The following is a 54633-nucleotide window of genomic DNA, read 5'->3' on the forward strand; positions in this document are numbered from 1 at the left end:
GGTTTATAATAATACCCGCGATTGGCAATAGTACACTCCAGGTTAGCCATTTGCAATGGGGTTGCCAAAAGCTCGCCCTGGCCAATAGCCAATGAAATGATGGTGCTTGAACGCCAGCCGCCTTTGCGATAAACGTTGTCGTAATGCAAAGGTGTGGGTACGTTGCCCCGGCTTTCGGCAGGCATGTCAAGATCTAATCTGGCACCGAGGCCAAATTTCATCACATTGGCCCGCCATGCTGCAAAATTGGCTTCAGTCCGTTTCACGCCGTACCGGTCAACAATACGCTGAAATACCATCGAAAAATAACCGTTACATGATTCGGCCACCGCCCGGCTCATGTTTACCGAACCATGTGCTTCGCCTTTATTACACGGGACCAACCTGTTGCCCGCCCGGTAGTGCCCGGTGCAATAGTAGGTTTCGCCCGGGTTAACGATGCCCTCCTGCAGCGCGATAAGGGCACTTAATGGTTTAAATGATGAGCCGGGAGGATATTGTGCCTGGATAGGCCTTATGAAAAATGGCTTATACGGGTTATTGTACATTTTGGCAAGGTTATTACCGCGCTGACGGCCTACCATGAGGTTAGGGTCATAGGTAGGGCTGCTCACATAACATAAGATCTCGCCCGATGATGGCTCTATGGCCACAATACTGCCCAGTTTGTTTTGCATCAGTTTTTCACCGAGCCTTTGCAGGTCAACATCTAACGACGAGGTCAAACGCTCGCCGGAACGGGGTACGGTATCAAGCGCGCCATTGGCAAACGAACCTTTGGGTACACCATGCGAATCAACCATTTGTATCTGTACGCCGCGCTGACCGCGCAGCACATTTTCGTAGGCCTTTTCAACGCCGGTAACGCCAATATAATCGCCAAGGCGGTAATATCCGTTTGAGCGTTTGATGTCCCTGTCGGTTACCTCCCCAATAAATCCTAAAAACTGTGCAGCAACTGAATCAGGATAGGTACGTATAGTACGGCGAACGATATCAAAGCCCGGAAACTCAAAAAGCTTTTCCTGTAATGAGGCATACAGCTCAACCGAAACTTGTTTTTCAAATACGGATGGTGTATTGGGCGATTGTTTTTTAGCCTTGGCAAAGCGTTTGTCGAAACCTTCCTTATCAATACCTATCATTTTGCAAAACAACAAGGTATCAAAAGGTTTTACTTCCTTGGGGTTAACGGTAACATCATAAATGGGTTCGTTTTGTACAAGGATCTTGCCGTTACGGTCAAGTATAGGCCCGCGGGCAGGGTAAAGTATGGTTGTGCGTCTTACGTTACTGTTGGCATAGATCTCGTACTTGTCATCAACTATCTGGATATAGTAAAGCCTTCCCAGCAGGGCTAATATGATAGCTATAAAAATACCGGTAACAACGTAGCGGCGTTCAAAAAACTTATTCATTTACGTTCTTTCCTTCTGAAAAATAGCAGGCCCGAAATTAGTATTAAAAATACGGTAAACAATGAACTCAAAACAACACGGCTTAGTGTGTATTGTATTTCAGAAAAACTAAAAACCTCTAAATTAAGCAGGAAAAAGTGGTGGAATAGAGTAAGTATCAACACATAAGTAAGAAACCACCTGAAACCCATGATACTCAAAGTAGGTTCGGGCTCGTTATCAAAGCCATCCTTTTGAACCGTGATGCTGATGAAAAGTACACGTACCAATGCCAGCACAACGCAGGCCGCAGCATGAAGCCCCGGTGTATCATAAAAAGCATCAATAGTGAGGCCTGTCAAAAACGAGAGTACAAACAGCAGCAGATTAGGTACTTCAAAGGGAAGCAACAAAATGAAAAGGATATAGAAATAAGGGGTGGCAAGATTATAAAACGTTATGTTTTTTAACAGGAAAACCTGCATAAAAACCAAAACTATAAACCTAACAAGGTTAACAAGGATAGTCCTACTCATTTTTGTTTTGTACGGCCTCCAGTCCCGTTTGTTCACTGGCAAATTTGTTATTGACCACGTAAACGTATTGAAGCTTTGTAAAATCAACAGCTAAGGCTACCTCAACGTTAATGAGTAAACCGCCGCCTTTGGCATGCAGGTTGGTGACTTTGCCAAACGGAATACCGGTAGGGAAAAGTGAATAGCCCGAGGTAACCACCGTATCGCCAATTTTGGGCTGCGCGTTATTCTGGATATCTATTAATACACCCCTGTGCGGATCAAGATCGTTGCCCCATACAAACGAGCCTATATCTTTAGTACCTGCAAGCATAGCGCTAAACCGCGTGTTTTTATGCAAAACCGACTGAATAATCGCTAAATGCTCGGTTACGGCAATAACCTGGCCCACAATGCCTGCCCCGGTCATTACACCCATATCTTTTTGGATCCCGTCCCTGCTGCCCCGGTCGATAGTAATATAGTTGCTGCGTTTATTGAATGAGTTATTGATTACCTTGGCTACAATATAACTGTACTGTTGCTTGTAAACGGTATCATTAACCTTGTGCTTTTCAACAGTATCGACATACATGGAAGCTTTGAGCTGGCCGCGAAGTTTAGCGTTTTCGCGGGCAAGGCTGTCGTTGGTTTCTTTTAATGACAGGTATTCTTTTAAGGCATCAACCTGGCTGTATAACGTACCGGTTACCTTATTGGTTGAATTAATAAACGACGCTTTTTGAAATGAGTTGTATTTGATATAAATAAGCAGCGAGCTAATCTCAAAAATCAGGAATAAAAAAAACGCGTTATACTTAGTTATAAATATCCAAAGGTTACGCATTGTTGGAGATTAGTTAATTGGAGATCAGAGATTAGTTGTCAATAGCAAAATTAGAAATTAGGAATTAGAGATTAGTATTCCAATAACACTAATCTCTAATCGCTAAACTCTAATCACTAACTCAGTTACTGCATTAAAAATTTAAAATTGCCAATGTTTTTAAGGGCGGTGCCGGTTCCGCGTACTACGGCGCGAAGAGGGTCTTCGGCGACGTGAACGGGTAGTTTGGTTTTGGCAGCCACTCGCTTATCCAAACCGCGCAATAATGCGCCCCCACCGGTTAAGTAGATCCCGGTTTGATAAATATCGGCCGAAAGCTCGGGAGGGGTAATTTCCAACGCTTTCAATATCGCTTCTTCAATCTTGGAGATAGATTTATCCAAGCAATGTGCAATTTCGGTGTATGATACCATAATTTGTTTTGGTACACCTGTCATGAGGTCGCGGCCTTGTACGGCAAAGTCGCCCGGCGGCTCGCTTAGTTCAGGAAGGGCGGCGCCAACCTCAATTTTGATTTTTTCGGCGGTACGGTCACCAATCATGATGTTATGCTGACGACGGATATATTGAACGATATCCGAGTCGAAGTTATCTCCTGCTACGCGGATCGACTGGTCGCACACGATACCTGATAAAGCGATAACGGCAATTTCAGTAGTACCACCACCGATATCGATGATCATGTTGCCCATCGGCTCCTCCACGTCGATGCCGATACCTACAGCTGCGGCCATTGGCTCGTGGATGAGGTAAACCTCTTTAGCGCCGGCAATCTCGGCCGAATCGCGTACTGCGCGTTTCTCAACCTCGGTAATACCTGATGGGATACAGATCACCATACGCAATGATGGGAAGAACCATCCCTTGCCCTGGTTAATCATTTTGATCATCCCACGGATCATGTGCTCGGCGGCGTTAAAGTCGGCAATTACACCATCTTTAAGCGGGCGCACGGTACGGATATTATCGTGCGTTTTACCTTCCATTTGCATGGCCTGCCTGCCAATGGCAATCACTTTATTCGTTGTCCTGTCGAACGCCACGATCGAGGGTTCGTCAACAACAACTTTGTCGTTATGTATAATGAGGGTATTTGCTGTACCTAAATCGATAGCAATTTCTTGTGTAAAAAAGTTAAATAAACCCATCTGGTATTTCTTTCAGTATGTTATGCAAAGTTTATAAAAATACGCTTAAATAGTTTAGCATTTTGCAAACTTAAGCGTTAAAAAATCACATTTATTGTGTGGGAGTTGGGTAGATAGAGTTTATTTATTAGATGGTTGACCGGATTTACAGGTGAATTAAGTTAAAACAGGTTAAAAACAGTTTTCCTTTTCACCAAATCAATCCCTACTCTTAAATCAAATGTTTTTAACCTAATAAACTACTCACCTAATCAACCCAATCAACCATTAATTTAGTGTTTAAAGTGACGAACCCCGGTAGTAACCATAGCCAGGCCTTTTTCGTTGCACATGGCAACCGAAAGCTTGTCATTAATTGATCCGCCCGGTTGTAAAATTGCGGTGATCCCGGCTTCGGCAGCCAATTCGGCACAATCCGGGAACGGGAAGAACGCATCAGACGCCATTACTGCACCATTCAAATCAAAACCAAAGCTTTGAGCTTTAATAATGGCTTGCTTAAGTGCATCAACCCTTGATGTTTGACCAACGCCACTTGCCATTAGCTGGTTATTTTTAGCAAACACGATAGTGTTTGATTTGGTATGCTTTACAATTTTATTAGCGAAGAACAGGTCTTTCAATTCAGCCTCAGTCGGTGCTTTTTCAGTAACAGTAGTCATTTGGGCCGGGCCTTCAATAACCGCGTCTTTATCCTGCTCAATTACACCGTTCAATAAAGTTTTGAAATGCTTAACAGGCAGTTCAACCGGCTGGCGAACCAACAGGATGCGGTTCTTTTTACCAGAAAGGATCCGTACTGCTTCGTCTGTAAATGCCGGAGCGATCAGCACCTCATAAAATATCTTGTCGATCTCAGTTGCAGTTTCTGCGTCGATCTCGGCATTGGCAATAATAACACCACCAAAGGCCGATACAGGGTCACAAGCCAGGGCATCGATCCATGCTTCTTTAATAAATGAACGCGAAGCTACACCGCAGGCATTAGTATGCTTAAGGATAGCGATAGTAGGCTCAGTAAACTCATCAATAATAGCAACGGCAGCATCAACATCAACCAGGTTATTGTATGAAAGCTCTTTGCCGTTCAGTTTGTTAAACATGGCATCAAGGTTACCATAAAAAGTTCCTTTTTGGTGAGGGTTTTCGCCATAACGTAAAACCTGGCTGGTTTGGATACTTTGTTTAAATACCGGGAGTGGTTCAGCCTCGTTAAAGTAGTTGAAAATATGTGTATCGTAGTTTGACGATATGTTGAATGCTTTTTGAGCGAATGAACGGCGCTGATCAATTGTGGTAGCACCTTCCTGCGTTTTCAGGATATTTTCAAGGCCGGCGTAGTCATCTTTTGAAGCTACGATCACTACGTCTTTAAAGTTTTTTGCAGCTGCGCGGATCAAAGAAATACCGCCGATATCGATCTTTTCGATCACATCTTCGGCACCGGCGCCTGATTGTACAGTTTCTTCAAACGGGTACAGGTCAACAATTACCAAATCAATTTCAGGAATTTCATATTGCTCTAACTGCTGTTTATCTCCATCAAAGCTCCTGCGGGCCAAAATACCACCGAAAACCTTAGGGTGCAGGGTTTTAACACGGCCACCAAGGATTGAAGGATAAGAGGTAAGGTCCTCAACCGGGATCACATTTACACCTAAATTGCGGATAAAAGTTTCGGTACCTCCGGTTGAATAGATATTTACACCAAGGCGGTTTAACTCATGAATGATGGGCTCTAAGTTATCTTTGTAATAAACAGAAATTAAAGCATTTTTTATTTGAACTGACTGGCTCATGTACACACTGTTTTTTGAGCCGCAAAGGTAGTGATATTTAGTTAATTGGAGGTTAGTTAATTAGAGATTAGTTATTAGCATAGGATCGATATTTATCCACATCGAAATTTTATAGCAGGCGATATTTAATGTGTATTACCGTGCGTTCGATAGGCTAATTGTTGAGGTATTCATAAATAATTGGTAACTTAGTATATGACTACGGTGATTATTCAATCAAATTCGGAAAAAAAGACCCGCTTGTTGATGCAGCTTGCTGAAGAGCTTGGTCTTTCTGCGCAAACACAAGAAGTTAAGGATTTGAATACAATTGACGTCGCGAGGGGGATTGGAAGAAAAGCAACAGACGAAGAGCTGATTAATTATTTAAATAAAGATCTTGATGAAGAAGCTATCCCGTTAGATAAAGCTTTTTCTAAATATACTCAATAAGCCCATTCTGTATTTTGAACGTTACTATTAAGCCTAAGGCCTTAAAGGTTATTGATGCGATTGTTGATTTTGTAGAATCGAAAAATACGCCGGGAAGCGGTGCAAGATTTGCTTTGAAATTCAAGACAGCTATCAAAAGGTTAGCTGTACCCGGTATAGCATTCCATTTGTAATCATGAGGTTTTAGCCGCGTTCAAATATTCTTGCAGTCATTTCAATGACTGGGTTATAGCCTTTAAAATTGTTGATGGTGAATTGACTGTTTACGAAATTATACATGGGTCATTGTTGTTTTAATAACCCATAAAAGAACTTAGATACCCCCCCCCTAATCACTAAACAACTCAACTCTTCATTTTCTTTAAAAGCGCCTCAACAACTTTCGGGAAATGATTATGCTCTAACTGCTGGCCTTTAAATTTTACGATCTCAAGCGTATCGCCCGGTTCAATTTTAAATTTCGACTGGTGGATGATCTCGCCTTCGTCAAAGTTTTCGTTAACGAAGTGAATGGTGATGCCACTTTCCTCTTCTTTGTCTTCCAATATTTTGCGGTGTACGTTATCGCCGTACATGCCTTTGCCGCCATATTTGGGTAACAGGGCAGGATGCAGATTAATAATCTTATTGGGGAATGCTTTTAATAATGATTGGGGCACAAGCCATAAAAAACCGGCTAATACAATCAGATCAACCTGTAAATTTTTAAGCAAGCGGATAACACCGTCTGTTTCATAAAACTCATGGCGACTGAAAATATGCGAGGGTACCTCAAAGTTATCGGCACGCTGTAAAACGTAAGCTTGAGGATTATTGGTAAGTATTAGCACAACTTCGGCATCGGCATTGCGTTTAAAATGCTCCATTAACTTTTGGGCGTTTGAGCCGGAACCTGAAGCGAAAATGGCAATTCTTTTTTTCATCGATAATTTGTTTTTCAACGAAGATGAAGCTACAATAGTTTCATCGGGCTGACTGTTTACTTGGCATTGAAACTATTAAAACCATTTTACAATTAAAAATATTAAAACTATTGGGTGGCAGTTACTTTTTGCCTGATAAACCCATAACGCATAATGCGTCGTTTTTTTGTTGCCGAATAGTTTGGTTCAACATCCCCTGTTTCTAATACCAGCGAATAATTACCCAGGGTAACTATTTTAGTGTTTTCAAATGGCTTTGAGGTACCGGCCGATGCTTTGGTGGTATCGTTACAAACCATATCCGAAATTAAAAATAATTTATTTGCAGTAAGCGACCAGCGGCCCTTCGCAGTATCTGATCTGCATTGAAAATTAGTGTAGCTGCAGGAGTTGTCGGCATTGAAGGTGAAAAGCTGTGTATCCTCGCAAGTTTGGTTTAAGGTATCTAAAGAAACCTGAGCATCACCCACATAATTGGTGACGGTTATAGAAGCCAATTGCCAGTTACCTGCTAACAATCCGGGTATGTGGCTTAAGTTATCTTTCTTGCATGAATTAACAATCAGCGCAATACTTATTAAAAACAGGAAAAACAACAGCGGAGTTCTTTTCATTTATTAAAGGCAAAATTATAAAATATGGTTGATTACCTTGCATCAGTACACTGTAATAAACGCTATAAATTAAATTTATTTCAAAACCAATGCGCGTTCCATACCAAAAACTTGAAGCCGAATTTGAAAGAGTACTATTAAGTATTGATCTGCCGCTTGCAAAAGCCCGGCAATGCGCCGCCATTTTTGCCGCCAACAGCAGGGACGGTGTTTACAGTCATGGCCTTAACCGGTTTCCTGCTTTTGTACAAACTGTAAAGGAAGGCTTGTTTAAACCGGATGCGGAAGCTGTAATGGTAAACAACCTGGGTGCAATTGAGCAATGGAACGGCAATTTTGGTCTTGGCATGTTAAACGCAAGCACGTGTATGAGCCGGGCTATTGAACTGGCCGGAGAGTACGGCATAGGCTGCGTGGCTATCAAAAATACTAACCACTGGATGCGTGGCGGCACTTATGGCTTGCAAGCGGCAGATGCCGGATTTATAGGCATTTGTTTTACAAACACCATTGCTAACCTGCCGCCCTGGGGCGGGCTCGACCCGCGGCTTGGTAATAATCCCCTGGTTATTGCGGTGCCGCGTAAGGGCGGACATGTCTTATTGGACATGGCTATTTCGCAATATTCGGTAGGTAAGCTGATGGAGAGCAAATCGCAAAATAAACCTTTGCCATTGCCCGGCGGGTATGATCATGAAGGGAACTTAAGTACCGATGCCGATGCCATTTTGCAGTCAAAACGGATGCTGCCCATTGGCTTTTGGAAAGGGTCGGGTTTATCGCTGATGCTTGATCTGCTGGCGACACTATTAAGCGGAGGAAAATCTACCTCAAAAATCAGCGAACACGAAAAGGAGTGGGGCGTATCGCAAGTGTTTATCTGCCTGAAAACAGACACTGAGCAAAATGAGCGTTTAATAAATGAGATCCTGGATTACACCAAAAGCAGCAATCCTGTTGATGGTGAACAGGTTTCATACCCTGGCGAAAATATGCTCAAAACCAGAGAGCGGAATTTACAGGATGGGATACCTGTTAATGAGGAGATCTGGGAAAGGGTATTGAATATGTGAGCCGATGGATTGACTACTGACCAATTACCCTACCATCATTCCCTCAAATTTTTCCCAAAAGCCATCGCGCGGTACGGGAGCTATGATGGCAACCGGCTCGTTTTTTACCGGGTGTACAAAAGTGAGCTTGCGTGCATGCAGGCAAATACTTTTGCGCAGACTGCCACGGGGATAACCATATTTATTATCGCCCACAATGGGACAGCCCAAAGTTGAAAGCTGCACCCTGATCTGGTGCGGGCGGCCGGTTATCGGGTCAACCTCAATTAAATAGTATCCGTTTAGCTCGCCCACTAACTTATAACTTAGCTCCGAACGTAAGCTGCCCTGCACTTCGCGGTCATGGGCTTTGGTTACATTTTTCTGTGAGTTTTTTACCAGCCAGTGTACCAGGGTGCCTTCTTCGGGAAATGGTTTTTTGCGCACTACTGCATAATAGGTTTTATGCATTTCACGGGCTTTAAACATTTTGTTAATGCGGTCGAGCGCTTTACTGGTTTTGGCAAACAGGATCACGCCGCTTACCGGTCTGTCCAGCCGGTGCACCACGCCTAAAAATGCACCGTTGGGCTTGCTGTATTTTTTGGCGATGTATTTTTTTACTTTTTCGTCCAAGGGCTCATCACCGGTTTCATCAACCTGTACAATGTCTCCCGCGCGTTTATTTATGGCAATAAGGTGGTTGTCCTCATAAAGAACATCCTTGTCAGTAATATCGGCATTGTTATAATTAAATTCAGGACGGGCCATTTGTGTTAGTTCATGGTTCATGGTTAATAGTTCATGGCCATCATTTTTTTACTATGATCTATGAACTATCAACTATAGGCTAATTAATACTGCTCCTTCTCGTTAGGGAAACTGTTACTTTTTACATCGGTATTGTAATTTTTGATCGCATCGTGCATGATGTCATACAGGTTAGAGTACTGGCGTAAAAAGCGGGGTTTAAAGCCTTTATTAATCCCCAGCATATCATGGATCACTAATACCTGGCCGTCGCAATGCTGACCGGCGCCGATACCTATTGTTGGGATCTGCAGGCTATCGGAGACCTCCTGGGCCAGTTTGGCCGGGATCTTTTCCAATACAATACCAAAGCAGCCAAGTTCCTGGAGTTTAAGGGCATCCTCACGCAGTTTTTGTGCCTCGGCTTCATGTTTGGCGCGTACAGTGTATGTTCCAAACTTATATATGGATTGCGGTGTAAGGCCAAGGTGTCCCATTACCGGGATGCCGGCGGTTAAGATCCGGCTAACTGATTCGGCTATTTCAACGCCGCCTTCAATTTTAACGGCGTGCGCCCCGGCTTCCTTCATAATGCGGATAGCTGAGTTCAGCGCTTCCTTTGAGTTGCCCTGGTATGATCCAAAAGGCAGATCGACAACCACCAGGGCACGTTTGGCCGCACGTACTACAGATGATGCATGATAGATCATCTGGTCGAGCGTTATAGGCAGCGTAGTTTCGTGACCCGCCATCACATTGGAGGCCGAATCGCCAACAAGGATGATATCAGTCCCGGCATCGTCGACTATAGTCGCCATCGAATAATCATATGCGGTAAGCATAGAGATCTTTTCGCCACGAATCTTCATCTCCTGGATGGTATTGGTGGTGATACGCTTTATTTCTTTATTTACAGACATTGATAAATGTGTTATCGCACTGCAAAGGTACTTTTTGATTTTGGATTAATTGGATTTCGGATTTCGAAATTTCGATTTCGGATTTTTCTGTTTTTGATTTGTTATTTTATCGGCAGAAAGCCTAATAAATCCGAAATCAAAATAATTCCAAAATCTCACACCCGAAATCCGAAATTATTTTCTACTTTTGCGCCGTGAATCCGGAAGTTCCTTACTTCAATATTTCTATCAGTTTTCACGGGGCTTTGAACCAGGCGATCCGATCATTTAACCCTTTCAATTTTTTTAAGCAATGAATTATTTCACCAAATTACCGGCTATATTGCTGCTTGCCGACGGTACCGTTTTTTACGGTAAAGCTGCGGGCAAAATGGGTACTACTACCGGCGAGATTTGTTTTAATACCGGCATGACCGGCTACCAGGAGATTTTTACCGACCCTTCATACTTTGGGCAAATTATGGTAACCACCAATGCGCACATTGGTAACTACGGTATTGCTAATGAAGAGGTTGAATCGGGCAGGATACAAATCGCAGGCCTGGTTTGCAAAAACTACAACATCGCCTACAGCCGTAAACAGGCCGATGAATCGATACAGGATTATTTCCAGGAGCAAAACATAGTTGGTATATCTGATATAGATACCCGTCAGCTTGTTCGCCACATCCGTGATAAAGGCGCTATGAACGCCATCATTTCATCAGAAATATTAGACCTGGATGAACTGAAAGCAAAACTTGACCTGGTACCTTCTATGGATGGCCTGGAGCTTTCATCGCAGGTATCAACTACCGAAACTTATACTTTTGGCAGCGACGATGCTCCTTATCGTGTAGCGGTGCTTGACCTTGGTGTAAAGAAAAACATCCTTCGCAATTTTGATTCGCGCGAGGTTTATGCCAAAGTATTCCCTGCAAAAACTACTTATGCCGAAATGGAGAAAGATTTTGCCCCTACAGGCTATTTCATTTCAAACGGTCCCGGCGATCCATCAGCGATGCCTTATGCGGTTGAAACTGTAAAGGAGATTTTAGCTGCTGATAAGCCGATGTTCGGTATTTGCTTAGGCCACCAGTTGCTGGCTTTGGCTAACGATATCCCAACTCAAAAAATGTTTAACGGTCACCGTGGTTTAAACCACCCGGTAAAAAATATCATCATTAACCATTGCGAGGTTACTTCCCAAAACCATGGGTTTGGTGTAGTGCCGGAAGCCGTACGTGCTTCGGATAAGGTAGAGATCACCCACGTTAACCTGAACGACCAATCCATAGAAGGCATTCGCGTAAAAGGTAAAAAGGCCTTCTCGGTGCAATATCACCCTGAGTCTTCACCTGGTCCGCATGATTCAAGGTATTTGTTTGATGACTTTATCAAATTGATGAAATAAATTTTGATTGCACCTGTACAGATTTTAAATGTGCGGATGTTCGAAAGCCTTTCAATTTAGTTTGGAAGGCTTTTTTATTTCTCAGGATTCCTTTTTAACTTAGTTATATACCTGCCTGAATTATGAAGAAATCAATTAACCTGCTTTTAACGGCAGAAGAGAAAGCTATTCTCCGGGCTCAAAAAACAAAAATAGCCGATCTCACTACTTTCGCCCCGGATGAAGTTGCAATGATATTGAATGCGGATACCGAACGTGCCAGGGAGATCAACGCGTTGATTGAGTTCCAAAGTATTCCGTCATTAGGGATCAATTTTGCAACTGAACTGATACAGCAAGGCTATTACTCATTACAACAACTGGAAGGAAAAGACCCGGTTGAACTATTCAATGCATTTGAACGGCATGTGGGTGCCTGGGCCGATCCATGCGTGGAGGATTCATACCGATTACTGGCGGATTATATTAAACATGGCGACACTGGTAAAAACTGGTGGCATTTTACTGCCGAACGAAAAGCTTACCGGGCCGAGCATGGCTTCCCTGCAAACCGACCTGCAAAGGCGTGGTACGAGTTGCCGCAGTATCGTAAGGGGAAAGAGTTTGTGGGGAGTAAATAAAAAAGTACGGGATTGTGCGATTCCCTCCCTTGGGAGGGTGTAGGGAGGGGTTTCTTCAATTGGGCAATGTTGTATAAACCCCTCCCTGCCATTACACATTCCACCACACCCCTCCCGGGGGAGGGAATTAAAAAACATCACCACAAAAAACGCGAATGAGCAATCATTCGCGTTTCGGTATAAAAACTCAGGCGGATATATCCTGGATTAGTTTAAGTATGATTGCAACAGGTTTGATTTTGAATTGTGACGTAAACGCATCAAAGCCTTGTCTTTTAACTGGCGAACACGCTCACGGGTTAAATCAAATTTTTCACCTATTTCCTCTAATGAGTGAGGTGCATGACCACCAAGGCCAAAGAATAACATCAGTACTTCACGGTCACGTTCGGCAAGGATACCTAACGAGCGTTTAATTTCCTGTGATAATGAATCAGCCATTACTTCGGTATCGGTGGCAGCATCAGAGCTGGCCAATACGTCAAGCAAGGTGTTTTCTTCACCCTGGATGAAAGGTGCGTCCATTGAAATCTGCCTGCCGGCGTTATTCATTGAATCGGCAATTTTATCAACCGAAATTTCCAGGTTGTCTGCAAGTTCTTCGGGTGTTGGCTGTCTTTCAAACTCCTGCTCCAGTTTTGAAGCTGCTTTGTGAATTTTACTCAATGAGCCAATCTGGTTCAGTGGTAAACGCACAATACGCGATTGCTCGGCAATGGCCGACAGGATTGACTGACGGATCCACCATACGGCATATGAAATAAATTTAAAGCCTTTGGTTTCGTCAAAGCGTTTTGCCGCTTTAATTAAACCAAGGTTTCCTTCGTTTATTAAGTCGCCCAGGGTAAGGCCCTGGTTTTGGTACTGCTTAGCAACCGATACCACAAAGCGAAGGTTTGTTTTTGTCAAACGTTCTAACGCTACCTGGTCGCCCTCACGGATCTTTTGCGCCAGGATCACTTCCTCTTCAGCTGTGATCAAATCTACCTTGCCAATATCATGCAGGTATTTTTCGAGCGATGCCGATTCGCGGTTAGTGATTGATTGGGATATTTTAAGTTGTCTCATTTTTTAATACAGATTATTAAGCTAAAAACGGTTCAATAAGATACATGTGCCGGGTTAAACAACCGGAGGTAAAAACAGATTACATTAAACTTTGCTTCCTTCTTTATTTGTGAACCCGGGATAAGTATTTAATATTTAAAACGAGGGTTTGCTACTGATATTATTGCTGTAAGGAGCGAGCGGTTTAAAAGTTTTAAAATAATGTGCTAACCAGAATGTGTAATCAACATATTACCCTATAATGAACAGCACAAAGGTAAGCATTTATTTGCTATTATAGTGTCATTTAAACACCATGAAACAACGGTGAATGTAAATATTTTTTGAAATTAAACTAATCTTGTTTAGGTTCGGGCGCTTGTTGGGTGTCATCTGTCTTCTGCTCATCATCATCTGCTTTTGTTTTTTTATGGTTTTTGTTCCACTTAATTTTTATTTTACCATCATCGCCATCGGTGGCAAGTATGTGTAAAACAATGCCTTTCATACGTTTTTTATTACGTTCGGTTTCATCTGCTATTTTGCTGTCATTCTTTGGGTTTCGTATCGGTACATCAAGTGCAATGTTAGTACCCCGCGATAGCGAATAAGTGCCCTCAACGTCCATATTGAGCACGCTGGAGTTAATTTGCATGGGCGCAATTTTGATTTTATCGCCATTGATATCAAATTGGGCTTTCAGGTCACTAAAAGTAATGTTATCCAGATCGCGGAAGGGAAAAGCAAACTTACCCACACTTTTTATCGGCGAAAAATTGACCAGGGCACCCTCTTTCAGGTTTACCATAGCGGTTCCCCTTATTGATTTAGGTACCAGGTTACCCGCATTATTGATCCCCCCCTTAATATCGGCCCTTGCCGAAAGGAAGCCCCTGAGGTTATCACTCGTAAAATCCTTTAACCCAAAATTGTTAAACGATGCAAAGAATGTATTAGTATTAACATGGTTAATGGTAGTACTGATAGCAAAATTATTGATTGGTCCCTGCTGTACCAGGCCGCTTAAGTTTAATGACCCGCCCGAGCTTTTAAGGCTTACATTGCGCATTTTCATGGTGTTGTCGGCTAAAAGGATATCGGCATTAACATCTGTCGCCAAAAACTTTTTATAATATACTTTGGCTAAGCGCAGATGAAGTTCGGCCTGCCCTTTATCAAAGGCGGTATTAAGCTGGCTGGTAATTTTAGCATTGGACATCCTTTTGCCCGTTCCTGCACTGCTTTTACTGCGTTCGTATCCGCGGTTGTTCAGGAAGCCTAAAAACTCGCCAAGATATATCTGCGGACTGGTGATCTGCCATACAATCAAAATCTTTTGTGGATCGGTATAATACAGGTTGAGGAAATTGCTCACCTTACCCTGCATGTACACTACGCTACCGCCATTTTGCAGGCGGATATTATTTATGTAGAGATCTTTATCGGTAAATTTTAAGGCAATGGAGTTGTTTTTAAATACCAGGTTGCGGGGCAGGTAACTTACATCTGCATTTTTTATATCTACATTACCGGTAACGAAGGGTTTGGTGAATTTGAAATTCACGATATCAGCCTTATAAGCCAGTTTCAGATCGGCAATCCCCTTAGTAAATTTAAGGCTTTCATCTCCTATGATGGCGTTGAGTTTGCTAACCGGAAAGCGTGACCTGAAAATCCCTGTGGCGACAGGTGTATTCAGGTTGTTGATAAACGCAGTATCGATAGTAAAAGGGATTTCTTTATAGTTGCCGTTAAAATGATAAAGCCTGATTACCGAATTTTCATCGCCCAGACCCCTGCCATTAATATAGTTGTTGCTGAACGTTCCGTTAAAGCTGCAATTTTCGATTGTACCGCCCTGGGTTTTCAAAACGTTATTCTTTGCCTTGGCAGTAACGTAAATAGATGGATCGCCCTTAACGCCGAAAGCCCCTCTCAGATCGCAGGTTACATCAATGGGCTTTTTCAGGTCGAACATTTTGAGGCTTTTGGTGATGTTGGCCGCAAGCAGATTGGCAGCGCTGGTCCATAAAATGTCATTAACCTTTAAGTTAATTGTAAAAGGGGTTTCAGGTTTTTTAAGCTCAAACCTGGCAGTAACGTTGAATGTGTCATCACCTATATTTAAGTTATTAGGTGCTACGTTAATAACCTGCGAGTCATAATTATAGCTAATATCAAAATGCCCCTTGAGCAGCCTGTTTTTCATGAAGCTCCCCTTTTTGGTATTAAAGGAAAAGCTGTTTACCATGGTATTCAGGTCGATATCGGCGTTCCATCCTTTAGCAGGGTAATCCAGGTGGCCCCGGATATCATTAACAGCGAATTTGAATAGTTTATAAGCATGACGATCGTCAACAACAAAGTTTACCTTGTTTAACGAAAAGCTCCTAATTTGTGTGGAAGAGCTGGTTTGTTTTTCTTTTGGGTCTTTTTCAACTGTAGGTTTTGTTTTAAATATAGATGTATTGCTATAACCACTGCTGTCGGTAAACAGGTCGATATCGGCATTGCTGATATCTATTTTATTGATTACCACTTCGCCTTTTAAAAGGGCCGAAGCATTTACTGATACTTCAAGACCTTTGGCGGTTAGTAAAGTATGATGATGCTGGGCCCAGCGATTATCTTTCAATACCACGTTTTTCAACTCAACAGATACACCGGGAAAACCTTTGAACAACGTTGGATCAATGGTGCCGATAGTTAAAGTGCCGTTTAGGTTTTTGTTAAGCTCGGAGGTGATCATAGCAAGTACTTTCTGTTTGTTATAACTAACATAAACAGTAAGGGCGATGAACATAATTATAATTAAACCAACGAGCGCTCCGGCGACCTTTAAGGTTATTTTTAACCATTTTGGCATTTCAACTAATTTACTGTTAAAGCGTTATGGTTATATAATTGTTTGTATTGTAACATATAATTAACACACGGTATAGGAATAGGCAAATAAATCTGCTATAAGATACAATATTTTAAAGGTATAATCGGCTACATCAGTATCATGGAAACAACTAATAAAATAAGGGTTATTATAACAGGCGCCACCGGTATGGTAGGCGAGGGCGTATTACACCAATGCGTATTGAGCGATAAGGTTGAAGCAGTATTGGTTATTAACCGTAAACCCTGCGGTGTAACACATCCTAAACTAAAGGAAATTATACATGCTGATTTTTTTAACCTCAAACCCATTCAGGATCAGTTGGAAGGTTACAATGCCTGCTTTTTTTGTTTAGGCGTTTCGTCGGTAGGGATGAGCGAAGAAGCTTATTATAAAGTAACTTACCTGCTAACCATGCACGTGGCCGAAATTTTGAGCCGAATTAATCCGGATATGACTTTTTGTTATGTATCTGGTGCCGGTACCGACAGTACTGAAAAGGGCCGCAGTATGTGGGCCCGGGTAAAAGGTAAAACCGAAAATGATTTGATGAAGCTGCCCTTCAAACAGGTATTCAACTTCAGGCCGGGGTTTATGAAAAGCTTTAAGGGGGCAAAAAATACCCTGCCATTTTATAAATACATCAGTTGGATGTACCCCATAGGCCGCCTTATTTACCCAAAGGGTTTTATTACGCTGGAGGAAGTTGGCAAAGCCATGATCAATACCGCGAATGGCGGCGCTGGTCGCTGGATATTAGATGGAAAAGATATTGTTGCCATGGCGAATAGCTAACAGTGGGTAATGATATATAGAGAAGGCTATCGTGTAAAACCCGATATATCGTAAATGTTGGGTAGCTGTATTTTAATTAATACATTGATTAATAGTGTTTTGTGTTTTTGGAGCAAGCTTTGAAATGGTACTGTCAACAGTATTATTTATGAAACTTAAACTCCAGCAAAAAATGAACACAAAATTCATGAAAGGCCGCTTAAAAGCACATTTAATTGCGGCGACTATTTTATTAGGCAGCTTGTTTGCCTTTACTTTTAAGGCCGAAGCCCAGGCACAGCCTGTTAAAAACATTGTATTAGTGCACGGGGCTTTTGCCGATGGCTCGGGCTTTAAGGCCGTGTACAATATCCTTACCAAAAAAGGTTATAATGTTACCGTGGTGCAAAATCCGCTTACTTCTTTAAAGGACGACGTTGACGCCGCCAACCGGATTCTGGATAAACAGGATGGACCGACGGTATTGGTAGGCCACTCTTATGGTGGTACGGTAATTACTGAAGCCGGGAATAATTCAAAAGTAGTAGCGTTAGTTTATATAGCCGCGTTTATGCCCGATAAAGGGGAAAATACGATTAAATGGGTACAGTCGGCACCTCCGGCTCCCGAAAATGGTATTTTGCCGCCAGATGATAAAGGTTTTGTTTACTATGATAAAGCCAAATTTCATGGCGGTTTTGCCGGCGACCTAAGTAAAGCCGAAGCCGACTTCATGTTTGCATCGCAGGGGCCAACTTCGGTTCAATGTTTTGTTACGCCTGTTGCCGAAGCGGCATGGAAAACCAAACCAAGCTATGCTATAGTGGCCACCGAAGATAAAAGCATTGTGCCCGATGTTGAGCGTACCATGTACAAACGTGCCGGTGCAAAAGTAACAGAGGTAAAAGGCAGCCACGTGATCTTCATTTCGCAGCCTGAGGCCGTTGCCAAAGTCATCATCGACGCGGCAAATGGCGTTAAATAATCAGATAGTTTTTGTTACAGTTTTAAGCGGAATTGGTCATGATTGACTGTTCCGCTTTTTTATTGGTTTGCCGGAAAAGTGTTGTCACAAGGGCAAAGATGTTATTTGATTTTCCCAGTGCGCCGGATTCATTTTTAGTAACGGCAATGCTATATACTGTATGAGTAAATTAAACGTTTTACCACCCCAAAACAGCCAATCCGTTTTGTAAAGCTTATTTTATATTGTTAAAAGAACACTAATTATTGCCGGGCTGAATAGACGTACCGGCGATTTTTTCGACAGGTACTTGAACTATGTAATGACTTTTTTACAGGCCAAAAGGTTCCTTTAAGTAAATAATGCATTTTATCTGAATAAAATTTTAAATAAAATTTTTCTTTGTCAAAAATTAAGTGTTATTTCGACAATAATTATAAATCTTTATATGAGCAATAACCAATTAGTGATCGGGGTTGATTACGGGTCTGACTCCGTGCGCTCCGTGATAGTAAACGCGGCCAACGGAGAAGAAATAGCATCATCAGTATTTAATTACCCCCGCTGGCGCGATGGCAAGTATTGTGTACCTGCCGAAAACCAGTTCCGCCAGCATCCGCAGGATTATATCGACGGACTTAAAGCCACTATTAAAGATTGTATTGCACAGGCCGGCGGTGAAGCCATCGCAAAAAATATAAAAGGCATTTCTGTTGATACCACCGGCTCAACCCCCGTTGCGGTTGATGCTGCCGGTACTCCGCTTGCCTTAACCCCCGGTTTTGAAACTAACCCCAATGCCATGTTTGTATTGTGGAAAGATCATACTTCGGTTAAAGAAGCAGCGCAGATCAATGAACATGCTGCAAAATTTGATACCAATTATTTGAAATATGTTGGCGGTATCTACTCGTCAGAGTGGTTTTGGGCTAAACTGCTGCATGTACTAAGGGTTGATAAAAGTGTACGTGATGCTGCTGCCTCATGGGTCGAGCATTGCGACTGGGTCCCCTTCCTGTTAACCGGTGGTACCGATGTTAAGGCCATTAAACGCGGCCGTTGCTCTGCTGGTCACAAAGCCCTTTGGGCCGAAGAATTTAATGGCCTGCCTCCTGAAGAATTTTTTGTTTCTCTTGATCCGGTGCTGGCTGGTTTCAGGGATAAATTATATGAAGATACATACACGGCCGATGAAGCAGCCGGAAACCTTAGCGCGGAGTGGGCGGAGATATTGGGACTCTCAACCGATGTGATTGTAGGTACCGGCGCTTTTGACGCGCACATGGGCGCTGTTGGCGGTCAGATTGAGCCTTATCACCTGAGCAAGGTAATGGGCACATCAACCTGCGATATCCTGGTTGCCCCAACATCAGAGATGGAAGGCAAACTGGTACGCGGTATCTGCGGACAGGTGAATGGCTCGGTTATTCCGGGAATGGCAGGTTTAGAGGCTGGTCAATCGGCTTTTGGTGATACTTATGCCTGGTTCAAAAACATCCTGGCCTGGCCATTAAATAACCTGCTTTCACAATCGCAGGTAATTGACGCGGCCACTGCCGAAGCGTTGAAGGAAGAAATTTCAGAAATGATCATCCCTGAATTGAGCAGGCAGGCAGCATTGTTACCCATCGAAGAAAGCAATGAGCTGGCTATTGATTGGTTTAACGGCAGGCGTACACCGGATGCCAACCAGGAATTAAAAGGAGCTATTACCGGTTTGGGTTTAGGCAGCGATGCACCACGGGTATTCCGTGCGCTGGCCGAGGCCACCTGCTTTGGTGCCAAGAGCATTGTTGACCGCTTTATCAGCGAGGGTATCCCGGTTAAAGGGATCATCGGTATCGGCGGCGTAGCAAAAAAATCACCTTTCGTGATGCAAATGATGGCTGATGTTTTGGGAATGCCTATCCGCATTCACCAGTTTAAACATACCTGTGCTTTGGGCGCTGCGATGTTTGCTGCGGTGGTTGCCGGTATCTACCCAACTATCGAAGAGGCTATGACAGCCATGGGCCGCGGCTTTGACGTGGTTTATGAGCCAAACATCGCGTTGAAGGAAGTTTATCAGCAACGCTATAACCAATACAGCATATTGGGCAAGTTTGTAGCTGCCGAAGTTGCTTTGAAAAATAATCCTGAACTGCAAAACGCTTAATAAAGACATGAGTAAATATGATCATATAAGGCTTAGTGCCTATAATGCCAATATGCAGCTGCCCAAACTGGGCCTGGTGCTGTTCACTTTTGGTAACGTAAGTGCCGCCGACAGGGAATTAGGTGTATTCGCCATTAAACCAAGCGGTGTACCTTACGAGGATTTGTCGCCGGAGAAAATGGTAATCGTTGACTTTGATGGTAACACCGTTGAAGGTGACCTTCGCCCGTCAAGTGACACCAAAACACACGCCGTACTTTATAAACACTGGGAAGGCATCAACGGTATTGTGCATACGCACTCTACCTACGGAACAGCCTGGGCACAGTCGCAACGTGATATCCCGATCTTCGGTACTACCCATGCAGATCATTTAACGGTTGATATCCCTTGCGCCCCACCCATGAATGACGAAATGATTAAAGGTAACTACGAGTATCAAACCGGTTTCCAGATCATGGAATGCTTTGAAGAAAAAGGCCTGGATTATAAAGAGGTTGAAATGGTGTTGGTGGGCAACCATGCCCCGTTTACCTGGGGTAAAACCGCCGAAAAAGCGGTGTATAACAGCGCCGTACTGGAAGCTGTAGCCCAGATGGCTTACCTTACCGAGCAAATTGATAAAAGCGCCCCCCGCTTAAAAGATGCACTAATTAAAAAGCATTACGAACGTAAACACGGACCCGATTCATATTACGGACAATAAGCCTGATGAAAAAAATAAACCTGTTTTTCCTGCTGCTTTGTTTTTTTGCCTGCACCCGTTTATCGGCACAGGTGGCAGCTACACCGCCTATGGGCTGGAACAGTTATAACTGTTTTGGTTCGGCAGTACATGAAGATGAAGTTAAGGCCAATGCCGATTACATGGCAGAGCATCTGAAACAACATGGCTGGGAGTATGTGGTAGTCGACTTTTTATGGTCGTACGATAACCCTCCGGGCAGCAATATCGGCAACCCCTTCCAATTGCGTTTACAGGATGGTTCATATGTTCCATGGTTAACTATGGATAAATGGGGAAGGTTAACTCCGCAACCCACTAAATTTCCATCAGCATTTGGCGGTAACGGTTTTAAACCGCTGGGCGATTATATCCACAGCAAAGGCTTAAAATTCGGCATCCACGTTATGCGCGGCATCCCGAGACAAGCTGTTTGGTCAAAATCGCCGGTTAAAGGTACCAATGGCATTACTGCCGATATGGTGGCTGACACCAACTCAAAATGCCCATGGATGAACCACATGTACGGGCTGGATATGAAAAAGCCCGGCGCGCAGGAATACCTGAACTCGCTGCTGGAGCTTTATGCTTCGTGGGGAGTTGATTTTATTAAGGTAGATGACCTTTCACGCCCATATAGTAATGCCGAGGTTGAAGGTTATCAGAAAGCCATTCAGCAATGCGGCAGGCCTGTTGTATTAAGCTTATCGCCCGGTGAAACCCCGGTTGCGCAAGCGGCTCATGCTACCAAATATGCCAATATGTGGCGCATGGCTGATGATTTTTGGGATAACTGGAAAGAGATCCTGCATATGTTTGAATATGCCAAAAGCTGGGAAGGCATTGGCGGCCCCGGCCACTGGCCCGATTGCGATATGATCCAGATCGGTAAGCTAAGTAAACGCGGCCCGGTAGGACAGGAGCGCTTCAGCCGCTTTACCGAGGACGAGGAATATACCCACATGACCTTCTGGAGCATCTTCCGTTCGCCGCTGATGATAGGAGGCAACCTGCCCGAAAACCGTGATTTTGAGTTGAAACTTTTTACCAATGATGAGGTAATTGCGGTAAACCAAAAAGGATCGAACCCTAAGCAGCTATATAAAAAAGATGGCGCCATGATCTGGTATTCGCAGATTCCCGACAGCAAGGATATTTATGCCGCCTTTTTCAATATCGGCGATGATGATAAATCCGTATCCCTGAACTTCAAAGACCTGGGCCTGAAAGGCAAGGTAACCGTACGTGACCTGTGGAAAAAACAGGATGTTGGCCAGTACAAAACAAGCTATCAGCAAAAAATAAACAAGCACGGCGCAGCATTATTCAGGCTGTCGCCAAAAAACTAAACCAATTCACTAAATCACTCATTCGCTAAATCAATAATTAATTATAATGATCGATCTGAAAACATTTGAAGTATGGTTCATAACCGGGAGCCAGAATTTATACGGAGAAGAAACACTGAAAAAAGTTGCCGAGCACTCGCAGGAAATTGCTAAAGGTATTGATGGCGCTGCCAATATTCCTGTGCGGGTAGTGTACAAACCAGTTGTTAAATCAACCGAAGAAATCTATAACACTTTACAGCAGGCTAACGTTGCCGAAAACTGTATCGGTGTTATTGCCTGGATGCATACTTTTTCGCCTGCTAAAATGTGGATTCGTGGGTTAAGCATCCTTAAAAAACCGATGCTGCACCTGCATACCCAATATAACCGCGATATTCCATGGAGTTCAATTGATATGGATTTCATGAACCTGAACCAAAGCGCCCATGGCGACAGGGAGTTTGGTTTCATGGTATCACGCATGCGCATGAACCGTAAAGTGGTTGTTGGCCACTGGCAGGATGGCGAAGTGTTGAAAGACATTGAAAGCTGGAGCCGCGCGGCTGCCGGCTGGTACGATTGGCAAGGCGCTAAGTTTGTTCGCTTTGGCGATAACATGCGCTTTGTAGCTGTTACCGATGGTGATAAAGTTGAGGCCGAATTGAAATTTGGGTTCGCGGTAAATACTTATGGTATCGGCGATCTGGTTGCCGTTGTTGACAGCATCAGCGATGCTGAGGTTAAAGCCCTTACAGATGAGTACGAGGCTACTTACACTATGGCCGATGACCTTAAGCAAGGCGGTGCGAGGTATCAGTCGGTTTATGACGCTGCTAAAATTGAACTTGGCTTACGTAAATTTTTACAAGATGGCGGCTTCAAAGGTTTCAGCGATACGTTTGAAGACCTGCACGGCATGATCCAGTTACCGGGTATTGCCTCACAGCGTTTAATGGCCGATGGTTACGGTTTTGCCGGAGAAGGCGACTGGAAAACCGCTGCCCTGGTACGTGCATTTAAAGTAATGGGTGCCGGTTTGCCGGGCGGTAACGCTTTCATGGAAGATTATACTTACCACTTCGATCCGAACAATGCCTTGGTTTTAGGCTCACACATGCTCGAGGTTGATAGCAGCTTAGCTAATGGTAAAGCAGCATTAGAAGTACATGCCTTAGGTATTGGTGGCAAGGCCGATCCTGCACGTTTGGTATTTAATGTAGCCGGTGGTGCTGCGCTCAATGCTTCAATTGTGGATATGGGCAACCGTTTCCGTTTAATTGTTAACGAGGTTGAAGCCATCGAGCCGGTTGAAGATCTACCGAAATTGCCAGTTGCAAGGGTGCTTTGGAAACCACTGCCGGATATGAAAACCGGTTGCGCGGCCTGGATCTACGCCGGTGGTGCACACCACACCGCATACAGCCAAAATCTGTCGGCCGAGTTGATCAATGATTTCGCTGATATGGCTGGTATCGAGTTTTTGCGTATAGGCAAAGACACCAAGCTTGATCAGTTCAGGAACGAGATCAGGTGGAATGACGCGGCGTATAAATAGCCCCAGCCCCCTCTAAATCTCCCCCAGAAGGGGAGACTTGAAAAAAAATATAAGATGGTCGCCGCTCGGCTCCGGCCGAGTGGCAACTATTAAGCGGCCTCTGGCCGCCGGGATTGGAGTAGCAGGCCAGAGGCCTGGGGATAATAGCCACTCGGCTGAAGCCGAGCGGCGGCGTTTTTTTTAAAGACTTACGAAGTTTTTAAAACTTCGTAAGTCTTAAGTTCTGCGCTGTTTCGCGTTAGGGATAGAAGCGGATACCGGCCACGTGGCTAAGGCCTTGTGCAGTATGAGTGGATAGCCCGGCCGCAGGCAACGCCATTGCGAATTTTCGATTTCGGAATTGTCTGAACTCGAATTCATGGAATTAAGGAATTTATTTAGTATGATATTAATTTCTTTATTCCACAGGTTTCGGTTCAAAAAAAAATGAGAAGAGTATAAACTTAACCAATGCTTTAAAAAGCCCTCACCCTTTAGGGGAGGGTTGGGAGGGGCAACTAATTTAAACCAAATAATGAACAAATTTTCCACTATCGATTACGTGATCTTCGTAATCTATTTTATTGTAGTTACGAGCTACGGGTACTGGGTATACAGCCGTAAAAAGATCAAAGGCGTATCTGATAGTCACGACTTTTTCCTGGCCGAGGGGTCGCTTACATGGTGGGCCATTGGTGCTTCGCTAATCGCGTCGAATATATCTGCCGAGCAATTTATAGGCACCAGCGGACAGGGTTTTGCCGTGGGTTTGGCCGTTGCAGCTTACGAATGGGTTGCTGCCATAGCGCTGATTATTGTGGCTGTATGGTTTATACCGGTATACCTCAAAAATAAGATTTTCACCATGCCGCAGTTTCTGCATACGCGGTATAATGAAACGGTAAGTTTTATCATGGCCATTTTCTGGCTGTTGTTGTATGTGTTAGTTAACCTAACTTCTATACTTTACCTGGGTGCATTGGCCATTAACAACTTAATGGGTGGCGGATACCTGCACGAGATCATTATCGCGCTGTCTATTTTTGCCTTGTTCATTACCCTTGGCGGTATGAAGGTGATCGGTTTTACCGATGTTATACAGGTATTGGTGCTGGTTGTTGGCGGTTTGGCTACCACTTATATAGCGCTTACTTTGGTTAGCGAGCATTTTGGTTTGGGCAAAGACGCCATGGCGGGCCTAAATAAAATGATGAGCGATGCACCAGATCACTTTAAAATGATGATGGCTAAACCTAAACCGGGCGCTCCGCAGGCAGAGATCAACAAATACCTTGCGCTGCCTGGTATTGCTATGTATTTTGCCGGTCAGTGGATAGTGAACCTGAACTACTGGGGCTGTAACCAATACATCACACAAAGGGCTTTGGGTGCTAACCTGAAAACTGCCCGTACAGGGATCCTTTTTGCAGGTTTAATGAAACTGGCTATGCCTGTTATAGTGGTATTACCGGGTATTGCTGCTTACGTATTGTACAAAAACGGTGGCTTGCAACAAGAAATGGCATCGGGTGGTCACTTCAACTCAGATAATGCTTACTCGGCTATATTGGGCTTTTTACCAACCGGCTTAAAAGGTCTTTCGGTTGCAGCTTTAACTGCTGCTATCGTGGCTTCGCTGGCAGGTAAGGCCAATAGTATCAGTACCATCTTTACGCTTGATATCTACAAAAAACATATCAGCAAAGAAGCCAGTGAAAAGAGTATGGTTAATGTAGGCAGGCTTACTATTTTGGCTGCATTAGTGTTCTCTATCATGCTTACCTGGAAAGATCTTTTAGGCATAGGCGGCGAAGGCGGCTTCACCTTTATTCAGAAATACACCGGCTTTATCAGCCCGGGGATCTTCGCCATTTTTATTTTAGGTTTCTTTTGGAAACGTACCACAGGCGCAGCCGCTATTGCAGGCATCTTAACAGGCTTCGGCATGTCGGTGCTGTTCAATAACTATGCACCAAAATTGTTTGGTAACGAGACTTTGTTGTACACAGCTTTCCCTAATGGTAAGGGAGGTTATGAAATTCCGTTCCTGATTTGTATGGGGCTGTCATTCATGTTCACCATTATTGTGATGGTGGCCATCAGCCTTGCCGGTCCGAAAGTTAATCCGAAAGCATTTGAAATTCCGCGTAGTATGTTCAAGGTTGAGAAATCAACCATGGCATTAATTGTAGTTACACTTATCCTGCTTACCATGCTTTATGCTAAATTCTGGTAAGTACAATAATTTATAAAATGAAGTTTTTTATTGACACAGCCAACCTGGCACAAATTAAAGAAGCCCACGACCTGGGCGTATTAGACGGCGTTACCACCAACCCATCTTTGATGGCTAAAGAAGGTATTACCGGCCATGAAAATATCATTAACCACTACAAAGCCATTTGCGAAATTACCGATGGCGATGTGAGCGCCGAAGTAATATCAACCACCTTTGATGAGATGGTTGCCGAAGGCGAAGCGCTGGCTGCTCTTCACGAGCGCATTGTGGTAAAGCTGCCCATGATAAAAGATGGCGTGAAAGCTTTAAAGTATTTTAAGCAAAAAGGAATTAAAACCAATTGTACGCTGGTGTTTTCGGCAGGTCAGGCCCTTTTGGCGGCTAAGGCTGGTGCTACTTACGTATCACCGTTTATTGGTCGTTTAGATGATATCTCAACTGATGGTTTGCAACTGATTGAAGATATCAGGCTGATTTATGATAACTACGGTTATGAAACACAGATCCTGGCAGCTTCGGTACGCCACGCTATGCACATTGTTAACTGCGCTAAGCTGGGGGCCGATGTGATAACCGGTCCGCTGAGTGCTATTACCGCTTTGCTAAAACATCCGCTTACAGATAACGGACTTGCGCAGTTCCTGGCCGACCATGCCAAGGCTGCAGGTGTTTAGTTGAAATATTTGATTTTTGAATAAGAAAGTCCCGCGCGAGGCGGGCTTTTTTTAATTAAATATTTTAAGTGTTTTTTTAACAATTATAAATTAATTTTTATACATTGGTCTCACTGATTCCCAAACCATTAGTTAAACCAATTTATTTGTACCGGAAATTATAATAGTTAAACGGCAAATGCTTTAAAAAGCAAGCTAACAACCTCAAATTATGAAGAATAACAAGAATTTATTAATGATGTTAAGCTGTTCGGCAGCGCTTTTTGCGGCTTGTAACGGTAATCCAAAAGCAACTGATTCGACCGTGAAAGATTCGACCTCGGTAACTACCCAGTCAATACCCGATTCGGCCAATTTTGAGGCGGATGTACAGGGGAAGAAAGTAAAACTCTTTACCCTGAAAAATAACAGCGGCGCAACAGTGGCCGTTACCAATTATGGTGGCAGGCTGGTAAGCTTACTGGTACCTGATAAAGACGGTAAAGCTACCGATGTTATTTTAGGTTACGACTCGTTGAAAAGCTATCAAAAACCGAAGGAGCCGTATTTCGGCGCCATTATAGGCCGCTATGGCAACCGTATTGCCAAAGGTAAATTCACCCTTGATGGCAAAGCTTACCAGTTGGATATTAACGATGGCGTAAACACCCTGCATGGCGGTTTCAACGGCTTTTACGGAAAGGTATTTTCTGCTAAGCAACTGAGCGCTTCGCAGCTGGAATTCACTTATATTTCAAAAGACGGCGAAGGTGGTTATCCGGGCAATTTAACTGCAACTGTGGTTTATACTCTGGGCGATGATAACGCGCTTAAGATTGAATATAAAGCAACTACCGATAAAACTACCATAGTTAATTTAACCAATCACGCATACTTTAACCTGAATGGCGCGGGTAACCCAACTATTACCGACAATGTGTTGCAAATAAATGCTGATGCATTTTTGCCGGTAGATACCACATTGATCCCCACAGGCAAGCTGCAGCCGGTTAAAGGTACCCCATTTGATTTTACCACTTCAAAAACCATTGGTAAAGACATTGGCATTGCTGATGAGCAACTGAAAAACGGCAAAGGTTATGATCATAACTTTGTATTGAACAAGCACGACCTTAGCACTCCAATTGCTACTGTTAAGAGTACAGTTACCGGCATTACTATGGAGGTATTCACCGAAGAGCCCGGCTTGCAATTTTACTCAGGCAATTTTTTAACCGGCGAAACCAAAGATGGCAAAGGCGGCAAAGCTTACCCTTACCGTTCGGCGTTTTGTTTGGAAACCCAGCATTTTCCGGATGCGCCAAACCAGCCGGCGTTTGCTTCAACCGTCTTAAAGCCAGGCCAAACTTACCATACGGTAACCATTTACAAATTCTCCAAATAAATAAGCGATGCTAAAAAGAGCTTTTTTAATGCTGTGTGCTGCCGGTACTTTTACCGCGCTGCATGCGCAAACACAATATACCATAGCGGCTGATAAGGTAAAGGCACACATTCAGCCAACCATGTATGGGATATTTTTTGAGGATATTAATCTTGCTGCCGATGGCGGTGTGTATGCCGAACTGGTAAAAAACCGTTCGTTTGAGTTCAACATGCCTTTGATGGGGTGGAAGGAACATAAAAAGGACGGCGGTGACGGTCGTACAGAAGTAATAAACCGTGCCGTTGAACGCCCTGAGAATGCGCACTTTATAAAAAGCTACATCACAACTGATGCCGGTTTTTACGGTCTCTCGAACGAGGGTTTCCGCGGGATGGGGGTTAAGGAAGGTGAGGAATACAGCTTTTCGGTGATAGCCAAACAGGAAGGTGATACCAACGTAAAACTGAATATTGAGCTGCACGGCGATAATGATGCCGTTATAGGTAAAGCCGAACTTACGCCAACTGATAAAGAATGGAACCGTTATAGCGTGAAATTTAAATCGGATGCTACAACGCAGAAAGCACAGTTGTATGTTTGGATGAGCGGTAAGGGCGTAATCGACCTGGATATGATTTCCCTATTCCCCGAGCACACCTGGAAAAACCGCCCGGGTGGCCTGCGTGCCGATCTGGTACAGCGATTGGCTGATCTTAAGCCCGGCTTTTTACGTTTCCCCGGCGGATGTATAGTTGAAGGTCGTGAGCTGAGCAACCGCTATCAGTGGAAAAAAACTATCGGCGCGGTTGATAAACGTGAGAATATCATTAACCGCTGGAATACCGAGTTTAAACACCGTCCAACGCCTGATTATTACCAAACTTTCGGTCTGGGCTTTATGGAGTATTTCATGACTGCCGAGGATATTGGCGCTTCGCCCCTGCCTATCCTGAATTGCGGTATGGCCTGCGAATTCAACACCGGCGAACTGGTGCCTTTGGATAAACTTGATCCTTACGTACAGGACGCGCTCGACCTGATTGAGTTTGCTAATGGCGATGCCAGCACTAAATGGGGTAAGCTGCGTACCGATCTCGGTCACCCGGCACCGTTTAATTTAAAAATGATTGGTGTAGGTAACGAGCAATGGGGCCCGCAATATATCGACCGTTGGAAAATCTTTACCAAAGCTATCAAAACTAAATACCCGGATATCAAGATCGTGTCTGCTTTAGGCCCATCGCCTGATGGTAAAGAGTTTGATCTGTTAAATAAAACATTCCGCAGTTTAGGTGCCGATATTTTGGATGAGCATTATTATGCGCCTGCAAAATGGTTCAGAGATAATGCCCGCCGTTATGATAACTACGACCGCAAAGGTCCTAAAATTTTCGCCGGTGAATATGCTGCACAAAGCAAATCAACCGTAAACCCCGATAACAAAAACAATTGGGAGTGCGCATTATCTGAAGCGGCCTTCATGACCGGTTTGGAGCGTAATGCCGATGTAGTGAACATGGCTTCATACGCCCCGCTTTTCGCACACGTAGAAGGCTGGCAGTGGACACCAAACCTGATCTGGTTTGATAACCTGAACAGTTATGCTACGCCGAATTATTATGTGCAGCAACTGTTTTCCATTAATAAAGGAACAGATGTAGTGCCGCTTACCTTAAACAACGAAGCCGTAGCCGGCCAAAATGATAGCTATGCTACTGCCAGTGTAGATAAGAATACCAATGAACTGGTGATCAAGTTTGTGAACACCGGCACATCAGCACAAAACGTGAGCTTTAAAATTACAGGTTCAAAAGGTTATCAGAATCAAGCGACAGTTACAACGCTGAAATCCGAAGATAAGGATGCTGAAAACTCTTTGACGGCGCCAACAGCAGTTAGCCCCGTTGAAAGTAAGATTAATATTTCGGGCAATACCCTGAAGCTGGCAGTTGAACCTTACTCGTTTAAAGTAATCAGGCTTAGAAACAAATAAACGTTGAAAAAGATCCTATTGATCATATCCTTATTGTTCCCGGGCATTTTCAGTAATGCCCAGGAACTAAGGACTGATATATCGGTACACGACCCGGTAATGATCCGGCAGGATAGCACTTACTACATCTTCTGTACAGGTAATGGCATTGCTATGTGGTCGTCAGGCGATAGGGTATATTGGAAGGCTGAGAAACCTGTATTTGCAACGCCCCCGCAATGGGCAGTTGATGCTATCCCCGGTTTTAAAGGGCATATTTGGGCACCGGATATTTCGCTTTACAACGGGCTGTACTACTTGTTTTATTCTGTATCGGCCTTTGGCAAAAATACTTCGGCCATAGGTGTGGCGACCAATGCCACGTTGCATACCAATGATCCAAACTATAAATGGATTGATCATGGCAAGGTAACTCAATCTATCCCCGGTAAAACCAACTGGAACGCCATCGACCCTAATTTAATTACCGATAAAGACGGTACACCATATTTGGTTTTCGGCTCGTTTTGGGATGGATTAAAATTGGTGAAGCTGAATAAAGACAGGTTAAGCGTTGCGGAAAATATTGATAACATTCCAACCATTGCAACACGCCGAAAAATAGCAACGGAAAATCTACCCGCTGTTGACGGGAACCCAGTTGACGCCGGCGGCAATGCCATTGAAGCTCCGTTTATTTTTAAACACGATCAATACTTTTACCTGTTTGCCTCAATAGATTATTGCTGCAAAGGGCCAAAGAGTACTTACAAAATGATTATCGGTCGTTCAAAAAAATTGAAGGGACCATACCTGGATAAAGAAGGCATAGCCATGAACAAAGGTGGCGGCAGTATCCTGCTGGCCGGCGATGCTAATTGGTATGGCGTAGGCCATAATGGGGTAAGTACTTTTGACGGGATTGATTACATCATTTTCCATGGCTATGATGCCGCGGATAGGGGGATTTCGAAATTGAGGATAGAAAAGCTGGATTGGGTTGATGGATGGCCGGTAGTGGGGAAATGAATTAATTAACCTGAAAAACAAGGTAGAGCCGTGCGATTCCCCTTGGGAGCATAGCCGTCAACTTAAGGAATAAAAAGCGGGGAAGGTGCGATTCCCCTCTTGAGAGGGGCGGAGGGGTGTGTCTCTGCTTTGATAAGCCTACAGCAGAAACACACCCCTGCACCGCTCGTCCCTCCGCGCCCCCTCTCGAGAGGGGATTTTGTTCAATAGCTGCTTAAGTTGACGGCTATGCCCATGTGTAGAGAAGGATTTCGTCAATATAAAAAGCGTAGAAACCCCTCCCTGCCACCGCACTTATCGGCCGCACCCCTCCCAAGGGAGGGAATTGGAAAAGGAGCACAGGCCGGTTGGCCGGTGAATTTAAATCGATTACAATATGAAAATATCACAATACCTGATCGCATTAGGCCTGGCACTTGGCAGCCTGACACATGCCAATGCCGCAGCCCGAGATACCATCATTCACGCCGAAGGTAACCCCATTATCAGGCACAAGTATACTGCCGATCCGGCGGCTATGGTTTATAAGGATAAGGTATACCTGTACACCGGCCATGATGAAGCTGCTCCCGGTCATAACGGCTATACCATGCACGATTGGACCTGCTTCACTACAACCGATTTGGTGAACTGGACAGAGCATCCCTCACCAATGAATGTTAAGGCTTTTCAATGGGCCAGGGACGATGCATGGGCATCACAGGTGATTGAACGGAACGGCAAGTTTTACTGGTATGTGGCTGTTGAACATGGCACTATTCATGGCAAAGCTATTGGCGTGGCGGTATCTGACAGTCCGTTGGGGCCGTTTAAGGATGCGCGCGGCAGTGCTTTGGTTACCAATGATATGACCAAAGCCGTTAAGCATTCCTGGGATGATATTGACCCAACAGTTATTATTGATAAAGACGGGCAGGCTTACCTGTTTTGGGGCAATGGCATTTGCTATTATGCCAAGCTAAAAAGCAACATGATCGAACTTGACGGCGAGATTAAAACCATCACCCTGCCGCATTACACCGAAGCGCCGTGGATCCACGAGCGTAACGGCTGGTATTATTTATCTTATGCTTATGAGTTTCCCGAAAAAATAGCGTATGCTATGAGCCGGAATATCAATGGCCCGTGGGAATATAAGGGGATCATTAACGAAATAGCTGGAAATTCTAATACCAATCACCAGGCTATTATTGAGTTTAAAGGCAAATGGTATTTTATATATCATAACGGGGCGTTAGTGCCTGACGCTGGCAGTTTCCACCGTTCCGTTTGCATCGATTATTTGTATTACAATAAAGATGGGAGCATTAAGCGGGTGATAATGACCAGCGAAGGGGTTAAGCCGGCCAAATAATTAGTCCCACTCAAGCCTTCCCGGGGTAGGGAGGGCTTGAAGGTTGTCCTGACATGATAGTCCAAAGGGCGAATTATTCCGGTTGATAAATACATAATTTAATGAAAAGTAATTTTACCAATTATTTTACTGATATTGCGTTGCTGAAGCAATATGGCCTGTAACCAGTTGGCTATGATTGCTTTGGTAAGGAACCAATTATAACAAAATATGATCATTAAAAATGTTTACTTATTACTTGCCGGACTTTTATTGGCCGGTTTTACTTCATGCAAAAAGAAAGAAGTTTTGCCGGGTAATTCCGGGAACGTTCCCGGTGATACGGTGGTAAACACCGGAAAGGCGTTGCCGGCTGGTGCAAAAGATGGGGTTACCTTTATCAATTCGGGTAAATCGGTAATTTTTAACCTGTATGCGCCGGGCAAAAAATCCGTATCAGTGATAGGTGATTTTAACGGCTGGGATGTAAATGATACCAAGGCCGTGATGAACAACACACCCGATGGCAAACGTTGGTGGGTACAAATTGATAACATCGATCCCGCTGCTGAATATGGTTACCAGTTTTATATTGATAAATCATTGAAGGTAGCTGATCCATATACCGAAAAGGTGCTTGATCCCGATAATGATTCATACATTTCTTCAGATACCTATCCCAACTTAAAAAAGTATCCAACCGGGAAAACTACCGGTAATGTAAGCGTTTTTCAGGCCAATCAGCCTGCGTACAGCTGGAAAAATACCAGCTTTACCCGCCCCGATAAAAAGAACCTGGTTATTTATGAATTATTATTACGAGATTTTATTGATGCCCATAACTATCAAACCCTTACAGATACTTTGAAGTATCTCTCAAACCTTGGAGTTAATGCTATTGAACTGATGCCTTTTAATGAGTTTGAAGGTAATCTTTCATGGGGGTATAATCCGTCTTTTTATTTTGCGCCTGATAAATACTACGGTACCAAAAACGCTTTGAAAGCTTTTATTGATGAGTGCCACTCGCGGGGTATAGCGGTGATCCAGGATATGGTGCTTAATCACTCCTTTGGCCAATCACCAATGGTACAGATGTATTTTAACACAACAGCGGGCAAACCTGCGGCCAACAATCCCTGGTATAATGTGGATCCAACGCATCCTTACAATGTAGGTTACCAATTTAACCATGAAAGCGCCGACACTAAATATTTTGTAAAAAATGTGCTCAAATTCTGGATGACGGAGTATAAGATAGATGGTTTCCGCTTTGACCTTTCAAAAGGTTTTACCCAGGTTAACTACGGCACGTCTGATGCAGCCGTGAACGCATGGAGCCAATATGATGCCAGTCGTGTAGCCATTTGGAAAGATTATAACAACTACATCAAAAGCATCGATAATAATAATTTCTACGTAATACTGGAACATTTTGCGGCTAACCAGGAAGAAAAAGAACTGGCGGGCGAAGGCATGATGCTTTGGAACAACCTGAACTATAATGCCAACGAAGCTACTATGGGCTGGCTAACCAACTCCAATTTTCAGGGTTTGTTTTATGATCAGCATACGTTTACGCAGCCGTATAACCTGGTAGGCTATTTTGAAAGCCATGATGAGGAACGCCTGCAGTTTAAAAATGAAAGTTATGGCAATGCGGTTGGCAGCTACAATGTAAAAGATAAAAACACAGGTTTGGCGCGCGAAGAAATGGCAGCCGCGTTCCTGTTTTCGGTTCCGGGGCCTAAGATGCTATGGCAGTTTGGGGAGCTTGGTTATGATGTAAGTATTAACCAGGGAGGCCGCACCAGCAATAAACCTATTTATTGGAACTATAACACCGATCCTAACAGGAGGCATTTATACAGCATTTACTCAAAAATGATTAAGATGAAGGAAAAGAACCCTGTATTTGCCTCAACCAATTATACGTACAGCCTCGGTGGCGCAATTAAAACTATACAGTTAAAAGATGCCAGCGCGAATGTGGAAGTGGTAGGCAATTTTGATGTGGTGCCGCAAACCGGCAGCATCAGCTTCCCGGTTACCGGAACCTGGTACGATAACATTAGCAAAACCAGCATCAATGTAACATCATTGACATATTCCATGACGCTGCAACCCGGCGAATATCATGTTTACAGTAGTGTTCCTTTACAGCAATAACGAGGTTAAAACACTAAGTGTTAAGGCCTCCGGGAGTTGATAAATGCTGTTTTTGCAAGGTGGTTTTCAACAGGGAATTACACTTCCGAAAACTTTAAACGTGTAATGGCCTTATTTTTAATTGATTGTTAATAATTAATGTTACCTTTGTAGTAATTAAATAAAAATATAATGCAAGGAACAGTAAAATTCTTTAATGAAACCAAAGGTTTCGGATTTATTACGCCAACTAATGGTGGTGCCGAAGTTTTTGTACACGTCTCAGGCCTGATCGACACTATCCGTGAAAACGATAGCGTTACCTACGATGTAGAGCAAGGCAAAAAAGGCTTAAATGCGGTAAATGTAAAAGTAGGTTAAACTATCAATTATATAAAAATCGTACAGCATCTGTTCAGCAATGGGCAGATGCTTTTTTTATGCAATAAAAAAGCCTAACGTATGCTATAAAAAAGCTCCGTTAGGCAATAATTATATTCAACAGGGGAGTTTTCCTAAGAAGACTTTACCATCTGCACTAAGGCATCAATAAATTTAGGTGCATCATTCAAACTCTCAACCAGTTGCACATGCTCACCGCCGAGGGCTTTAAATTCGTCACCATATTCGGTAGTTACTTCATATACGGTTTCAAGGCAGTCGGCTACAAATGCGGGGCAAAATACCAGGAGACGTTTTTTACCTTCGCCGGCCATTTTGGCTACAATTTCGCTGGTGTAAGGCTGCACCCATGGGTCGTTGCCCAGGCGCGATTGAAAGCAGATGGTATATTTCTCTTTCGGAATGCCCATTTTTTCAGCTATCAGTTTCGCGGTATGGTGCGATTGTGCCGAATAGCAAAACCTGTTGGCATCAGTAAGCGTTTCGCAGCAGCCGGCCGATTTAAGGCAGTGGGTATGCGTATGGTCGGCTTTAATCAGCTGCCTTTGCGGCAGTCCGTGAAAGCTGAATAAAATGTGATCGTACGTTTCGGGATTATATTTTTGAGCGTTATCAGCAAAAGTTTCAATCATCAGCTCATTATCATGGAAAGAGTTGATGAACGTAATATTTGGCGATGTTGGCCATTTGCCAACAATGTACATCACCTTTTCATAAACAGACCCGGTACTGGCCGAAGCATATTGCGGAAACAAAGGGATTACCTGGATACTTTCAACAAGGGCTGCTTTCAGTTTCTCCAAAGCCGATTCGATAGAAGGGTTTTGGTAACGCATAGCCAGCTCAACCATATAGTCATCGCCAAGGCGCTGTTGCAAAGCTTTTTGTTGTAAAATACTGTAATGTAATAGTGGTGAGCCGGTTTTAGGGTCCCAGATGGCCTGGTACAATTTGGCCGATTTAGGTGCCCTGAACGGAACGATAAGGCCCTTAACTAAAAGAGTACGTGAAATGGCCCCGATATCAATAACCCGCGGATCCATCAAAAACTCATTCAAATAACGCTTTACATCTGCTGTGCTGGGGCTATCCGGGGTGCCCAGGTTAACCAGTAAAATTCCTTTTTTAGCCATAACTGTAGGCGCAAAAATAGCAAAAAATGCCCCGTAAGTTATGACGGTGGTCACAATTTACAAATAAATGAGGTGTAAGGTTTATTTATTCCCTGTCACAGTATACTCCCGTTATTATAGGGGACGAAGCAATCCCCAGCTTCGCAGGGAGATTTGCACGATTACCTGTCTGTTTGAGAGGATTGTTGGTGTTTTTATCATGATGTGGTTGTAAGAGGTTGATTATTAAAGGTTTTTTTGAGCCGGTTTCATGGTATGGGCGTTGCCTGCGTTAGGGCTTTACGCTGCAAATCCTCGCCTTGCCTGTACGCACTGAGGCCTGCACAAGGCTGTGGGTTTTCCGCTGCAATCCCTAACGCAGCCCTGCGCAACATCCCTAAAATATATTTTATACATCATTACCATTTTTTCCGAGCTTAATAGTGGATACGATGACGAGTAGCGGATTATGGATTGGTTAATCTGTGTTTTTCGGCAACGGAGCTTTCCACAATCTCCACCACGGTACACCCGGCGATTCATGGTGCTCATAATGATAGCCGAAAAAATAGCAGCTAAAAAATGCAGCCAAATGATTACGGCGCTGGCTCCGGGCAAAGTGCCGGTTATTGTGTTCGCCTTTATGCGGTTGGTACGTACCAAAGTAAAATAACTGTAATGTGCTTAGTAATGATGGCGCAACCCAAAACATGATCAGGTTTGGCTGTGGGATCCAAACCTTCAGGATATTGAATACAACAGCCATCACCACAATTTGCCATATGGACAGGTAATTGCGGATAAATTGTACATACCACGCAAAAAAGCTGCCCTGATGATAGTCCGGATCTTCATGTGTATGTACATGGTTATGGTGCCTGTGGTGTTTGGTGTACAATTGCGGGTACCAGAACGAGGCATATAGGAAAGTGCTGAGGTAACCCACAAAGTTATTTAAGCCCTTATCAGGCGAAACTGTACCATGCATAGCATCATGTGCGGTGATGAACAGTCCGGTATAAAGGTGCATCTGCACCAGCATTAGCACATAAACAAGAGGATTGCTGAAGCTGAAATGCCATTGCATCAGTAATGTAATGCTTGTTGCCCAGCAGCCAATTACCAGCGCGGCCACAAATAAACCAATATTTGACGGACTTTTTTGCATGTTACCTATTACAGCAAAAAGCGTGCTGTTAAAAGCTTTCTATAGTGGCTTTTACTTTCTGCATCAGCCACATGGGGGTTGATGTTGCACCGGCAATACCAATGGTATCATTTGGTGCAAACATGTTTTTATCCAGTTCGTCGGTTGAGGATATGAAATAAGTATTGGGATTGTGCTTGCGGCATACTTCATACAATACCTTACCATTTGATGATTTTTTGCCCGATACAAAAACAATCTTATCAAAGCGCGTTGCAAATTTGGGCAGGTCTTTATCTCGGTTACTTACCTGGCGGCAAATAGTATCATTAGCCTTAAGGGCGTAGCCGCGTGAAATAAGCTCATCTTTAACCGAGTAAAATTTATCCATACTCTTGGTGGTTTGGCTATACAACGTAATGTTGTGCGGTAGTTCTACATTGTCAAGCTCGGCAATATCCTGGAAAACTATCGCTTCATCATTGGTTTGTCCCTGCAGGCCAACCACTTCTGCATGACCGTGCTTGCCAAAAATCAGGATCTTCTCGTTCGAGTCATATGAGGTTTTGATGCGGTTTTGTAGTTTAAGCACTACCGGACATGAGGCATCAATAAGGGTGATGTTATTCTCTAAAGCCGTACGGTAGGTGTCGGGAGCTTCACCATGGGCACGGATGAGCACCTTTTCATTATGGAGATCTTTAAGCTGGCCGTGCTCAATGATGCGCAGGCCTTTTGCTTTCAAACGTTCAACCTCTTCGTCATTATGCACAATATCACCAAGGCAGTACAGATAGCCATCCTCTTCTAAAATCTCCTCGGCCATATCAATGGCATAAACCACCCCAAAGCAAAAGCCCGAATCCTGGTCAATAGTAACCTTTAACTGATAATCTCCCATGGTGCTACAAATTTACGGCAAAAATAACCGTTGATTGTAATGATTACGTTGATTTTGATGATTATTATATCACTAAATAGTTGATCACCTTGGCTCAATATACCAAATTCAAGACAGCAAAAAATACAAATTGTGCAATCAGTAATGCCGAGCCAACAATGCTTTGCCGTTTAAATTTAAACTGCTCAAATATAAAAAGCAGCAATGCACTCAGCATAAACCAGCAACCATAGTTTTTAAACGGAACGCCGGCATCCAGCCAGTGCCAGTAATCAAAATGTATGGCAATAGGCTCAATCAGCACATCGAGCAAGGTGAGGATCGTAGCTCCTGAAAGTATTCTTACCAACGTACTTTTTAGGCGGCTTCGCTGCAGGGTAATGCCTGCGGCATAGACCAGCAGGAACCAATTTACCCCTATCATCAGGGGAATTTCAAATAGTTTGATGCCAAGTGTTCTGCCATATTGATAATGCCCGAAGAGCCAACCGGTATGTACACCGATGTATTCGGCCAGGAAGCCGATGCCGAAGGCGGTCAATGCAAACAGCAGAAACCTGCTGTCAAAATTGTCATAACTATAAACGATAATCCCAAGCATCAATAGTAAATGCCATGGTACCAGGGTTATAAATAATACGGTTAATGAGGGGATAATAAAGCCTGCCAACCCTACCAAATGAAACAGGAAAATAACTATGATACAGATCCTGTTTTTTGCGCGGACAGAATTATCGGATGCTATGGGTCTCAAATTTTTCGCCCTTTCCACATCGTGGTTTTGGTGAGATACCTTTGGATGGATAAAACAGCTACGACAAGCAGGCTAAACATTTGGGCAGGATGTAAAAGGATGTTATACTCCGCTTTTTGACCGGCCGAAAGGGAGATCATGATCCGCGTAAGAAAAATCAGCCCTGCGGTAAAAAATATCAGCGGCATGTTCAGGGTTGTCAGGATAATCAGCGGACCGGCAATAGTGATGGTAATGTACACCAAAAAACCAATGATGCTATAGTTAAAAGCCGCCAGGAAATTTTTACTGAACCCGTTTATAGCTTCGCCATATCCCCGGTACATACGGCAGCTGATCATGCCGTTGGCCAGCAGGGCCTCGCCATTATAACGCTCCGCTTTTATGAGGCGCATGATCTCCACATCTTCCACCACCTTGTTTTTTACTGCTTTGTGCCATTGGTGTTTGTGATAAATAGTAGCATCAAACAACATAAACTGCCCGCTGGCGGCTGCTACTGAGGCGTTTTTTAATATATATACCAGGCGTAAAGGCAGCAGGTTTAGCAATATGAAATGCATGAGAGGTACTACCAGGTTCTCGCCAAGGGTAAGCATGGTTTGATTGCTGAACAGGCTTAATAAACCCAGCTGGTGCAAATGCATACGGTGTACCGCACTGTTGATAAGGCGGTTATTAACTTGTTCGTCAGCATCCAAAAACAGCAGGTATTTACCATCGGCCTGTTTAGCCATTTGATGGCAGGCGTAATTTTTTCCCATCCAGCCATCCGGTAATTTACCTCCCTTTAACACCCTGAAATGAGGGTGACCGGCGGCAAATTCAGTACAAACCTGATAAGTATCATCGCTTGAATCATCGTCATAAATAATAACCTCGTAGTTGTTATAATCCTGCTGATGGATGGAATTTAACAGAGTTAATATGTTTTCGGCCTCGTTACGTGCAGGGATCAGGATAGAAACTTTATCCGAATAATACCGCCCTATATGGGGCAGTTTAGGGTTGGAGATATAATTGAATAGCGTTACTGCAAACCTGAGTATGATAAAAAAGAGGGTTATTAATATAGCTATGGTCACTTTTTATATATCAAATTCGGTTTGCAGCGCTTTGGAGGCTTCATAATGCCTTTGGTAAGCCTCTTGTAATTTACTTATGCTTTTACCGGTGTAATTTTCTGGTTCGTTTTTTAAATAAACGGTTGCCGTTGCCTTTTTATGTTTAAAGTACTGAATAAAAGTTGAAGCAAAAACGAGCTGGAAATTCCCGTTTGCTTTTTCAATGATCCTCATAACCCCCTTTTCAAAGTTTATGCTGGTAACAAAGTTAGCATACAGTTTGCCCTGCGGAAACATCAAAACCAAATTTGCGGGATCGGTAAGCAATCCGGCAGCATAGTCAAGTGATTGGATGATACTTTTTGAATCTTTTTTTACCGAAAAAGCACCCACATATTTCAGGAAGCGCTCGTTACGGGCAGTCTCTTCCAGGATCATGACATGTAACTTTTTCTTCAGCAATTTATCGTTTACGCAGTATAATATCAATCCATCCCAAAAACTAAAATGGTTGCCTATCAGCAGCACCGATTTGTTTTCATCAATCACAATATCGTTAAACAATAGCTCATAAAACGTTTTGCTAACTATCCATTTAATATAATAATGGACAATACGGCTCATGAAAAAGTTGTTTTTATTGCGGATCATATTTTGACACGAATGTATTGCATGTTGCCGACAATTTTATCGAATTACACGAATTTTGATGTACGTTTATCAAATGAAATTAACGTCAATTCGATATAATTCAAGAAATTAGTGTCAATTAATTAGTGCTCCATATTGATCTGGTTCTTTAACGCTTGCTGATGTGCGTTATTAATGTTTTCCTTTAACTGCTCAAAAGTAAGCTCATTAGCAACGCCTAAATCAAATAAATGAACATAGGCACGGGGTTTCAGACTTTCAAAGTAATCGATCAGGGTACAATGATAAACCACCTGACAGGGGCCTTTTATCTGTCGCATCAGTTTATAAACACCGGTTTCAACACGGATATGCGTTTCATGGTTTGAATAGAGCTCGCCCTGCGGAAATATCACAATGAGGTTATCAGGATCATTTAATATTCCGGCCGAGTAGCTGAGCGAGTCGAGTATTGCCCTCGACCCTTTTTGAATGGAGTAAGCACCAATGTACCGAAAATAACTATGCTGATCGAACTGGTCTTGCTGCATCATGATGTAGAATTGCTTTTTGAGATCATAAACAGCTGTCCGGTTAGCAATGAAACCGTCCCACCAGCTAAAATGATTGGTCAAAAGCAATATTGAATGGCCCGGGCGTGGCTCAAAGGGCTGTACATTAACCTCTTTAAAATTACGGCCGATCCACCATTTTACACAACGGATGAATAGTTTACTCCAAAATTTCTTTTTACGTGAAGGTACCATGTTTATTTAACTAAATACTCGTCAAGTGCCTTTGTAACCAACCAGTGCCCAAGCTCAACTTCATGTACTTCGGCATTATGGAGCATTCCTAAAAATGGCATTGCCGCCGATTTAGGGAATAGCTGGTCATGCCTGCCAAATATCAGCAAACATTTAATTGTATGCTGATTGATTAATTGTGCTACTTTCTGTACGTCAGGTTTTAACTGCCTGATCAAATTTAGGGTATAATAGGTGTCAAGCCGTTTTTGTTCGGTATCAATTTCATTATAAGCTATGCGGTAAAGGCTTTCGTCAATAGCGCCAACGGTTTTCATGCTTTTAACTAAAAAAGGTGCCAGCCATTTGCTTTTTGTAGCCGTACGGAAAATTGCGCGTCCAAGCTTATTATGCAATATAAAATGAAAGCCTTTAAATACAGCCAGGCCATCAGGGGCCATTAAAATGATGTCATCAATCATATCGGCATATTCTTCAACTAAAATCAGGGCGATGTTGGCGCCTATAGAGTAGCCCATTACCGAAAAACGTTGCCGGCCGTAAAGCTTAAACCATTCTTCCATGTAGCTGCGTACCATGGGTTTTGGCATCCCGGCCACGATCTGTTGTTCTGTCCAGCCATCCAGCCTGCTTTCGCCGTGAAAAAAGTGATCGAAACCATAGATGTGATATTGGGGTAGGATAGACTGATCAAGTACATGAAACTGTTTCCCTGTCATGCCATAGCCATGAAAGGCCAGCAGCGGTTTTTGACCGGTACCATACTCGTGAAAATGCGCTTTGCCCAGGCCGGGCAGATGTAAAAAACCCATTAAGGCAATATTAAGAATTTATGACTTTTGTACAGTAAACAACCATGTTTTGTTTGAATGATGGAATAGTCTTTTAAAATTGTCATTTCGATGAACCGCGGAAGAGGGAAGTGGGGCGTGAAGAGAAATCTTCTGCTTCCTGCAAATCCACCATACCTGGTCTACTTACCGGGTGTACAAAGTCTCACTCGTTCCTCGTATGATAGATGACATTTTTTATTTATCGATATACTTCATGATCATTTCCGTGGCCCCTACATTTTCCTTCACATAATTAAATACCTTTTTACGGGTAATATTATAAAACGGCTCGTCATTAACCAGTGTGTCAACAATATCTTTTAATTCTGTTTCATTGCTGATGCTAAAACCGGCTTTAATGGCTATAAGTTCCTTGGCTTCGTTAAATTTCTGATAATTAGGGCCAAAAATAACCGGCAGACCGAACGCGGCTGCCTCCAGGGTATTATGAATTCCCACACCAAAGCCGCCACCTATGTAAGCAACGTCGGCATAAGCATAAAGCGATGAAAGCATGCCGATATTATCTATCACCAGCGATTGAAGATTGTTAGATGTAAGCGATTGGTTAATAAAATCTCCTGACTTTAAGCCTTCTGCCTCAGTTCTTAGCTGAGAAAAAGTGATCGCCTTTCCCTGCGGAAGCAAGTCAATAAGGTTATTAACTTTTTCCTCCGGTATTTCGTGAGGTGCAAAAATGAATTTCCAATCGGGATACTGGCTTACTAATTTGGCTAATATATTCTCATCCTGTGGCCAGGTGCTGCCTGCTATAAATAACTTGTGACCATTTTTAAATTGTTCTATCAAAGGCAGCACTTTAGGGTTTTGTGCATTTGCCCAAACGCGATCAAACCGGGTATCGCCGCTCACTGATGTGTTAGTAATACCGATACCTTTCAATAATTGCGCAGATGCCTCATCCTGTAAAAAGAAGTGCGATACCAGACTTAGGATTCTGCGATTAAAACCTCCATACCATTTAAAAAACACCTGTGCGGGCCTGAAGATGCCTGATACGATATACAGGGGGATGTTACGCTTGTTTGCTTCATTAAAAAAATGGAACCAGTACTCGTATTTAGTAAAAATGACAATCTCGGGGTTAATGGCATCGATAAACCTGCGGGCGTTTCGGGCAGTATCCAAAGGCAGGTAGTAAACAAAGTCAGCAAGCGGTGTGTTTTTCCTGATCTCATATCCCGAAGGAGAAAAAAAAGTGACTACTATTTTCTTTTTGGGGTGTAAATTTCTCATTGCTTCCAGTATAGGCCTTCCTTGCTCAAATTCGCCAAGTGAAGCAAAATGAAACCAAATACTGCTTTCTATACGTACAAAGACAGGATTTTTACGCCCTGCAACCCAAAGTTTTGCCTTGTTGTTAAACAATGCGGCAAAACGGATAAAAAGGGAATATAATTTGATACCTATATTATATAATAACATCAATTTTAATGCTGAATGATTATCTTAGCCGGGCATAAAAGTAATAACAATAATTACAATATTAGTTTATGGCCCGCCCGGTGCTATAATAAGTCAGTTATATGATTGATCATACAAATATTGCTTACTTAAAATTAAAACACATTTAACACTATGAAAATTGCAGTAATTGGTACGGGCTATGTAGGCTTGGTAACGGGAACTTGTTTAGCCGAAACGGGAAATGAAGTAACCTGTGTGGATATCGTGGAAGAAAAAGTAAACAAGATGCGGAATGGCGAGATGCCGATTTATGAACCGGGTCTTGATATTTTATTTCTGCGTAATATTAAACAGGAAAGACTAACCTTTACCACTAATCTTGCCGAAGCAATAGGCCCGGCCAAAGTGATCTTTTTGGCATTACCTACGCCTCCGGGAGCGGATGGAGCAGCCGATTTGAGTTATGTGCTTGGCGCAGCAAAAGATATAGCCAAACTGATCACCGAATATAAAGTGATCGTAACCAAATCAACGGTACCGGTAGGTACGGCAGATAAGGTAACCGCAGTGATGAAAGCCAATACCGATGTTCCGTTTGCGGTGGTATCCAACCCCGAGTTTTTACGCGAAGGTGTAGCCGTAGAAGATTTCATGAAACCGGACAGGGTAGTGATCGGTACAACGGATGAAAAAGCCCGCCAGGTAATGGGCGATTTATATGCACCCTATGTGCGCCAGGGCAACCCTATATTATATATGGACGAACGCTCATCCGAGCTAACCAAATATGCAGCCAACTCATTTTTAGCCACCAAGATCACGTTCATGAACGAGATTGCCAACATGTGCGAGCTGGTAGGAGCGGATGTAGATATGGTACGCAAGGGGGTAGGGGCAGATGGCCGCATTGGCAAACGATTCCTGTTCCCGGGTGTTGGTTATGGGGGCAGCTGTTTTCCTAAAGATGTGCAGGCCCTTTCCAAAGCAGCCGAAGAAAATAAATACGACTTCAAGATCCTCAACTCGGTGATGGAAGTGAACGAAACTCAGAAGAAACGGCTGGTAGTTAAAATGCGTGAATATTATGGCGAAGGCGGACTGAAAGGAAAACATTTTGCCCTGTGGGGACTGGCTTTTAAACCGGAGACCGACGATATCCGCGAAGCACCGGCACTGTACATTATCGATGAGCTGTTAGCAGCCGGGGCAACAGTAACCACCTACGACCCGGAAGGCATGCCAAACGTTAAAAAACTACTTGGCGATAAAATAAGCTATGCCACCAACCGGTACAATGCCCTTGATGATGCAGATGCTTTGCTGATTGTGACCGAATGGCCGGTATTCCGTACTCCAGACTTTGACTTTATGAAGGAAAAGCTGAAATCGCCGGTGATCTTTGACGGGCGTAACCTGTATGACCTGGACAGGATGAAAGATTATGGATTTTATTATAACAGTATAGGCCGTAAAACAGTAGCAATATGACAGAAAGAAAAAGAATCCTGATTACAGGAGCGGCCGGTTTTTTAGGCTCGCACCTGTGCGACAGGTTTATTAAGGAAGATTATCATGTGATCGGGATGGATAACCTGATCACCGGTGATTTAAGGAATATCGAACATTTGTTCAAACTGGAGAACTTTGAGTTTTATAACCATGACGTATCCAAGTTTGTATATGTGCCGGGTGAACTGCATTATATCCTGCATTTTGCCTCACCGGCCAGCCCGATAGATTATCTGAAAATTCCGATCCAGACATTGAAAGTAGGCTCACTGGGAACCCATAACCTGCTGGGACTGGCCCGGAACAAGAAGGCACGGATGCTGATCGCCTCCACCTCGGAAGTATACGGCGATCCGAACATCAACCCGCAGCCAGAGGAATACTGGGGTAATGTAAACCCGGTAGGCCCGAGAGGGGTGTATGATGAAGCCAAAAGATTCCAGGAAGCTATTACCATGGCTTACCATACCTTCCACGGGTTGGAAACCAGGATCGTTAGGATTTTCAATACCTATGGTCCAAGAATGCGACTGAACGACGGAAGGGTGTTACCGGCTTTTATAGGGCAGGCACTGCGGGGCGAACCGTTGACGATGTTTGGCGACGGCTCACAAACGCGGTCGTTTTGCTATGTAGATGACTTGATAGAAGGGATCTACAGGTTGCTGCACAGCGATTACGCCCAGCCGGTGAACATCGGCAACCCGGACGAAATCACGATAAAACAATTTGGCGAGGAGATCATTAAGCTGACGGGCACCAACCAGGAGCTGATCAGCCTGCCTTTGCCAACGGACGATCCGAAGCAACGCCGCCCGGATATTACCAAGGCTAAAGCTATATTAGGCTGGGAGCCAAAAGTATCCAGAAGTGAAGGTTTGAAGATCACCTTAGAATACTTCAAGTCGTTGCCCGAACATGAAATAAACCATAAAGACTTTACTTATTACAATAAGTAAGGTAACGAGGCCGGAAATTAATTTTTTTGGCCTTTTTTATAATATAAAAGTGGATGAATTGTCACAATCTGCTTACTTTGCCAAACATTCAAACATACTCTCTATTTAAACCATGAAAATATTAGTAACAGGCGGTTTGGGTTTTATTGGTTCGCACACCGTTGTTGAGCTGGTTAACGCGGGGTATGACCCCATTATCGTTGACGACTTGTCGAATTCGGACCCTAAAATATTAGATCAGCTTACAAAGATCTTAGGCTTTACCCCGGTATTTCATAAGCTTGATCTTTGTGATGAAGCTGCCGTTAGATCACTTGCTCTTGCCGAACCCGAAATAGGTGGTATCATCCACTTCGCAGCCTTTAAAGCGGTGGGCGAATCGGTAAAAAAACCAATGAAATATTACCGGAATAATTTTTATTCGCTTATCAATCTGCTCGAAGCTTATTACGGTAAGGCTATCAATTTTGTATTTTCATCAAGCTGCACAGTTTACGGACAGCCCGAAAAATTACCCGTTACAGAGGATGCCCCGGTGCAGCCTGCACAATCTCCATATGGTAATACCAAGCAAATAGCCGAAGAAATTTTGGTTGATATGATAAATTCCGGCAGCGATTATAAAGTGATTTCGTTGCGTTATTTTAACCCTGTAGGTGCCCATGAGTCTGCTTTGATTGGGGAGTTGCCAATAGGTGTACCACAAAACCTGGTGCCTTTTATTACACAAACTGCCATAGGCAAACGCGAAAAAATAACCGTTTTTGGTAATGATTATAACACGCCTGATGGTAGCTGCATCCGCGATTATATTCACGTAGTTGATTTGGCGAAAGCCCATGTAGCCGCGTTAAGGCTTGCCGAAAAAGACGAATTTAAAGGTTATGATGTGTTTAACCTGGGCACAGGCAACGGCACTTCAGTATTGGAAGTAATTCATGCTTTTGAAAGCACTACTGGCGAAAAACTGAACTATGAAATTGGCCCGCGCCGTGAAGGTGATGTGGAGCAGGTTTGGGGCGATGTTACCAAATCATCAACCAAACTTGGCTGGACAGCTAAACTTGGTATTGGCGAAATGATGTCATCAGCCTGGGAGTGGGAAAAATATATTGCTCAAAATCCGTTCAATTAATATCAACAGCAGGGAATGAAAAAAATCATTATAACAGGGGGTGCTGGTTTTATTGGTTCGCATGTAGTACGCAGGTTTGTGAAAAACTATCCTGATTACAGCATTGTTAATTTAGATAAACTTACTTATGCGGGTAATCTGGCCAATTTAAAAGATATTGAAAATGAGCCTAATTATAGGTTTGTAAAAGGCGATATTGTTGATATTGCTTTTATCAATGAACTTTTTGCAGCAGAGAACCCCGATGCGGTTATCCATCTTGCTGCCGAATCGCACGTAGACCGGTCGATCACTAACCCCCTTGATTTTGTGATGACCAATGTAGTTGGCACCGTAAATTTATTGAATACAGCCCGCGAGCATTGGAAAGGCAAATATAATCAAACCCGTTTTTATCATGTTTCTACCGATGAGGTATACGGTACGCTTGGTGAAGATGGCATGTTTACCGAAGAAACCGCCTATGATCCGCATTCGCCCTATTCGGCTTCAAAGGCAGGTTCTGATCACTTTGTGCGGGCCTACCAGGACACTTACGGCATGGATACCGTGATCTCAAACTGCTCAAACAATTACGGATCGTTCCATTTTCCGGAAAAGCTTATTCCACTGGCAATCAATAATATCAAACAAAATAAGCCTGTGCCGGTGTACGGCAAAGGCGAAAATATCCGCGACTGGCTTTGGGTTGAAGACCATGCCCGCGCAATTGATGTCATATTCCATAATGCCAAATCGGGCTCAACCTATAATATAGGCGGGCATAACGAATGGAAAAATATTGACCTCATCAAATTGCTTTGCAGTATATTGGACAAAAAATTGGGCAGGGCCGAGGGAGAATCGGCTAAGCTGATCACTTTTGTAACCGACAGGGCCGGCCACGATCTAAGATATGCTATTGACGCAACCAAGCTTAAAAATGATTTAGGCTGGGTGCCGGGCATAACTTTTGAAGAAGGTTTGGAAAAAACAGTTGATTGGTACCTGGCTAATGAAGATTGGCTTAATGATGTAACGTCGGGACATTACCAGCAATATTACAGCAGTCAGTATAACGATAGATAAAAAATGTTCGGGCTTTTTAAGAAGAAGAAGGAAGTAAGGGAAGCAAAGCACAGCTATGAGGGGATCATGGTTGATATGCACTCGCACGTGTTACCGGGAATTGACGATGGTGCTAAAACGCCTGAAGATTCGGTAGAGTTGATAAAAAAAATGATGGAATTAGGCATAAAAAAAATTATTGCCACACCTCACATCATGATTGACTTTTATCGCAACACCCCCGAAACCATAGGAAACGCACTGACCATACTAAAAGCTGAGTTGGTTAAACAAGGGATTGATATACCTGTTGAAGCCGCTGCCGAACACTATTTTGATGAAACGTTTGAAGCACGTGTAGAGAACGGCCCGATCATGACCATGGGCGATAATCACGTATTATTTGAATTTTCATTTATAAATCAACCGCCAAATACTTACAGTGTAATTCAAAAGCTTCATGATAAAGGGTATAAACCTATTTTGGCCCACCCCGAGCGCTATCAATACCTTGATTTAGAGAAATTGAAAAATTTGCACAGTTGGGGTGTCGACTTTCAGCTTAACACCATATCGCTTACCGGGTATTACGGCAAGGAGATAAAAAAAATGGCCGAAGAACTGGTTGATAATAGTTTGATAGACTTTATTTCAAGCGATATGCACCACTTAAGGCATGCCGCCGCATTGGGCGATGCGCTGAGAACAACTTATATTGAAAAATTGCTTGTCGACTATCCGCTTAAGAATAAGATGTTGTTTTAAACAGGTATTATCCAACAAGAAAAGCGTCATTGCGAGGAACGAAGCAATCCTCGATTAGCAGATCGATCCGCCCTGTATGGTTCGTGATTGCTTCGTTCCTTATAATGATATGGTCGTAAGTTATTGATTATTAAGTGTATTTTTCTGATGGATTTTATACCATGGGCGTTGCCTGCGGCCCGGGCTTTCCGTTGCAAGTCCTCGCCTTTCCTGCCCGCAGTCTCTCTACTCGCTCCGGGCTTTACACTGCAAGCCCTAACGCGGCCCACGCGCAACACCGCTAAAATATATTTTACATGTCATTGCGTTTTTTTTCAGGCTTCCCTGATTGTTACTCGCAATGACGTTTTTTGTTTGTAGGCAGCTTCTAAGATTTTGAAGCGTTGTCTATTCATACCTCAAAGCTTCAACCGGATCCAGTTTTGCTGCTTTTTTTGCGGGGTAGTAGCCTGATATTAAACCGATAAACGTACAAAGCACTACCGCGAAGAATAGCCATCCCCATGGCACTACAAATGCGCCGCTTATTTGTACGGCAATGAGGTTTCCGGCAGCCATGCCCAGTATCATACCTGCTGCACCGCCTATAAGACAGATCACTATTGCCTCTATTAAAAATTGTTTACGAATGATTGCCGGAGTTGCTCCTATAGCTTTTCGCACACCAATTTCGCGTGTGCGTTCTGTTACTGATACCAGCATGATATTCATAAGCCCAATGGCGGCGCCGATGAGCGTGATAATACCTACAGCAAAACCGGCGGCTGTAATACCCGCAAGCTGGCCTGATAGCTCTTTTTGAATGGAATCGCTCCGGCTTATTTCAAAGTTGTCCTGGTTAATTACGTTAAGCCCTCTTACGTTTCTAAATAAGGAGGTAGCTTCGCCAATAGTAGCATCAAGGGCGCCGGGACTGGCTACTTTAATAGTTACCGTGAACGACGCATTCTTGGTACTGTCTATCTGTTTAGCTTTCAATACAGGGATCACGCAAAATTTATCGCCCCCGAATGAGCTTGAACCTTTTGATGCAAATACACCAACTATCCTGAACCTATCGGTACCGAGATATATCGATTTATTTATCGGGTCTTCAGTTTTAAACAGTTTCTTTTTGATCTCGTCGCCAATAATAACCACGTTCGATCCATGTTCCAGTTCAGAAGCGGAAAAATTACGCCCGAAAGCCAGCTTTTTACCAGCTGTAACCAGGTAATTTTCGTTTGATCCGGAGATAGATATGTTTGGATTTGTTTTTTGATTGCCGTATTTGGCTACTGCGGTACCATTTACCTCTAAATTAATGGCTACAGCTACCGGCAATTTAAAAGTATTTTTAAAGCGCACCGCCTGGTCATAAGTAATGGCCGGATACACTTTACGATGCCCGCCGTTGCCGAAGTTCAATCCCTCACCGCGGTTTTGCAGGGTGAATGTGTTGGCGCCAAGATCGGCGAAAGCATCGTTGGTGAACTGCCTTATGCCTTCAATGGCCGTTAAAATACCCACCAACGCCATGATACCAATAGCTATGATCAGCGCAGTTAATGAGGTGCGCAGCCTGTTGCCGGCTATGGACTGTAATGCAATGGAAATGTTTTCTTTGTAAGAGGTTTTTACCGGCATGGTATAAATATAAAAAACTTGGTGGTATGACTAAGCATTATACCAGTTTGTTACATGCTGATTTAACTTATTTTTGTGATTGGTGTGGCTAAGGCCCCGATTTGGTAACGTGCTATTTATGTTACAATTTTCCGTTGAATTTAAACCTTAAAATGAGAAATTATTATATCCTGTTTGCTATCCCATTGCTTGTTTTTAGTATTTCAAGCGCATATGGTCAGATTGAGATAACACGGCCGATAGAACAATATGGTTTCAATCAAAAAACGGTAGTTACCAATGCCAAAGGCGAAAAATATACTTATGCTAAATGGCGTGAATTGATGGCAACCGGCTATTATATGTTGAAGCCCGTACAGCATGATAGTGATAGCTCTGCTTTTATATTAACAAAACGTGATCCGCTTGCCGATGGTATTTTGCCGGCTAATGCTATTAAGCCGCCCGAAACCAGGTTTTTTAAAACGGGAAATACCTTTAGCTTTTTCAATATGAGAGATGTTAACGGTAATGTAATTACAGCTGCGGAGCTGAAAGGGAAAATAGTTGTGCTCAACTTTTGGTTTATTGCCTGCCCGCCATGCAGATATGAAATGCCCGAACTGAACCGCCTTGTCGACGCTTATCAGAATAATAAGGATGTTGTATTTATTGCAATTTCGTTAGATAAAACTGAACAGGTGGAGCGATTTCTGAAGGTGTCGCCATTTAAATACCATGTGGTTAGCGATTCGATGCCTTTGTTTTCTTACTATGGGGTTGACGAGTGCCCGGTGAGCCTGGTTATTGACAGGGACGGGGTTATACGGTTTAATAGCCAGGGCTATAGCGATGGAATGGTGCCAAACTGGATCAGGAAAACGATATCTGAAATTAAGTAATGGTTTTAAATATCACCGGCTAACTAAATAGGCACGCTGCTGATAGTTTGCGACATTACCGAAATACAAAACAAAAGCCGCTTCATATTTACAATGAAACGGCTTTCCATATTTTAACCGGGTTTATTTAAACCGAGAAAGAAGAGCCGCAGCCACAGGTGCTGGCAGCATTAGGGTTGTTGAAAGTAAAACCACGGGCATTTAATCCGTCCTGGTAATCAATTTGCATACCGGCCAAATACATGCCATGGGCCTTGTGCATAAAAACTTTAATCCCATCAATAATATATTCCTGGTCGCCGTCTTTTTTCATGTCAAAGCCTAAAATATAGTTCATGCCCGAACAGCCACCACCCTCAACACCAACACGTAAACCAAATTCGTCGTTTATTTCTTGCTGGTCTTTTAATTTAAAAAGTTCCTTTACTGCGCCCGGTGTAAAAGAAACCGGAGCAGCTTCAACAGCTATACTCATCTTTATTTTTATTTATTCCACACAAATATAACGTAAAATGCAGATTTTTGTTAGTGTCATAATTTTATGACCCCTGTATAACATTTATAAACATGCCCACTCTACCTTTTTTGTTTGATATTTTAAAATATACTATTTCGGGCTTAGGCGTTGTGTATATCGCTTTTTACCTGTTTAAACCATATCTTGATAAATCAGAAAGTATCCAGTTATTGGAATTAAAGCGTACCATCAGTAATCAAACCCTGCCATTACGTTTACAGGCCTATGAAAGGGTTGTACTTTTCATTGAAAGGGTTAATCCTGCAAGTTTACTTATCCGCCTTAACGGATCGGCCGATACCGCCGCCAAATTGCAGGCTATTATTGTTAACGAGGTGCGCAACGAGTTTCAGCATAACATTACGCAGCAAATTTATGTAAGCGCCCGGGTTTGGAATGTGGTAAAAAGGGTAAAGGACGATACCATTAATATGATCAATAATGCTGTAAAGGCTTTACCTCCTGATACTTCAGCACTTGAGTTAAGCAGGGTTATCCTGATACATTTAAGTAAGCTGGAAGATAATCCATATGATGTAGCACTTGGGCTCATCAGGCAGGACATGGAAGAATTATACTAAGCTTATGGCCAGGGATAAAAAAATTACCACTACATCGGGTATCGAAATTAAGGAGGTTTATACCGAACCTTCAAATATGAGTGAATTGCCAGGTGAGTTCCCCTTTACCCGCGGTATCCAAAAAGATATGTACCGGGGCAAACCCTGGACTATGCGGCAGTATGCCGGCTTCTCAACTGCCGAAGAATCAAACAAGCGTTATCATTATTTATTAAGCCAGGGTACAAACGGTCTTTCGGTAGCCTTCGATCTCCCAACACAAATAGGCTACGACTCCGACCATGCTCTTGCCGAAGGTGAGGTGGGCAAGGTAGGGGTAGCTATTGATTCATTGAAGGACATGGAAATCCTGTTTGCTGGTATTGAGCTAAAGGATATCACTACCTCCATGACTATTAATGCCACGGCCCCAATCTTGCTGGCCATGTACATTGCCCTGGCCAAAAAGCAGGAAGCAGATCTCAGGCAAATCTCCGGCACCATACAAAACGATATATTAAAAGAGTATGCTGCCCGCGGCACCTATATATATCCCCCTGCGCCATCCATGCGGCTCATTACCGATGTATTTGAATACTGCAGTAAAGAGGTGCCCAAATGGAATACTATCTCCATATCAGGTTATCACATCCGCGAAGCAGGCTCAACCGCCGTGCAGGAACTGGCATTTACTTTGGCCAACGGCAAAGCCTATTTAAAGGCCGCGCTGGATAAGGGACTTGATATTAATGTGTTTGCCAAGCGCCTTTCTTTCTTTTTTAACTGTCACAGTAATTTTTTTGAGGAAATAGCCAAGTTCCGTGCCGCCAGGCGCATGTGGGCGCATATTACCAAACAATTGGGGGCTACCGATGCCGGCGCCCAAAAACTTCGCTTTCATACGCAAACGGGCGGCTCAACGTTAACAGCACAACAGCCGCTTAATAATATTATAAGGGTAAGCAACCAGGCAATGGCTGCCGTGCTGGGGGGCACACAATCATTACACACCAATGGGTATGACGAAGCCTTGTCGTTACCAACAGAAGCCGCAGCCAAAATAGCCTTGCGCACCCAGCAGATCATCGCGTTTGAAAGTGGTGTTACCGATACGGTTGACCCGCTTGCCGGTTCATACTTTATCGAAGCATTGACAGATGAGATGGAAGCCGCTGCCCAATTGTATATAGATAAGATTGATGCCATGGGTGGCGCGGTAAAAGCCATAGAACAGGATTATATCCAGCAGGAAATAGCAGCCTCTGCTTACCAGTATCAACAGGAGATTGAAACCGGCGAAAAAGTTATAGTAGGCGTTAACCGGTTTACCCAGCAGGAGGAAGCCCCTGTTAATGTGTTTAGGGTGGATGACGCGATCAGAAAAATGCAGTCGGAAAAAATTGCTGAGCTAAAAAGGGAGCGTAATAGTAACGATGTTGAGAAAAGTTTACACCTTTTGGGAATAGCTGCGACCGGTACCGAAAACTTAATTCCTTTTATCGTAACTTCGGTAGAAAGCTATGCTACCCTTGGGGAGATCGCCGATGTATTGCGAGGTGTTTTTGGAGAGTATTAGCGTCGTGGTGTGGCTTCCGTGCATGTAGTATAGTGCACCACAAATCAACAAACCTGGTTTTTATTTTTTATAAGGCACTAAACCAGTGCGTTATTTTTTTGTTTGCAGTAACCATCAAAAAAGCGCAAACATTACCCATGTTTTGGCGTATAACTAAGGGTTGTAATTGACAGTTTTATTATTCTTTTTTTTGAAATTTCAAAAAAAGAAAAAAACAATTGAGAAATATTCGGATTGTGATTTTTATATCAAAAATTATGTTATCCATACGAAAATTTCATTAAAAAATCGAATTTGTTAGTAAAAAGCCAAATGTTAAAAAAGTGAAAATTTAATTTTTTTATAAGCTTTTTTTGGCAATATTCGATGTTCCGTAGCAAGGCCAAAAGTTGTTTCGCTGGGGGTTGGAAATCAATATTTTACTTTTATTTAT

General features: G+C 43.3%; 48 protein-coding genes (1 of these 48 cut by a window edge). 26 read left to right on the plus strand and 22 right to left on the minus strand.

Translation table 11 applies throughout. The annotated features are described in order from the left end of the window. The 5 genes from mrdA to purH form a co-directional block, all read right to left on the minus strand. Nucleotides 1-1418: the 5' portion of a penicillin-binding protein 2 gene (mrdA, locus tag ACP26M_RS27285; RefSeq protein ID WP_426584961.1), read on the minus strand. 619 nt of this gene lie to the left of the window's left edge; only the first 1418 of its 2037 coding nucleotides appear in the window; its start codon is at nucleotides 1416-1418; its stop codon lies off the left edge, out of view. Then, on the minus strand, nucleotides 1415-1933 hold the full coding sequence (locus ACP26M_RS27290) for a rod shape-determining protein MreD (protein ID WP_426584963.1): 519 nt from the start codon (nucleotides 1931-1933) through the stop codon (nucleotides 1415-1417). Before ACP26M_RS27290 ends, mrdA begins: the two co-directional genes overlap by 4 nt. Beyond that, on the minus strand, nucleotides 1926-2759 hold the full coding sequence (mreC, locus tag ACP26M_RS27295) for a rod shape-determining protein MreC (protein WP_426584965.1): 834 nt from the start codon (nucleotides 2757-2759) through the stop codon (nucleotides 1926-1928). Before mreC ends, ACP26M_RS27290 begins: the two co-directional genes overlap by 8 nt. A 125-nt stretch (nucleotides 2760-2884) precedes the next feature. Further along, complete coding sequence (locus ACP26M_RS27300; RefSeq protein WP_090528947.1) at nucleotides 2885-3907, minus strand: rod shape-determining protein; 1023 nt, start codon at nucleotides 3905-3907, stop codon at nucleotides 2885-2887. 272 nt (nucleotides 3908-4179) lie between these two features. Further along, nucleotides 4180-5706, minus strand: a complete 1527-nt coding sequence (gene purH, locus ACP26M_RS27305) for a bifunctional phosphoribosylaminoimidazolecarboxamide formyltransferase/IMP cyclohydrolase (RefSeq protein ID WP_176627990.1) — start codon at nucleotides 5704-5706, stop codon at nucleotides 4180-4182. Nucleotides 5707-5901: 195 nt separating this feature from the next. Here purH and ACP26M_RS27310 point away from each other — a divergent pair, with 195 nt between their 5' ends. Continuing rightward, complete coding sequence (locus tag ACP26M_RS27310; protein ID WP_090528942.1) at nucleotides 5902-6138, plus strand: hypothetical protein; 237 nt, start codon at nucleotides 5902-5904, stop codon at nucleotides 6136-6138. 344 nt (nucleotides 6139-6482) lie between these two features. On the opposite strand, the gene purN is transcribed toward ACP26M_RS27310, so the two are convergent. Next, nucleotides 6483-7061: a phosphoribosylglycinamide formyltransferase gene (gene purN, locus ACP26M_RS27315; protein ID WP_090528933.1), complete on the minus strand. Its 579-nt coding sequence runs from the start codon at nucleotides 7059-7061 to the stop codon at nucleotides 6483-6485. A 107-nt stretch (nucleotides 7062-7168) separates the two neighbouring features. After that, entirely contained in the window at nucleotides 7169-7675 is a 507-nt protein-coding gene (locus tag ACP26M_RS27320; protein ID WP_426584969.1) for a DUF5004 domain-containing protein, read from the minus strand. 89 nt (nucleotides 7676-7764) lie between these two features. Between ACP26M_RS27320 and yiaK the strand changes: the two genes are divergently transcribed. Beyond that, nucleotides 7765-8748, plus strand: a complete 984-nt coding sequence (gene yiaK, locus ACP26M_RS27325) for a 3-dehydro-L-gulonate 2-dehydrogenase (protein WP_426584971.1) — start codon at nucleotides 7765-7767, stop codon at nucleotides 8746-8748. Nucleotides 8749-8772: 24 nt separating this feature from the next. On the opposite strand, the gene ACP26M_RS27330 is transcribed toward yiaK, so the two are convergent. Next, a complete protein-coding gene (locus tag ACP26M_RS27330; RefSeq protein ID WP_426584973.1) occupies nucleotides 8773-9519 on the minus strand; it encodes an RluA family pseudouridine synthase in 747 nt (248 codons plus the stop codon). Nucleotides 9520-9581: 62 nt separating this feature from the next. Next, entirely contained in the window at nucleotides 9582-10397 is an 816-nt protein-coding gene (gene panB / locus ACP26M_RS27335; protein WP_426584975.1) for a 3-methyl-2-oxobutanoate hydroxymethyltransferase, read from the minus strand. A gap of 292 nt (nucleotides 10398-10689) precedes the next feature. Between panB and carA the strand changes: the two genes are divergently transcribed. Beyond that, on the plus strand, nucleotides 10690-11790 hold the full coding sequence (carA, locus tag ACP26M_RS27340; RefSeq protein WP_426584977.1) for a glutamine-hydrolyzing carbamoyl-phosphate synthase small subunit: 1101 nt from the start codon (nucleotides 10690-10692) through the stop codon (nucleotides 11788-11790). Nucleotides 11791-11912: 122 nt separating this feature from the next. Further along, complete coding sequence (locus tag ACP26M_RS27345) at nucleotides 11913-12410, plus strand: helix-hairpin-helix domain-containing protein (protein ID WP_426584979.1); 498 nt, start codon at nucleotides 11913-11915, stop codon at nucleotides 12408-12410. Nucleotides 12411-12617: 207 nt separating this feature from the next. Here ACP26M_RS27345 and ACP26M_RS27350 read toward each other — a convergent pair whose 3' ends face one another. Together ACP26M_RS27350 and ACP26M_RS27355 are read right to left on the minus strand one after the other, a co-directional pair. After that, nucleotides 12618-13478, minus strand: a complete 861-nt coding sequence (locus ACP26M_RS27350; RefSeq protein ID WP_090528912.1) for a sigma-70 family RNA polymerase sigma factor — start codon at nucleotides 13476-13478, stop codon at nucleotides 12618-12620. A 334-nt stretch (nucleotides 13479-13812) separates the two neighbouring features. Beyond that, complete coding sequence (locus ACP26M_RS27355; protein WP_426584981.1) at nucleotides 13813-16323, minus strand: AsmA-like C-terminal region-containing protein; 2511 nt, start codon at nucleotides 16321-16323, stop codon at nucleotides 13813-13815. A 141-nt stretch (nucleotides 16324-16464) separates the two neighbouring features. Between ACP26M_RS27355 and ACP26M_RS27360 the strand changes: the two genes are divergently transcribed. From ACP26M_RS27360 to ACP26M_RS27425, 14 genes are all read left to right on the plus strand, one after another. Then, the gene (locus tag ACP26M_RS27360; RefSeq protein WP_426584983.1) at nucleotides 16465-17139 is read left to right on the plus strand and encodes an NAD-dependent epimerase/dehydratase family protein; all 675 of its coding nucleotides are present in this window, start codon (nucleotides 16465-16467) and stop codon (nucleotides 17137-17139) included. A gap of 148 nt (nucleotides 17140-17287) precedes the next feature. Next, nucleotides 17288-18103, plus strand: a complete 816-nt coding sequence (locus ACP26M_RS27365) for an alpha/beta hydrolase (protein WP_426584985.1) — start codon at nucleotides 17288-17290, stop codon at nucleotides 18101-18103. Between the two features lie 427 nt (nucleotides 18104-18530). Beyond that, complete coding sequence (locus ACP26M_RS27370; RefSeq protein ID WP_090528900.1) at nucleotides 18531-20237, plus strand: ribulokinase; 1707 nt, start codon at nucleotides 18531-18533, stop codon at nucleotides 20235-20237. Between the two features lie 7 nt (nucleotides 20238-20244). After that, nucleotides 20245-20943 (plus strand): L-ribulose-5-phosphate 4-epimerase, encoded by a 699-nt coding sequence (locus ACP26M_RS27375; protein WP_090528897.1) that lies wholly within the window; start codon nucleotides 20245-20247, stop codon nucleotides 20941-20943. A gap of 5 nt (nucleotides 20944-20948) precedes the next feature. Next, nucleotides 20949-22310 (plus strand): glycoside hydrolase family 27 protein, encoded by a 1362-nt coding sequence (locus tag ACP26M_RS27380; RefSeq protein ID WP_426584988.1) that lies wholly within the window; start codon nucleotides 20949-20951, stop codon nucleotides 22308-22310. Between the two features lie 46 nt (nucleotides 22311-22356). Continuing rightward, nucleotides 22357-23847, plus strand: a complete 1491-nt coding sequence (gene araA, locus ACP26M_RS27385) for an L-arabinose isomerase (protein ID WP_373612672.1) — start codon at nucleotides 22357-22359, stop codon at nucleotides 23845-23847. 514 nt (nucleotides 23848-24361) lie between these two features. After that, on the plus strand, nucleotides 24362-26062 hold the full coding sequence (locus ACP26M_RS27390; RefSeq protein WP_090528891.1) for a sodium:solute symporter family transporter: 1701 nt from the start codon (nucleotides 24362-24364) through the stop codon (nucleotides 26060-26062). A gap of 17 nt (nucleotides 26063-26079) precedes the next feature. Continuing rightward, nucleotides 26080-26739 (plus strand): fructose-6-phosphate aldolase, encoded by a 660-nt coding sequence (fsa, locus tag ACP26M_RS27395; protein WP_090528887.1) that lies wholly within the window; start codon nucleotides 26080-26082, stop codon nucleotides 26737-26739. A 211-nt stretch (nucleotides 26740-26950) separates the two neighbouring features. Beyond that, entirely contained in the window at nucleotides 26951-28123 is a 1173-nt protein-coding gene (locus ACP26M_RS27400; RefSeq protein WP_426584990.1) for an aldose epimerase family protein, read from the plus strand. 7 nt (nucleotides 28124-28130) lie between these two features. After that, nucleotides 28131-30098: an alpha-L-arabinofuranosidase C-terminal domain-containing protein gene (locus ACP26M_RS27405; RefSeq protein WP_426584991.1), complete on the plus strand. Its 1968-nt coding sequence runs from the start codon at nucleotides 28131-28133 to the stop codon at nucleotides 30096-30098. 3 nt (nucleotides 30099-30101) lie between these two features. Then, a complete protein-coding gene (locus ACP26M_RS27410; RefSeq protein WP_426584992.1) occupies nucleotides 30102-31106 on the plus strand; it encodes a family 43 glycosylhydrolase in 1005 nt (334 codons plus the stop codon). A 376-nt stretch (nucleotides 31107-31482) separates the two neighbouring features. Next, nucleotides 31483-32460: a glycoside hydrolase family 43 protein gene (locus tag ACP26M_RS27415; RefSeq protein ID WP_426584994.1), complete on the plus strand. Its 978-nt coding sequence runs from the start codon at nucleotides 31483-31485 to the stop codon at nucleotides 32458-32460. Nucleotides 32461-32670: 210 nt separating this feature from the next. Next, nucleotides 32671-34608, plus strand: coding sequence for an alpha-amylase family glycosyl hydrolase (locus tag ACP26M_RS27420; protein ID WP_426584996.1), 1938 nt, complete (start codon nucleotides 32671-32673; stop codon nucleotides 34606-34608). Nucleotides 34609-34776: 168 nt separating this feature from the next. Further along, nucleotides 34777-34968 (plus strand): cold-shock protein, encoded by a 192-nt coding sequence (locus ACP26M_RS27425; RefSeq protein ID WP_090528875.1) that lies wholly within the window; start codon nucleotides 34777-34779, stop codon nucleotides 34966-34968. Nucleotides 34969-35102: 134 nt separating this feature from the next. Here ACP26M_RS27425 and hemH read toward each other — a convergent pair whose 3' ends face one another. From hemH to ACP26M_RS27470, 9 genes are all read right to left on the minus strand, one after another. Then, nucleotides 35103-36122, minus strand: a complete 1020-nt coding sequence (hemH, locus tag ACP26M_RS27430; protein ID WP_426584998.1) for a ferrochelatase — start codon at nucleotides 36120-36122, stop codon at nucleotides 35103-35105. A gap of 457 nt (nucleotides 36123-36579) precedes the next feature. Continuing rightward, nucleotides 36580-37269, minus strand: coding sequence for a fatty acid desaturase (locus ACP26M_RS27435; RefSeq protein WP_426585000.1), 690 nt, complete (start codon nucleotides 37267-37269; stop codon nucleotides 36580-36582). A 28-nt stretch (nucleotides 37270-37297) separates the two neighbouring features. Then, on the minus strand, nucleotides 37298-38149 hold the full coding sequence (locus ACP26M_RS27440) for a 4-hydroxy-3-methylbut-2-enyl diphosphate reductase (RefSeq protein ID WP_426585002.1): 852 nt from the start codon (nucleotides 38147-38149) through the stop codon (nucleotides 37298-37300). 94 nt (nucleotides 38150-38243) lie between these two features. Then, on the minus strand, nucleotides 38244-38921 hold the full coding sequence (locus ACP26M_RS27445; protein WP_426585004.1) for a carotenoid biosynthesis protein: 678 nt from the start codon (nucleotides 38919-38921) through the stop codon (nucleotides 38244-38246). Beyond that, a complete protein-coding gene (locus tag ACP26M_RS27450; RefSeq protein ID WP_426585006.1) occupies nucleotides 38900-39988 on the minus strand; it encodes a glycosyltransferase in 1089 nt (362 codons plus the stop codon). Before ACP26M_RS27450 ends, ACP26M_RS27445 begins: the two co-directional genes overlap by 22 nt. 3 nt (nucleotides 39989-39991) lie before the next feature. Then, nucleotides 39992-40591 (minus strand): 1-acyl-sn-glycerol-3-phosphate acyltransferase, encoded by a 600-nt coding sequence (locus tag ACP26M_RS27455; RefSeq protein ID WP_426585008.1) that lies wholly within the window; start codon nucleotides 40589-40591, stop codon nucleotides 39992-39994. Nucleotides 40592-40740: 149 nt separating this feature from the next. Then, on the minus strand, nucleotides 40741-41364 hold the full coding sequence (locus ACP26M_RS27460) for a lysophospholipid acyltransferase family protein (protein ID WP_426585010.1): 624 nt from the start codon (nucleotides 41362-41364) through the stop codon (nucleotides 40741-40743). Nucleotides 41365-41366: 2 nt separating this feature from the next. Beyond that, the gene (locus tag ACP26M_RS27465; RefSeq protein WP_426585012.1) at nucleotides 41367-42176 is read right to left on the minus strand and encodes an alpha/beta fold hydrolase; all 810 of its coding nucleotides are present in this window, start codon (nucleotides 42174-42176) and stop codon (nucleotides 41367-41369) included. 216 nt (nucleotides 42177-42392) lie between these two features. Beyond that, nucleotides 42393-43643, minus strand: a complete 1251-nt coding sequence (locus tag ACP26M_RS27470; protein WP_426585014.1) for a 3-deoxy-D-manno-octulosonic acid transferase — start codon at nucleotides 43641-43643, stop codon at nucleotides 42393-42395. Between the two features lie 153 nt (nucleotides 43644-43796). Here ACP26M_RS27470 and ACP26M_RS27475 point away from each other — a divergent pair, with 153 nt between their 5' ends. The 5 genes from ACP26M_RS27475 to ACP26M_RS27495 all read left to right on the plus strand — a co-directional run bounded on the left by ACP26M_RS27475 (nucleotide 43797) and on the right by ACP26M_RS27495 (nucleotide 49040). Continuing rightward, nucleotides 43797-45113, plus strand: coding sequence for a UDP-glucose dehydrogenase family protein (locus ACP26M_RS27475; RefSeq protein ID WP_426585016.1), 1317 nt, complete (start codon nucleotides 43797-43799; stop codon nucleotides 45111-45113). Further along, on the plus strand, nucleotides 45110-46093 hold the full coding sequence (locus tag ACP26M_RS27480) for a UDP-glucuronic acid decarboxylase family protein (RefSeq protein ID WP_091165770.1): 984 nt from the start codon (nucleotides 45110-45112) through the stop codon (nucleotides 46091-46093). Before ACP26M_RS27475 ends, ACP26M_RS27480 begins: the two co-directional genes overlap by 4 nt. Nucleotides 46094-46205: 112 nt before the next feature. Beyond that, nucleotides 46206-47228 (plus strand): UDP-glucose 4-epimerase GalE, encoded by a 1023-nt coding sequence (galE, locus tag ACP26M_RS27485; protein ID WP_426585019.1) that lies wholly within the window; start codon nucleotides 46206-46208, stop codon nucleotides 47226-47228. 15 nt (nucleotides 47229-47243) lie between these two features. Further along, nucleotides 47244-48296 carry a dTDP-glucose 4,6-dehydratase gene (gene rfbB / locus ACP26M_RS27490; protein WP_426585021.1) on the plus strand — a complete coding sequence of 351 codons (1053 nt, stop codon included), beginning with the start codon at nucleotides 47244-47246 and terminating at the stop codon, nucleotides 48294-48296. 3 nt (nucleotides 48297-48299) lie between these two features. Beyond that, nucleotides 48300-49040, plus strand: a complete 741-nt coding sequence (locus ACP26M_RS27495; RefSeq protein WP_426585023.1) for a tyrosine-protein phosphatase — start codon at nucleotides 48300-48302, stop codon at nucleotides 49038-49040. A 387-nt stretch (nucleotides 49041-49427) separates the two neighbouring features. Here the strand turns inward: ACP26M_RS27495 and ACP26M_RS27500 are convergent, their stop codons facing one another. Further along, the gene (locus ACP26M_RS27500; protein WP_112652769.1) at nucleotides 49428-50666 is read right to left on the minus strand and encodes an ABC transporter permease; all 1239 of its coding nucleotides are present in this window, start codon (nucleotides 50664-50666) and stop codon (nucleotides 49428-49430) included. 152 nt (nucleotides 50667-50818) lie between these two features. On the opposite strand from ACP26M_RS27500, the gene ACP26M_RS27505 reads away from it, so the two are divergent. Further along, nucleotides 50819-51547, plus strand: coding sequence for a peroxiredoxin family protein (locus ACP26M_RS27505; protein ID WP_426585025.1), 729 nt, complete (start codon nucleotides 50819-50821; stop codon nucleotides 51545-51547). Between the two features lie 127 nt (nucleotides 51548-51674). Here the strand turns inward: ACP26M_RS27505 and ACP26M_RS27510 are convergent, their stop codons facing one another. Next, nucleotides 51675-52022 (minus strand): HesB/IscA family protein, encoded by a 348-nt coding sequence (locus ACP26M_RS27510; RefSeq protein WP_426585027.1) that lies wholly within the window; start codon nucleotides 52020-52022, stop codon nucleotides 51675-51677. 92 nt (nucleotides 52023-52114) lie between these two features. Here ACP26M_RS27510 and ACP26M_RS27515 point away from each other — a divergent pair, with 92 nt between their 5' ends. Beyond that, nucleotides 52115-52645 (plus strand): hypothetical protein, encoded by a 531-nt coding sequence (locus ACP26M_RS27515; RefSeq protein ID WP_426585029.1) that lies wholly within the window; start codon nucleotides 52115-52117, stop codon nucleotides 52643-52645. Nucleotides 52646-52649: 4 nt separating this feature from the next. Further along, nucleotides 52650-54200 (plus strand): acyl-CoA mutase large subunit family protein, encoded by a 1551-nt coding sequence (locus tag ACP26M_RS27520; protein ID WP_426585031.1) that lies wholly within the window; start codon nucleotides 52650-52652, stop codon nucleotides 54198-54200. Nucleotides 54201-54633 lie beyond the last annotated feature (433 nt).

Source organism: Mucilaginibacter sp. R-33 (assembly GCF_049949235.1).
Lineage (GTDB): Bacteria > Bacteroidota > Bacteroidia > Sphingobacteriales > Sphingobacteriaceae > Mucilaginibacter.

Bases quoted from the DNA above. Each gene is read 5' to 3' on its own strand.
- ACP26M_RS27290 (WP_426584963.1), bottom strand. From the start codon at position 1,933: ATGAGTAGGACTATCCTTGTTAACCTTGTTAGGTTTATAGTTTTGGTT.
- mreC (WP_426584965.1), bottom strand. From the start codon at position 2,759: ATGCGTAACCTTTGGATATTTATAACTAAGTATAACGCGTTTTTTTTA.
- ACP26M_RS27300 (WP_090528947.1), bottom strand. From the start codon at position 3,907: ATGGGTTTATTTAACTTTTTTACACAAGAAATTGCTATCGATTTAGGT.
- purH (WP_176627990.1), bottom strand. From the start codon at position 5,706: ATGAGCCAGTCAGTTCAAATAAAAAATGCTTTAATTTCTGTTTATTAC.
- ACP26M_RS27310 (WP_090528942.1), top strand. From the start codon at position 5,902: ATGACTACGGTGATTATTCAATCAAATTCGGAAAAAAAGACCCGCTTG.
- purN (WP_090528933.1), bottom strand. From the start codon at position 7,061: ATGAAAAAAAGAATTGCCATTTTCGCTTCAGGTTCCGGCTCAAACGCC.
- ACP26M_RS27320 (WP_426584969.1), bottom strand. From the start codon at position 7,675: ATGAAAAGAACTCCGCTGTTGTTTTTCCTGTTTTTAATAAGTATTGCG.
- yiaK (WP_426584971.1), top strand. From the start codon at position 7,765: ATGCGCGTTCCATACCAAAAACTTGAAGCCGAATTTGAAAGAGTACTA.
- ACP26M_RS27330 (WP_426584973.1), bottom strand. From the start codon at position 9,519: ATGAACCATGAACTAACACAAATGGCCCGTCCTGAATTTAATTATAAC.
- panB (WP_426584975.1), bottom strand. From the start codon at position 10,397: ATGTCTGTAAATAAAGAAATAAAGCGTATCACCACCAATACCATCCAG.
- carA (WP_426584977.1), top strand. From the start codon at position 10,690: ATGAATTATTTCACCAAATTACCGGCTATATTGCTGCTTGCCGACGGT.
- ACP26M_RS27345 (WP_426584979.1), top strand. From the start codon at position 11,913: ATGAAGAAATCAATTAACCTGCTTTTAACGGCAGAAGAGAAAGCTATT.
- ACP26M_RS27350 (WP_090528912.1), bottom strand. From the start codon at position 13,478: ATGAGACAACTTAAAATATCCCAATCAATCACTAACCGCGAATCGGCA.
- ACP26M_RS27355 (WP_426584981.1), bottom strand. From the start codon at position 16,323: ATGCCAAAATGGTTAAAAATAACCTTAAAGGTCGCCGGAGCGCTCGTT.
- ACP26M_RS27360 (WP_426584983.1), top strand. From the start codon at position 16,465: ATGGAAACAACTAATAAAATAAGGGTTATTATAACAGGCGCCACCGGT.
- ACP26M_RS27365 (WP_426584985.1), top strand. From the start codon at position 17,288: ATGAAACTTAAACTCCAGCAAAAAATGAACACAAAATTCATGAAAGGC.
- ACP26M_RS27370 (WP_090528900.1), top strand. From the start codon at position 18,531: ATGAGCAATAACCAATTAGTGATCGGGGTTGATTACGGGTCTGACTCC.
- ACP26M_RS27375 (WP_090528897.1), top strand. From the start codon at position 20,245: ATGAGTAAATATGATCATATAAGGCTTAGTGCCTATAATGCCAATATG.
- ACP26M_RS27380 (WP_426584988.1), top strand. From the start codon at position 20,949: ATGAAAAAAATAAACCTGTTTTTCCTGCTGCTTTGTTTTTTTGCCTGC.
- araA (WP_373612672.1), top strand. From the start codon at position 22,357: ATGATCGATCTGAAAACATTTGAAGTATGGTTCATAACCGGGAGCCAG.
- ACP26M_RS27390 (WP_090528891.1), top strand. From the start codon at position 24,362: ATGAACAAATTTTCCACTATCGATTACGTGATCTTCGTAATCTATTTT.
- fsa (WP_090528887.1), top strand. From the start codon at position 26,080: ATGAAGTTTTTTATTGACACAGCCAACCTGGCACAAATTAAAGAAGCC.
- ACP26M_RS27400 (WP_426584990.1), top strand. From the start codon at position 26,951: ATGAAGAATAACAAGAATTTATTAATGATGTTAAGCTGTTCGGCAGCG.
- ACP26M_RS27405 (WP_426584991.1), top strand. From the start codon at position 28,131: ATGCTAAAAAGAGCTTTTTTAATGCTGTGTGCTGCCGGTACTTTTACC.
- ACP26M_RS27415 (WP_426584994.1), top strand. From the start codon at position 31,483: ATGAAAATATCACAATACCTGATCGCATTAGGCCTGGCACTTGGCAGC.
- ACP26M_RS27420 (WP_426584996.1), top strand. From the start codon at position 32,671: ATGATCATTAAAAATGTTTACTTATTACTTGCCGGACTTTTATTGGCC.
- hemH (WP_426584998.1), bottom strand. From the start codon at position 36,122: ATGGCTAAAAAAGGAATTTTACTGGTTAACCTGGGCACCCCGGATAGC.
- ACP26M_RS27435 (WP_426585000.1), bottom strand. From the start codon at position 37,269: ATGCAAAAAAGTCCGTCAAATATTGGTTTATTTGTGGCCGCGCTGGTA.
- ACP26M_RS27440 (WP_426585002.1), bottom strand. From the start codon at position 38,149: ATGGGAGATTATCAGTTAAAGGTTACTATTGACCAGGATTCGGGCTTT.
- ACP26M_RS27455 (WP_426585008.1), bottom strand. From the start codon at position 40,591: ATGAGCCGTATTGTCCATTATTATATTAAATGGATAGTTAGCAAAACG.
- ACP26M_RS27460 (WP_426585010.1), bottom strand. From the start codon at position 41,364: ATGGTACCTTCACGTAAAAAGAAATTTTGGAGTAAACTATTCATCCGT.
- ACP26M_RS27465 (WP_426585012.1), bottom strand. From the start codon at position 42,176: ATGGGTTTTTTACATCTGCCCGGCCTGGGCAAAGCGCATTTTCACGAG.
- ACP26M_RS27470 (WP_426585014.1), bottom strand. From the start codon at position 43,643: ATGTTATTATATAATATAGGTATCAAATTATATTCCCTTTTTATCCGT.
- ACP26M_RS27475 (WP_426585016.1), top strand. From the start codon at position 43,797: ATGAAAATTGCAGTAATTGGTACGGGCTATGTAGGCTTGGTAACGGGA.
- ACP26M_RS27480 (WP_091165770.1), top strand. From the start codon at position 45,110: ATGACAGAAAGAAAAAGAATCCTGATTACAGGAGCGGCCGGTTTTTTA.
- galE (WP_426585019.1), top strand. From the start codon at position 46,206: ATGAAAATATTAGTAACAGGCGGTTTGGGTTTTATTGGTTCGCACACC.
- rfbB (WP_426585021.1), top strand. From the start codon at position 47,244: ATGAAAAAAATCATTATAACAGGGGGTGCTGGTTTTATTGGTTCGCAT.
- ACP26M_RS27495 (WP_426585023.1), top strand. From the start codon at position 48,300: ATGTTCGGGCTTTTTAAGAAGAAGAAGGAAGTAAGGGAAGCAAAGCAC.
- ACP26M_RS27500 (WP_112652769.1), bottom strand. From the start codon at position 50,666: ATGCCGGTAAAAACCTCTTACAAAGAAAACATTTCCATTGCATTACAG.
- ACP26M_RS27505 (WP_426585025.1), top strand. From the start codon at position 50,819: ATGAGAAATTATTATATCCTGTTTGCTATCCCATTGCTTGTTTTTAGT.
- ACP26M_RS27510 (WP_426585027.1), bottom strand. From the start codon at position 52,022: ATGAGTATAGCTGTTGAAGCTGCTCCGGTTTCTTTTACACCGGGCGCA.
- ACP26M_RS27515 (WP_426585029.1), top strand. From the start codon at position 52,115: ATGCCCACTCTACCTTTTTTGTTTGATATTTTAAAATATACTATTTCG.
- ACP26M_RS27520 (WP_426585031.1), top strand. From the start codon at position 52,650: ATGGCCAGGGATAAAAAAATTACCACTACATCGGGTATCGAAATTAAG.